The sequence below is a fragment of the Kandleria vitulina DSM 20405 genome, assembly GCF_000702065.1.
Lineage (GTDB): Bacteria > Bacillota_I > Bacilli_A > Erysipelotrichales > Coprobacillaceae > Kandleria > Kandleria vitulina.
Window position 1 is genome coordinate 1 of sequence record NZ_JNKN01000012.1, and the last position, 53,321, is coordinate 53,321.

Annotated in this window: 53 protein-coding genes and 1 pseudogene; 39 read left to right on the forward strand and 15 right to left on the reverse strand. The window is 35.1% G+C overall.

Annotated features, from left to right (window positions below):
• The first annotated feature begins 280 nt into the window (after positions 1-280).
• The 7 genes from pth2 (at position 281) to T513_RS0104325 (ending at position 5,886) form a co-directional block, all read left to right on the forward strand.
• Complete coding sequence (gene pth2, locus T513_RS0104295) at positions 281-697, forward strand: aminoacyl-tRNA hydrolase (protein ID WP_029069967.1); 417 nt, start codon at positions 281-283, stop codon at positions 695-697.
• A gap of 8 nt (positions 698-705) precedes the next feature.
• Entirely contained in the window at positions 706-1,464 is a 759-nt protein-coding gene (locus tag T513_RS0104300) for a histidinol-phosphatase (protein ID WP_031589106.1), read from the forward strand.
• A gap of 89 nt (positions 1,465-1,553) precedes the next feature.
• A complete protein-coding gene (locus T513_RS0104305; RefSeq protein ID WP_029069969.1) occupies positions 1,554-1,796 on the forward strand; it encodes a hypothetical protein in 243 nt (80 codons plus the stop codon).
• Between the two features lie 11 nt (positions 1,797-1,807).
• Entirely contained in the window at positions 1,808-3,031 is a 1,224-nt protein-coding gene (locus T513_RS0104310) for a hypothetical protein (protein ID WP_031589107.1), read from the forward strand.
• On the forward strand, positions 3,028-3,909 hold the full coding sequence (locus tag T513_RS0104315; protein ID WP_031589108.1) for an alpha/beta hydrolase family protein: 882 nt from the start codon (positions 3,028-3,030) through the stop codon (positions 3,907-3,909). The genes T513_RS0104310 and T513_RS0104315 overlap by 4 nt, the downstream gene beginning before the upstream one ends.
• A gap of 9 nt (positions 3,910-3,918) precedes the next feature.
• Positions 3,919-5,367: a glycoside hydrolase family 1 protein gene (locus tag T513_RS0104320; protein WP_029072855.1), complete on the forward strand. Its 1,449-nt coding sequence runs from the start codon at positions 3,919-3,921 to the stop codon at positions 5,365-5,367.
• Positions 5,368-5,409: 42 nt separating this feature from the next.
• The gene (locus T513_RS0104325) at positions 5,410-5,886 is read left to right on the forward strand and encodes a QueT transporter family protein (RefSeq protein ID WP_031589109.1); all 477 of its coding nucleotides are present in this window, start codon (positions 5,410-5,412) and stop codon (positions 5,884-5,886) included.
• 23 nt (positions 5,887-5,909) lie between these two features.
• Here T513_RS0104325 and T513_RS0104330 read toward each other — a convergent pair whose 3' ends face one another.
• Positions 5,910-7,652, reverse strand: coding sequence for an aminopeptidase P family protein (locus T513_RS0104330; protein WP_031589111.1), 1,743 nt, complete (start codon positions 7,650-7,652; stop codon positions 5,910-5,912).
• Positions 7,653-7,729: 77 nt separating this feature from the next.
• Between T513_RS0104330 and T513_RS11700 the strand changes: the two genes are divergently transcribed.
• From T513_RS11700 to T513_RS0104355, 5 genes are read left to right on the forward strand one after another with little or no spacing between them, the layout of a single operon-like run.
• Entirely contained in the window at positions 7,730-8,308 is a 579-nt protein-coding gene (locus T513_RS11700; protein ID WP_051550696.1) for a PTS sugar transporter subunit IIB, read from the forward strand.
• A 26-nt stretch (positions 8,309-8,334) separates the two neighbouring features.
• The gene (locus T513_RS0104340; protein WP_051654386.1) at positions 8,335-8,922 is read left to right on the forward strand and encodes a phosphatase PAP2 family protein; all 588 of its coding nucleotides are present in this window, start codon (positions 8,335-8,337) and stop codon (positions 8,920-8,922) included.
• A 34-nt stretch (positions 8,923-8,956) separates the two neighbouring features.
• Positions 8,957-9,340: a hypothetical protein gene (locus tag T513_RS0104345; protein WP_029069975.1), complete on the forward strand. Its 384-nt coding sequence runs from the start codon at positions 8,957-8,959 to the stop codon at positions 9,338-9,340.
• A complete protein-coding gene (locus tag T513_RS0104350) occupies positions 9,337-9,762 on the forward strand; it encodes an NfeD family protein (protein ID WP_029069976.1) in 426 nt (141 codons plus the stop codon). The genes T513_RS0104345 and T513_RS0104350 overlap by 4 nt, the downstream gene beginning before the upstream one ends.
• Positions 9,763-9,775: 13 nt before the next feature.
• Positions 9,776-10,675 (forward strand): SPFH domain-containing protein, encoded by a 900-nt coding sequence (locus T513_RS0104355; protein WP_029069977.1) that lies wholly within the window; start codon positions 9,776-9,778, stop codon positions 10,673-10,675.
• Between the two features lie 4 nt (positions 10,676-10,679).
• Here T513_RS0104355 and T513_RS0104360 read toward each other — a convergent pair whose 3' ends face one another.
• Positions 10,680-11,408, reverse strand: coding sequence for a ChbG/HpnK family deacetylase (locus T513_RS0104360; RefSeq protein ID WP_031589115.1), 729 nt, complete (start codon positions 11,406-11,408; stop codon positions 10,680-10,682).
• A 117-nt stretch (positions 11,409-11,525) separates the two neighbouring features.
• Between T513_RS0104360 and rdgB the strand changes: the two genes are divergently transcribed.
• From rdgB to T513_RS0104380, 4 genes are all read left to right on the forward strand, one after another.
• Positions 11,526-12,113 (forward strand): RdgB/HAM1 family non-canonical purine NTP pyrophosphatase, encoded by a 588-nt coding sequence (gene rdgB, locus T513_RS0104365; protein WP_029069979.1) that lies wholly within the window; start codon positions 11,526-11,528, stop codon positions 12,111-12,113.
• Positions 12,114-12,626, forward strand: a complete 513-nt coding sequence (locus tag T513_RS0104370; protein WP_029069980.1) for a tRNA (cytidine(34)-2'-O)-methyltransferase — start codon at positions 12,114-12,116, stop codon at positions 12,624-12,626.
• Between the two features lie 75 nt (positions 12,627-12,701).
• Complete coding sequence (locus T513_RS0104375) at positions 12,702-13,349, forward strand: TIGR01906 family membrane protein (protein WP_031589116.1); 648 nt, start codon at positions 12,702-12,704, stop codon at positions 13,347-13,349.
• Between the two features lie 24 nt (positions 13,350-13,373).
• A complete protein-coding gene (locus T513_RS0104380) occupies positions 13,374-13,772 on the forward strand; it encodes an NUDIX domain-containing protein (RefSeq protein WP_029069982.1) in 399 nt (132 codons plus the stop codon).
• Between the two features lie 32 nt (positions 13,773-13,804).
• Here the strand turns inward: T513_RS0104380 and rbr are convergent, their stop codons facing one another.
• On the reverse strand, positions 13,805-14,389 hold the full coding sequence (gene rbr, locus T513_RS0104385) for a rubrerythrin (protein ID WP_029069983.1): 585 nt from the start codon (positions 14,387-14,389) through the stop codon (positions 13,805-13,807).
• The gene (locus T513_RS0104390; RefSeq protein ID WP_031589118.1) at positions 14,386-14,796 is read right to left on the reverse strand and encodes a Fur family transcriptional regulator; all 411 of its coding nucleotides are present in this window, start codon (positions 14,794-14,796) and stop codon (positions 14,386-14,388) included. The genes rbr and T513_RS0104390 overlap by 4 nt, the downstream gene beginning before the upstream one ends.
• 122 nt (positions 14,797-14,918) lie before the next feature.
• Here T513_RS0104390 and hflX point away from each other — a divergent pair, with 122 nt between their 5' ends.
• On the forward strand, positions 14,919-16,121 hold the full coding sequence (hflX, locus tag T513_RS0104395; protein ID WP_031589119.1) for a GTPase HflX: 1,203 nt from the start codon (positions 14,919-14,921) through the stop codon (positions 16,119-16,121).
• Positions 16,122-16,147: 26 nt separating this feature from the next.
• Positions 16,148-17,419, forward strand: a complete 1,272-nt coding sequence (locus T513_RS0104400; protein WP_031589120.1) for a glutamate-5-semialdehyde dehydrogenase — start codon at positions 16,148-16,150, stop codon at positions 17,417-17,419.
• A gap of 9 nt (positions 17,420-17,428) precedes the next feature.
• Here T513_RS0104400 and T513_RS0104405 read toward each other — a convergent pair whose 3' ends face one another.
• A complete protein-coding gene (locus tag T513_RS0104405) occupies positions 17,429-18,028 on the reverse strand; it encodes a PTS sugar transporter subunit IIB (protein ID WP_031589121.1) in 600 nt (199 codons plus the stop codon).
• 116 nt (positions 18,029-18,144) lie between these two features.
• Between T513_RS0104405 and T513_RS0104410 the strand changes: the two genes are divergently transcribed.
• Entirely contained in the window at positions 18,145-18,954 is an 810-nt protein-coding gene (locus T513_RS0104410) for a metallophosphoesterase (RefSeq protein ID WP_029069988.1), read from the forward strand.
• Positions 18,955-18,979: 25 nt separating this feature from the next.
• Here the strand turns inward: T513_RS0104410 and T513_RS0104415 are convergent, their stop codons facing one another.
• The 4 genes from T513_RS0104415 to T513_RS0104430 form a co-directional block, all read right to left on the reverse strand.
• Positions 18,980-20,011 (reverse strand): lysylphosphatidylglycerol synthase transmembrane domain-containing protein, encoded by a 1,032-nt coding sequence (locus tag T513_RS0104415; RefSeq protein WP_029069989.1) that lies wholly within the window; start codon positions 20,009-20,011, stop codon positions 18,980-18,982.
• A 79-nt stretch (positions 20,012-20,090) separates the two neighbouring features.
• Positions 20,091-20,909, reverse strand: a complete 819-nt coding sequence (locus T513_RS0104420) for a metallophosphoesterase (RefSeq protein ID WP_051654387.1) — start codon at positions 20,907-20,909, stop codon at positions 20,091-20,093.
• Positions 20,909-22,666: a ribonuclease J1 gene (gene rnjA, locus T513_RS0104425; protein ID WP_029069991.1), complete on the reverse strand. Its 1,758-nt coding sequence runs from the start codon at positions 22,664-22,666 to the stop codon at positions 20,909-20,911. The genes T513_RS0104420 and rnjA overlap by 1 nt, the downstream gene beginning before the upstream one ends.
• A 98-nt stretch (positions 22,667-22,764) precedes the next feature.
• Positions 22,765-23,625, reverse strand: a complete 861-nt coding sequence (locus T513_RS0104430; protein WP_031589125.1) for a DegV family protein — start codon at positions 23,623-23,625, stop codon at positions 22,765-22,767.
• Positions 23,626-23,744: 119 nt separating this feature from the next.
• Between T513_RS0104430 and T513_RS0104435 the strand changes: the two genes are divergently transcribed.
• From T513_RS0104435 to T513_RS0104470, 8 genes and pseudogenes are all read left to right on the forward strand, one after another.
• Positions 23,745-24,557, forward strand: a complete 813-nt coding sequence (locus T513_RS0104435; RefSeq protein ID WP_029069993.1) for a mechanosensitive ion channel family protein — start codon at positions 23,745-23,747, stop codon at positions 24,555-24,557.
• Positions 24,558-24,625: 68 nt separating this feature from the next.
• On the forward strand, positions 24,626-24,940 hold the full coding sequence (trxA, locus tag T513_RS0104440) for a thioredoxin (RefSeq protein WP_051654388.1): 315 nt from the start codon (positions 24,626-24,628) through the stop codon (positions 24,938-24,940).
• A gap of 457 nt (positions 24,941-25,397) precedes the next feature.
• A complete protein-coding gene (locus tag T513_RS0104445) occupies positions 25,398-27,017 on the forward strand; it encodes a peptide ABC transporter substrate-binding protein (RefSeq protein ID WP_031589128.1) in 1,620 nt (539 codons plus the stop codon).
• A gap of 456 nt (positions 27,018-27,473) precedes the next feature.
• Positions 27,474-28,664: pseudogene (locus T513_RS0104450) on the forward strand (peptide ABC transporter substrate-binding protein); the annotation flags it as partial.
• Positions 28,665-29,007: 343 nt separating this feature from the next.
• Positions 29,008-29,955 carry an ABC transporter permease gene (locus T513_RS0104455; protein WP_029069997.1) on the forward strand — a complete coding sequence of 316 codons (948 nt, stop codon included), beginning with the start codon at positions 29,008-29,010 and terminating at the stop codon, positions 29,953-29,955.
• A 3-nt stretch (positions 29,956-29,958) separates the two neighbouring features.
• Positions 29,959-30,885: an ABC transporter permease gene (locus tag T513_RS0104460; protein WP_029069998.1), complete on the forward strand. Its 927-nt coding sequence runs from the start codon at positions 29,959-29,961 to the stop codon at positions 30,883-30,885.
• A gap of 2 nt (positions 30,886-30,887) precedes the next feature.
• Entirely contained in the window at positions 30,888-31,979 is a 1,092-nt protein-coding gene (locus T513_RS0104465; protein WP_031589131.1) for an ABC transporter ATP-binding protein, read from the forward strand.
• Positions 31,972-32,916, forward strand: coding sequence for an ABC transporter ATP-binding protein (locus T513_RS0104470; protein WP_029070000.1), 945 nt, complete (start codon positions 31,972-31,974; stop codon positions 32,914-32,916). Before T513_RS0104465 ends, T513_RS0104470 begins: the two co-directional genes overlap by 8 nt.
• Positions 32,917-32,967: 51 nt before the next feature.
• On the opposite strand, the gene T513_RS0104475 is transcribed toward T513_RS0104470, so the two are convergent.
• On the reverse strand, positions 32,968-33,162 hold the full coding sequence (locus T513_RS0104475) for a hypothetical protein (RefSeq protein ID WP_031589133.1): 195 nt from the start codon (positions 33,160-33,162) through the stop codon (positions 32,968-32,970).
• Between the two features lie 90 nt (positions 33,163-33,252).
• Positions 33,253-34,479 (reverse strand): AI-2E family transporter, encoded by a 1,227-nt coding sequence (locus tag T513_RS0104480; RefSeq protein WP_031589135.1) that lies wholly within the window; start codon positions 34,477-34,479, stop codon positions 33,253-33,255.
• 108 nt (positions 34,480-34,587) lie between these two features.
• Between T513_RS0104480 and T513_RS0104485 the strand changes: the two genes are divergently transcribed.
• From T513_RS0104485 to T513_RS0104525, 9 genes are all read left to right on the forward strand, one after another.
• Positions 34,588-35,211, forward strand: coding sequence for a hypothetical protein (locus tag T513_RS0104485; RefSeq protein WP_031589136.1), 624 nt, complete (start codon positions 34,588-34,590; stop codon positions 35,209-35,211).
• Positions 35,212-35,283: 72 nt separating this feature from the next.
• On the forward strand, positions 35,284-36,276 hold the full coding sequence (locus T513_RS0104490; protein WP_029072757.1) for a nucleoid-associated protein: 993 nt from the start codon (positions 35,284-35,286) through the stop codon (positions 36,274-36,276).
• Between the two features lie 83 nt (positions 36,277-36,359).
• Complete coding sequence (gene glgB / locus T513_RS0104495; protein WP_201783590.1) at positions 36,360-38,297, forward strand: 1,4-alpha-glucan branching protein GlgB; 1,938 nt, start codon at positions 36,360-36,362, stop codon at positions 38,295-38,297.
• 27 nt (positions 38,298-38,324) lie between these two features.
• Positions 38,325-40,721 (forward strand): glycogen/starch/alpha-glucan phosphorylase, encoded by a 2,397-nt coding sequence (locus tag T513_RS0104500; RefSeq protein WP_031589138.1) that lies wholly within the window; start codon positions 38,325-38,327, stop codon positions 40,719-40,721.
• 1 nt (position 40,722) lies between these two features.
• On the forward strand, positions 40,723-40,983 hold the full coding sequence (locus T513_RS0104505) for a DUF1292 domain-containing protein (RefSeq protein WP_029070006.1): 261 nt from the start codon (positions 40,723-40,725) through the stop codon (positions 40,981-40,983).
• 119 nt (positions 40,984-41,102) lie between these two features.
• Entirely contained in the window at positions 41,103-43,187 is a 2,085-nt protein-coding gene (gene pulA / locus T513_RS0104510) for a type I pullulanase (RefSeq protein ID WP_031589139.1), read from the forward strand.
• An 8-nt stretch (positions 43,188-43,195) separates the two neighbouring features.
• Positions 43,196-43,753: an aminoacyl-tRNA hydrolase gene (pth, locus tag T513_RS0104515; RefSeq protein ID WP_029072760.1), complete on the forward strand. Its 558-nt coding sequence runs from the start codon at positions 43,196-43,198 to the stop codon at positions 43,751-43,753.
• A 9-nt stretch (positions 43,754-43,762) separates the two neighbouring features.
• Entirely contained in the window at positions 43,763-47,179 is a 3,417-nt protein-coding gene (gene mfd / locus T513_RS0104520) for a transcription-repair coupling factor (RefSeq protein WP_031589140.1), read from the forward strand.
• 64 nt (positions 47,180-47,243) lie between these two features.
• Positions 47,244-48,251, forward strand: coding sequence for a TIGR00341 family protein (locus T513_RS0104525; protein ID WP_162176421.1), 1,008 nt, complete (start codon positions 47,244-47,246; stop codon positions 48,249-48,251).
• Between the two features lie 20 nt (positions 48,252-48,271).
• On the opposite strand, the gene T513_RS0104530 is transcribed toward T513_RS0104525, so the two are convergent.
• Positions 48,272-48,718, reverse strand: a complete 447-nt coding sequence (locus T513_RS0104530; protein ID WP_031589142.1) for a dUTP diphosphatase — start codon at positions 48,716-48,718, stop codon at positions 48,272-48,274.
• Between the two features lie 53 nt (positions 48,719-48,771).
• Positions 48,772-49,365 carry an IMPACT family protein gene (locus T513_RS0104535; RefSeq protein ID WP_031589143.1) on the reverse strand — a complete coding sequence of 198 codons (594 nt, stop codon included), beginning with the start codon at positions 49,363-49,365 and terminating at the stop codon, positions 48,772-48,774.
• A gap of 56 nt (positions 49,366-49,421) precedes the next feature.
• Between T513_RS0104535 and T513_RS0104540 the strand changes: the two genes are divergently transcribed.
• Positions 49,422-50,279 (forward strand): DegV family protein, encoded by an 858-nt coding sequence (locus T513_RS0104540; protein WP_031589144.1) that lies wholly within the window; start codon positions 49,422-49,424, stop codon positions 50,277-50,279.
• A gap of 14 nt (positions 50,280-50,293) precedes the next feature.
• Here the strand turns inward: T513_RS0104540 and T513_RS0104545 are convergent, their stop codons facing one another.
• Positions 50,294-50,656 carry an ArsR/SmtB family transcription factor gene (locus T513_RS0104545; RefSeq protein WP_029070013.1) on the reverse strand — a complete coding sequence of 121 codons (363 nt, stop codon included), beginning with the start codon at positions 50,654-50,656 and terminating at the stop codon, positions 50,294-50,296.
• A gap of 144 nt (positions 50,657-50,800) precedes the next feature.
• Between T513_RS0104545 and T513_RS0104550 the strand changes: the two genes are divergently transcribed.
• On the forward strand, positions 50,801-51,019 hold the full coding sequence (locus T513_RS0104550; RefSeq protein ID WP_029070014.1) for a cation transporter: 219 nt from the start codon (positions 50,801-50,803) through the stop codon (positions 51,017-51,019).
• Positions 51,020-51,166: 147 nt separating this feature from the next.
• Here T513_RS0104550 and T513_RS0104555 read toward each other — a convergent pair whose 3' ends face one another.
• The gene (locus tag T513_RS0104555) at positions 51,167-52,579 is read right to left on the reverse strand and encodes a carbon starvation CstA family protein (RefSeq protein ID WP_029070015.1); all 1,413 of its coding nucleotides are present in this window, start codon (positions 52,577-52,579) and stop codon (positions 51,167-51,169) included.
• Between the two features lie 448 nt (positions 52,580-53,027).
• Here T513_RS0104555 and tnpA point away from each other — a divergent pair.
• On the forward strand, positions 53,028-53,321 hold a 294-nt coding region (tnpA, locus tag T513_RS11935), incomplete at its 3' end, for an IS200/IS605 family transposase (protein WP_080703111.1).

The following is a 53,321-nucleotide window of genomic DNA, read 5'->3' on the forward strand; positions in this document are numbered from 1 at the left end:
CAGAGGGCAATATAAAACCGCAAGCGGGAAAATAATCAATGCGGATGTTAATGGCGCATTGAACATCATGCGTAAAAGTAGCGTTGTGGATGTTAACATCCTATACGGTAGAGGCGAAGTGGACACGCCTGTAAGAATAAGGATTGCCTGACTTGTCGGGTGGAAACTTAAATATCAAACTTCTTAAATAGAACCGTCAGGTTCTTAGAAGCCACCTACCTTTAGGTGGGTGGTAGTTCACTTCTTGTGCTATAATGCAAAAGAAATGGAGGATGATCTTATGTATGAATCAAAACAAATGATTATCATGAGAAGAGATCTCAAGATGAGAAAAGGCAAGATTGCAGCACAGGCGTCACATGCGAGTGTAGAGGCAGTGCTTATGGCCTTAAAAAAAGAAAACAGATTTAATCAGCTCGTCAACGATGATGACTATATGACAATAGAAAGTGAAGATATGACACCACTTACACAATGGTTCAAAAAAGGCGTTGCGAAAGTCTGCGTCTATGTAGATAGTGAAGAAGAACTACTGGCATTGCATCATAAAGCAAAAGAACTAGGTTTTATTTCTTCATTGATTCAGGATGCAGGATATACTGAGTTCCATGGTGAACCAACATATACATGTATGGCACTTGAACCTTTATATATTGAAGATGCCAACAAGATAACAGGAGATTTACCATTGTATTAGGAGCAGTTATGAAGAATTATCACACACACACTTATCGCTGTAAGCATGCGATTGGCAAAGAAGAAGACTATATCAAGAATGCTATTAAGGCGGGGTATACAGAATTAGGTTTCTCTGATCATGCCCCATGGCATTATGAGTCATCATTTCATCCTACGATGCGTATGGAAGAAGATGAAATCGAAGGATATGTACAAACAATAAGAGCTTTAAAAGAGAAATATGAAGATCAAATTTCTATTAAAATCGGTTTTGAATGTGAATACTTCGAAGATAAGATGGACTGGATGAGAGATATTATCAAGAAATATGGTCTTGATTACCTCATTTTAGGAAACCATTATGATGAAAGTGATGAATATGGCGAATACTACGGTTTTCCAGATAAAGATCTAGAAACAGTCAAGAAATATGTTTCACAGGTTATCAAAGGAATGGAAACTGGGTTATTTAGCTATGTTGCTCATCCTGATGTTATCGCGTATGATCAAAAAGATCCTCGTCATCTTGCTGAGATGGAGAAGATCTGTATAAAAGCAAAAGAACTCGATATCCCACTAGAATTCAATCTGCTTGGATTTAAGACAGGAAGAGATTATCCAAGTGTGCCTTTCTTTGCATTATGTAAGAAACATAATAATCGTATTATCATTGGTACTGATGCACATGAACCATCTGCATTAGATGATAATAGAACATATGATGAAGCATGTTATGTCATTAATAAATTAGGTCTAGAAAAGACAGAAGAAATCCGTTTTTTGTAATAACGGATTTTTTTCATGTAGAGTTCACATAGTTACTTTATTGTGAAAAGCAAGCGTATTCATGTTATAATCAGTCTAGAGGTGCTAATATGGAATATAATATTGATAAAGAGCCGTTTTTTGAGGATAGTCTTGCAATCGTTAAAGATGTATTTAAAGATCAGCTTTACGATTTAAGTGAACAGGATTTCCGTGAACTAACGATTGAAATAATGGATACGTGTCTATTGGCAGGAGGAGATTACGATAGTGAAAATATTCGTTTCTATGCCAATGAGTATATCAAGAAGAATTTTTACCATCGCTTCAAGAAAGCGAGAGGTGCATTTTAAGGAAGGTTGCTATGCCAGTAAATACGAATGTAATAAAAAAATATATCGAAGATCATGAGAGCTCTTATGAGGGACGCTATAAGTATTTATGCGGCTATCGTACGGGTGAACATGAGTATAAATGTCATTACTACATGTTGGATGCTAACTTCAGAAAGATTGACATTTTCGTAGATATTGCCTGTGAGAAAGAAGTAAAAGCTCATTTTACTGAAAACTTGAATGAACAGGAAAAGCAGCATATTATCAATGATTCATTAAAACATATCTTACATAATGAATCTTATCCTAAATTGTTGCACTACTCACTCTATGAAAACTATATTGATGGAGAACAGTGCTTTGAAGTCTTCATGGCCCCAATTGATTATGTAAATGTCTATGAGTATATGAAATACCATAATGGCATTTCCCAGAAGACAGTGGATGATTTCTATAAGATCTTCATTCCAGCATTAAGAAAGCTAAGAGAACGTCGACGTTATGATGCTTATCTTGAAACAATGAATCTTCTTTTAGAAAATATTCTTTATGAACATGAATGGATTTCACCAGCATCAAAGTATCTGAATACAGAATATCAGTACCATCTTTACTACATCAGAGAAATTATACGTAAAGTATGTGAACATGTAGGAGAATTCTACAAGTATGCAAAAGAACGTTTCTTGGACATTGTTGAAAAACTTTGTCGTAATGAACGTTTTACATTCTGTATCATGACAGATTTTGGGGCATTGGCTTTATCTGAATCAGTGATGGTCGTCAATGATCTTATTGTTCAGTTAAAGAAGACTTTTGTCCTCTATGATGTAAATGATGATCACAATAAAGATGCAAACCTTGTATTCTCATATTTGTATTACATCTTCAAGAATGATGTAGAAAACTACCACGGTGTTGTAAGAAATGTATTTAGAATCATTATGAACAACATGATGACATTAGCTGATTCTGATTTAGATTTAGCATTAGGAAATGCACTTCTTAAAACAGAAGGGTATGAAGTTTTAATCGATGTGTTCCACACAGACTTTAATACATTTATTTTCACATGTTTCCCTATTTCCTCATTCCCTCAAGAAATGAGACCAAGAGTAAAAGCTGAGCTGATCGGTGCTATCAAGTTCTTTGCGGGACGTATGGAAAATGAGAAATTTAGACAGTCTTCATTTGAACAGATTGTTAATATTAATAGATTACTATTGGATAACTTTGGAGAGTGGTATAGATGAAAAACAAGAAATGGCTAGTTGGCGGTGTCGTTGCTGGAGCATTTGCAAGCGTAGCAGCAATGTATAAGGCAACAAGTGAATTTGCAAAAGATATGCTTTATAGAAATGAAATTGATCGAACTGATCTTGATGTGCTTGATGTAGAAGAAATGCAATTAAAAAATGAAGAAGGCATGGTTCTATATGGTTATCTTATTAAACATAATCACGCTGATAGAACACTGATTATGTTACATGAAATAAAAGAGAATGCTTCTTCACTTATTGAATGTGCTCAGCATTTCGAAAAAATGCTGCCAGAAACAAATATTGTCTTATTGGATAGTGAAAGTCATGGCATGAGCGATGGCTATCTTAGAAGCTTTGGTGAAAAGGATGCCAAGAATCTGATCTTGTGGAATCGTTTCTTATTAAAGAAACTAGGTTCACAGCAGCGCTTTATCCTTTATGGCAAGAACCTTGGTGCTAATGCGATCTTGCGTGCAAGTGCAACTCGTGAATTACAGAATGTTAGTGCCATCGTAAGCGATGGTGCATGTGATAATGTATCTCACTATTTAACTGATCTTCTTTTTAAGAAGTATAAGATCAATAGCAAATTTTCTGCTCCTATTTTAAGAAGAGTCATCAAGCAGGAATCAGGATTGGATATCAAGCGTCTTGATGCTGTTGAAGATGTAAAGAACAATACTATTCCAACTATCTTTATTCATTCTAAGAATGAAAAGAATGTTAATTTTAAGCGCGTATTCGATCTTTACAACAACAATGCTTCAGATGCATCATTGTTCCCTATCAAAGAAAATCATTTCTATGAAATGAATCAGGATGAAAGCTATTCTAATTTATTAAAAGATTTTCTTGCTAAACATATTTAGGAGAAAATAATGTATATTAAAGAATCTAAAGGTTTTCCTGAAGATTTTCTTTGGGGTGCAGCTTCAGCTGCCTATCAGGTAGAAGGAGCTTATGATGAAGATGGAAAAGGACTTTCATCTTGGGATGCATTTGTCAAAATCCCCGGTAAGACTTTTAAGGGGACAACAGGGGATGTAGCAGTTGATCATTATCATCGCTACAAGGAAGATGTTAAACTGATGGCCTACATTGGCCTAAAAACCTACCGCTTCTCTATTTCCTGGAGCAGAATCTTTCCCGAGGGAAATGGGAAACTGAATGAAAAAGGCCTTCAGTTTTATGATGATTTAATCAATGAATGTATAAAATACAAGATTAAGCCAATGGTAACTCTTTATCATTGGGATATGCCACAATCGCTTATAGATCAGTATGGTGGATGGGAGAGCCGCCAAAGTGTTGATGATTTCGTAAACTATGCGAAAGTGTGCTTTAGTCATTATGGTGATCGAGTAAAACACTGGATTATCATGAATGAACAGAATGTATTTACCAGTCATGGCTGGATGCTTGGGACTCATCCACCAGGAAAAATCAATGATTTAAAAATGTTCTATCAGGTCAACCATCATGTATTTATGGCACATGCCTACAGTGTTCTTGCACTTAAGGAAATGTATGATGATGCATTAGTTGGATCTTCGTTTGCTTTTTCACCTTCCTATGCGTTAACTAATAAACCAGAAGATGCCTTAAGCAAGCAGGATTATGATACTTTGCAGTCCTACTACTGGATGGATGTCTACGCCTATGGCAGATATCCACGTGCTGCGTTATCATATCTTGAATCATTGAATGTAAAAATAGAAATGGAGCCATGGGATGAAGATATCCTTAAACGTTCAGCTTTACTTATAGATTTTATGGGAGTAAACTATTACCAGACAACAACGGTGGCCTACAATCCGCCGCAAGGTGTCAATAATCTCAATGGCGAAAACAATTCGGGTAAAAAAGGTACGAAGGCAGTAACAGGAATTCCGGGCTTATATATGAATCCATCAAATGATTTCCTAGATAAGACGGACTGGGACTGGGCTATTGATCCTTCTGGTTTACGTTTTGCCTGTCGTGATATTACATCAAGATATGATCTGCCCATCATCATTTCAGAAAATGGCTTAGGTGCATTTGATAAAATAGAAGATGGGAAAATTCATGATCCTTATCGTGTAGATTATTTACGAGAACATATAAAAGAATTAAAGAAAGCCTGCGATGAAGGATGTCGTATTCTTTCTTATTGTGTATGGTCATTTACAGATGTATTAAGCTGGCTTAATGGCTATCAGAAACGCTATGGACTCGTTTATGTCGATCGTGATGAAGAAGAAAACAGCGGTACACTAAAACGTATACCGAAGTATTCTTATTATTGGTATAAGAAAGTCATTGAATCAAATGGAGAAAATCTTTAATGCCAGTGCAAAACTGGCATTATCTTTTGGAAGGTGATAATTATGGATAGTAAAGTAAAGACAATAGCATTTAATGCGATTATTGCAGCAATATACGCAGTAATGACATTAGCTATTTCACCAATCGCATATGGTGCAGTTCAGTTGAGAGTATCAGAAATCATTATCTTTTTAGCTTTTTACAATAAAAAGTACATCCCAGGATTAGTACTAGGATGCATAATAGCTAACTTATTCTCACCACTTGGATTATGGGATGTATGCTTTGGTACAGTTGCAACAATTTTAACATTATTGGCGATGAACGCCCTATCAAATCGTTATCTTGCAGCTATTGCAGGAGGCGTATTCAACGGCATTATCGTTGGCGCAGAATTAACAATATTATTTAAAGAGTTACCATTATTCTTAAATATCTTCTATGTATTTGCAGGTGAATTTGCGATCTTGCTTATCGGTGCATTCATCTTTGGCATGATAGAAAAAAATAAGGTTCTTATGGAACAGCTTGAGCTATAAAAAAAGGAGACTTATGTCTCCTTTTAAATTGCTTTAGTAGCTTCTTTTAGCCAAGCTCTTTCATCTTCATTTAAGAAGGAATGAAGCGTATCATAGACTTTCTTATGATAATCATTAAGCCATGTTCTCTGTTTTGGTGAAAGAAGGGATACATCTACACCATCTAGATCAATAGGAACCAATGTCAATGGCTTAAATGAAAGGAACTGTCCATATTCAGTTTCTTCATCTTTAACACAAAGAAGAAGATTCTCATGTCTAATACCATAAGCATCAGGTTTATAGTATCCAGGTTCATCACTTGTGATCATTCCTGGTTCAATTGTAGTAGGTTCTTCATCATAAGGACGAATACCCTGTGGACCTTCATGTACATTAAGGAAATGACCAACACCATGACCAGTACCATGTCTAAAGTCCATACCATATTCCCATAATGGAGCTCTTGCGACAGTATCAATGTTAATACCAGTCATACCATGTGGGAACTTTAGATTCATTAAGTTCAAGAAGCACTTCAATACAAGAGTGAAATCTCTTCTTTCATCTTCACTTAATTCCCCAAGAACAAATGTTCTTGTGATATCAGTTGTTCCATCAAGATACTGTCCGCCAGAGTCAATCATCAGCATACCTTTATTGTAGACTCTAGCACAATGATCGCTAGTAGCATGATAATGAATGATGGCACCATTTTCCTTGTATGCACAAATAGTATCAAAAGAAGGTTCAAGATATAATGACTGCTTCTTTCTAAATGATTCAAGCTTATCCGCAATGCTGACTTCAGTATCTTCATCAGTCATCTTGTGATGCTTAAGCCAATACATAAATTGTGTAACAGCGACACCATCCTTGATATGTGCATGAGTTGTATTCTTAATTTCAGTATCATTCTTAATACATTTAAAATACTGTGTAGGATTCTCAGAATCATACATTTCACATGAAATGGAAGCATAAAGCTTATAGTTGATGGCACTTAAATCTACAAGAAGCTGTCCTTCCAATAGACTAACATCATGATAGATTTCATCATAATCTTTGATAGTGACACCTTTAGCATTATAGAATGTTTCCATATCATCATCGTAAGCTTCTCTTTGAAGATAAAGTGTTGCCTGATCATCTTCAATAAGCGCAAAAGATAAGACCACAGGAGAACATGCAATATCATGTCCACGAATATTAAATAACCAGCAAATATCATCTAGTGATGCAATCAAATGTGATGTAGTCCCCACATTTGCCATATAGTCTCTTAATAAAGAAAGCTTCTCTTTCACATCAGTACCATGATAAGCATCATCATAGTAGAAGGCTTTTTCATGAGAACGTTCTGGACGATTTTCCCAGATAAAAGTCATGTCTGTATCTACTAGTTCAATATTCATTTCTTCTTCAAGATCAATAAGGAAAGAGGCATTCATAACCTGTCCATCAAATCCTAGACGATCTCCAGTACGAAGATGTGAAACAAGAAAATCATGAATAGTAGGAACATTAGGCTGTCTCATTTTCATGAGTTTCACATTCTCAGGAAGTTCCTGTTCTGCCTGAATAAAATAACGCCCATCAGTCCATAGATAAGCATCTTCCTGTCCCACTAAAAGAGTACCGGCTGAACCAGTAAAGTGGGATAAGTATTTTCTGAATTGATAATAATCGCCAACCATTTCACTCTGATGATCATCATCAGTAGGAACAATGTAATAAGCGATATTATTTTTCTTTAGTTGTTCTTGTAAAGCTATAATTTCTTTCATTTTAATCACCTAGCTTATTATAACACAATAGAGACATAGTGTATCAATTTTGATATAATACAAAAAGAGGTTATTATATGAAAGCAAACATTGATATCTTTAAGAAGTGGATGCATTATCAGATTATCAGCAATGCATTGTGGCAATATGAAGAATATGACAATAAAATAGTGATCACATATCATGACTGCAAAGCAGAAATACATGTTTATGGTGATATCATTGAAGAAAGCATCAAGAAGAACGAAGAAAACATCTTTTATCTCTTTTATTCTTTTAATGATTATGCCCATGGTAAAAAGATGTTTAATGTCTTCATTGAATACTTATCCCATCAGAAACAAAAGAAGACACATAAAATTCTTCTTTCATGTAGTGGTGGTATGACAACAAGCTTCTTCAAGACAAGAATGATGGAATACTTGTCATTAAGACATCTTCATTATGAAATAGATGCAGCGGCAGTAGAAGATATTGACTATATCGCCGATCAGTATGATTTGATTCTTATTGCCCCACAGGTAAGATATTCACTTTCACATATAAAACAGATCGCACCGCAGTGTCATGTTGAACCAATAGACCCAACGGTGTTTGCCTCGTACAATTGTACCAAATTATATGAACAGATTGCGGCTTTTTATAAAATGAAGTAATCTGTTCATTTTCTTAGGAGGAAAGTATGATTCATTTTATTGACTATACTATATTAAAGCTGATTCATGAATTTGCACTTATGACTGGTAATAGATTTACACCATTTATTCGTTTTATCAGTTATCTATGTGATTCTCATGCCTTATTTCCGATTGTATGGATTTCTATCATATTAATATGTATCAAGAAAACAAGAAAAGTAGGAACAGCGATGTTGATAGCGATACTTATTAATTTCTTGTTTACTAATCTAGGATTAAAAATCATCGTTGGTAGATTAAGACCATACCAGTCAGGAAATGTGGATTATTACAACTGGTGGAAATATGTTGGTGGATTAGCAATGCGCGAGTATTCTTTCCCATCTGGACATGTCTCTACGACAATGGCAGCAATGGGGGCTGTTTTCTTTTATACAAACAAGAAGTATAGCTGGCTCGCTTTTCTTCTTGTCATATTGATGGGATTTAGTAGAAATTATCTGGTTGTTCATTATCCAACAGATGTACTTGGAGGAGCAATTATTGGCTTTATTTCAGCGTTAATTGCACGTATCATAATTAATTGGTATTATAATTTATATATTTCTGATAATTATATTGAACAAAAATAATTTTAATAATATAATGTAATCAGGAGGTGGCAATATGAACTTTAAATGGAGCACCAATGAAACAGTTGCTTCAGTGGTATCATTCTATCCCACTAATATCACTTTAAATAAAGTGGCATGTCGTTATTTTGATGATGTGAACTATGTACTTCTAGGTGTAGATGAGTCACAGCATCAGATTGGCATCAAGCCACTTTCAAAAGAAGAGATTGATCAGAATCTCTATGCAAGTGATTGTTACTTTAAACTGTCTCTTGGCAAATCCTATGGTCGTATCAGCAATAAGGCCTTTATGGAGATGATTGCGGATATTATTCCTTTAGATTTTAACAAGCACGGATGTTATAAATTTAAAGGACAGTATGACCAAAGACAGGATATCCTGGTTATTGATTATAAAGAAGGAGGCATATCATGAGTCCAATTCTTGTATGGGGCATTGTATTAGCCGTTGCGGTTGTATTTGAAATCGCGACAGTTGCATTAGTGAGCATCTGGTTTGCTTTTGGTAGTCTTTTAGCATTAATTGCGGCCTGCTTAAAGGCAAGTCTTTCTGTACAGATTATCATCTTTGTCTTAGGAAGCTTGTTGACATTGGTATTAACAAGACCGCTAGCAAGTAAAATGTTGCACGGTCAGATCACCAAGACAAATGTAGATCGTCTGATTGGCAAGAAGGGTGTTGTCACTAAGAGCCTTACTGCTTATGAAATGGGAGAAGTAAAATTACTTAATGGTACATGGCGTGCATTAAGTAAAACAAAGGATGAGATTACTGAAGGTAGTCAAGTTAAGGTGTTAGCCATTGAGGGCAATCATCTTATCGTAGAAGAAATATAGGAGGAAAATTTTTATGCCATTTGGTTTTATTTTAAGTGCAGTATTCATTATTATTGTTATTATTATCGTATTAAACACTATTAAGATCGTGCCACAGTCTTATGCTTATGTTGTTGAAAGATTAGGTGCCTACAATCACACAATGAATGTTGGTCTTCATATCATGGTGCCATTTGTAGATCGCATCAGTAATCGTGTCTCATTAAAAGAACAGGTTATGGATTTCCAGCCACAGCCAGTTATCACTAAAGATAATGTTACAATGCAGATTGATACTGTTGTTTATTTCCAGATTACAGATCCAAAGTTATTTACTTATGGCGTTGTAAGACCAATCAATGCGATTGAAACATTGACAGCCACTACTTTACGTAATATTATCGGTGAACTTGAATTAGATGAAACATTAACTTCAAGAGATATCATCAATTCAAGAATGCGTTCTATCCTAGATGAAGCAACTGATCCTTGGGGAATCAAGGTTAACCGTGTAGAAGTTAAGAATATCATTCCACCTAGAGATATTCAGGAAGCCATGGAAAAACAGATGCGTGCTGAACGTGAAAGACGTGAAGCGATTCTTGTGGCCGAAGGCCGTAAGCAGGCTGCTATCCTTAATGCCCAGGGTGACAAAGAATCATTGGTATTAAGAGCTACTGCTGAAAAAGAAGCAGCTATCGCAAGAGCTGAAGGTCAGGCTGAAGCTTTAAGACTTGTCTATGAAGCACAAGGAAAAGCTATCAACTATATCAATGCTGCAAATCCAAATGATGCTTATGTACAGCTAGAAGGATTAAAAGCATTAAAAGATCTTTCAAATGGTACAGCTACTAAGATCATCGTGCCAAGCAATCTTCAGGGATTAGCTGGAACTTTGACAAGTGCTGCTGAAATATTAAAAGAAGATAAGTAAAAAATCAGTCCTCATGGGGACTGATTTTTATGTCTTTAAATGAAATAAGTTTAATGTTGTTATTGTTAAGATACTCTTTAACAAGAGGATCTTTCCAAAAAGAAAGTTCCTCTTCTCTACCTGTTGAATAACTAGAAAGCTTTTCAAGTTCATCATCACAATAGCCAGAATGAGTCATGATTTCAATAGTACCTGTATGTGATTCACATATTTTAGCGAAATCTTCAATGTGGCATAGATCATCCTTGAAATGAATAACGGGAACAGGTTCATAATCATTGATGACATGATTAAGCTTACGTACAGGAAGATCATATTTTCTAGATAATCTTCTATAGACATCAGGATAATAATCTTGGATATTATGATGCGCATCAAGATGCGTTGGCTTATGTCCTGTCATTTTAATAAAAGCATCAATCTGAGCTTTCCATTCTTCATAGAGTTCTTCTGCATCAATGTTTATATGGTCATACTCATGTGGCTTTTTGAAGCGATTATCAATAAGAAAGCTTTTTCCTTGAGTCAAGGGTTTAAGAAAAGTAACGTTGAGATGAACACCTACACCAATATTAAGGTCTTTAACAGCTTCCAATGATTCTTTAGCATAGGGACTGTTCATAAGAACAGTGGTTGAAGTGATGACACCTTCTTTATAGCCATCGATGATTCCCTTGGTAATAGAGGGAGTCATCCCTAAATCGTCTGAATTAATAATTAATTTATTTATCATGAGAATCTCTCCTTTTTAAAAGCATAGCATAGAAGAATGATTTCTTCTTCTTTTTTAGTAAGAATTTTGACAATCTATTTCATGTGTTGTATAAATGATAAAGAAAGAGGTGAGAGGATGAAACAGATTGTAGTTGCATCTACCAATAAAGGAAAAATAAGAGAAATAAAGGCGATGCTTGAAGGCATTGGTATTGAAGTAATCTCTATTAAAGATGTTCTTGGATATAATCCAGATGTAGAAGAAACTGGTAAAACATTTGTTGAAAATGCAGTTATTAAAGCTGAAACAGTTATGAAGATGATCAATAAGCCAACATTGGCAGACGATTCTGGATTAGAAGTAGATGCCTTAGATAAAGCACCTGGTATTTATTCTTCAAGATGGATGGGAGAAGATACTCCTTATAGCATCAAGAACCAGGCTATCATTGATAAGGTTGCAGGAAAAGAACGTACTGCTAGATTTATTTGTGCAATGGCACTTGCGATTCCAGGAGAAGAAACAATTACTATTCAGGAATCTTTTGAGGGAGAAATCAATGATCGTATTGAAGGAGAAAATGGTTTTGGCTATGATCCAATCTTCTATTTCCCACCACTTAAGAAAACATCAGCCACAATGAGTCTAGAAGAAAAGAATCAGCATTCTCATCGTGCAAAAGCATTAAAGAAGCTATATAAGATATTAAAGGAGCATCAATAAATGAATCATATTGTACTTGTACATCCAGCTATTCCACAAAATACTGGCAATATCATGAGAACATGCGTTGCTACTAACACACATCTTCATTTGATTAAGCCATTAGGCTTTTCATTGGATGATAAGCATATGAAAAGAGCAGGATTGGATTATATTAAGGATCTTAATTTAACAGTTTATGAAAACTGGGAAGATTTTGTATCTAAGAATAAAGGATATTATCATTTCTATACAAGATATTCTAATCGTACATATACAGAAGAAGACTATACACAAGAAGGAGAACATTATCTATTCTTTGGACATGAACATGATGGAATTCCTCATGATATCCTAAGAGATCATCTTGATGAATGTGTCAGAATTCCAATGTTTGCGTCTTCACGTTCTCTTAACTTATCAAATACTGTTGCTATTGGTATTTATGAATGTCTTCGTCAGCAGGATTTCCCTCAATTGGTAAGACATGAAGTACAAAAGGGAGAAGACTTTCTGCTTAGAGAAGCTGAATAGAAATTTAAAGCACTTCAAAATTAATGAAGTGCTTTTCTTTATATCGTGATATAATAGGGGGTAAGGGAGAATAATATGAGATATTTCTTAAATAATGCAAGAGGGAAAGATATCTTTACGGGCTTGCTTTTTTCATTAGCAATTATTATAGGAGCTGTTCTTTTGGTGACGTTTTGTCCAATTATTTATCAGGTGGGTATTTCTTCTTATGATCTAGAAGGATATACAGGATTAAGCAATGCCCAGATGGTGAAGAGCTTAACGACAATATGCCATTATCTTACATTGTTTGCAAAAGAACCTTTGCAAGTTCCTTATTTTACTTTAACAAAGGAAACATTGATTCATTTTAAGGATGTAAAAGCCATCTATGCATTTTTGCAGGTGTTCTTTATTATTGATGTAGTTATCTTATCATTTATGATAAGAAGTCACCTTAAAGAAAGCAACGTTGAATTCCTTAATGTGACAGGAAAAATCTCAGTGGTCATTGTGGCTTTCTTTGGTTTTTTATCATTAACATCTTTTGATGAAGCATTCATCTTGATGCATCAAATGCTTTTTAGAAATAACTATTGGCTTATTGATCCAGTTAAAGATCCCATTATACGCATTTTTCCAGAAATGTTTTTTAATCATTGTCTAATAGGAATATTATTCTTGATTGTAGTTGTTAATATTGTATTACAGTTTCTTTATCGAAAGGTAAGACATTCTTTATAAAAGAATGTGGAGGGTGAAAGTGAAATGGAAAATACTACGTTTCCTAGTGAATCATTAAAAGAGTATGATGTTGTTGTGATATTATCGTACTATCAGGGAAAACTATTATTAAGCAGAGAAAAGAAGAATCCGGCCTGGGAATTTCAGGGTGGAGCATTGGAAGAAGGAGAGATTCCATCTAGTGCGGCACGACGTATTTTATATAATGAATCAGGAGCATGCGGCTTTAATCTTCAGCCGATGTGTGATTTTATTTATAATGAAAAGAAGGGAATGGCTTTTCTAGCAACAGTCTATGAATTAGATCCATTAAGTGATGGAGAAATGAGAGAACGTAAAGCGTTTGATGTTCTTCCAGCAAAATGGCATTATCCTGAACTTTCTTCATTATTGTTAAAATATAAAGAAGAAATAGAAGAATAAAAGGTGTAGGACATGTGTCCTACACCTCTTTTTTAATCAAAGAATTTATATTCTTCAAAGAATGACTGTGGATGGTCGCAAGCTGGACATTTTTCTGGAGCAGCTTCAGCTTCAACAACAAAACCGCAGTTATTGCACTTCCATAATACTTTTTCATCTTTCTTGAAAGCTTTGCCTTCTTCGATGTTCTTTAATAGATGAAGATAACGATCTTCATGCATCTTTTCAGCACGAGCGATTGCTCTTAATACAGCAGCAATTTCAGGGAAACCTTCTTCTTCAGCTGTTTTAGCGAATGATGGATACATATCAGTCCATTCTTCGTTTTCACCAGCAGCTGCAGCCTTAAGATTTTCTTCAGTAGTACCCATAAGTACAGGGAAGCTACCTTCTACTGGAATAGTTTCACCCTTTAAACCACCTGCATTTAATAATTTCATAAGACGTTTTGCATGTTCTTTTTCCTGGTTAGCAGTTTCTTCAAAAATATTCTGAACCTGAACATAACCATCTTTCTTAGCCATAGAAGCCCAGAAAGTATAACGGTTTCTTGCCTGTGATTCACCTGCGAATGCATGCATTAAGTTTTCTGCAGTCTTTGTACCTTTGAGATTCATATCTTTTGTTCCTCCTTCTTTTTTGCGCAATCAGCACATTCGTCAATAAAATTGACGCGAGAGTAGTGGATGGTGGCACCCGATTTTTTTACAGATTCAATGAGCTTTTGATGAAGCTCCTTTTCTGGGAATATATCTACAATTTTCCCACATGTCTGACAAAATAGATGATAGTGTGGTGAGAGATTGCCATCATAGTGAACAGTCTGATCATTGCTTTTCACCTGTCTTATAATATCATGTTGAACAAGAACATTAAGATTACGATAAACTGTTCCTAGTGAAATATATGGGATGACTTCTTTCGCCTTATTGTAGATTTCCTCTGCTGTCGGATGTGTTGATTCACTATTTAATATAGCTAATATTAGATCTCTGTGTTTTGATTGCCGCATTTTTACACTCATGATATATCTCCTTAAGTAGTAATTGTTACTACTTAACTATATTATAGTGCATTTTTATATCTTTGAAAAGATATTCTATGGATTTCGTTGAAATCCCGTGATACTCTAAAGTTGGTGATTAAATGAAAGCAATTTTAGTAGCATTAAAATATACAACAGACTATGACTTTGATATTTCTATAAAAGAACTCAAAGAACTATGTCGTGCCTGTCAGATTGAAGTTACACACATTGTCACACAGGCAGCTGATCCTAATAAAACAACATATGTAGGGATTGGTAAGATCAAGGAAATCAGACATCTTATTGAAGATGAAGATATGGTCATCTTCAATGAAGAACTCACTCCATTACAGTTAAGAAACATCTCCGATCTACTTGGCATCGAAGTCAAAGATCGTACTGATCTGATCTTAAGAATATTTGAATCACGTGCACGTACAAAAGAAGCGAAGCTTCAGGTAGAAGTGGCACGCCTTAAATATGAACTGCCACGACTAGCTGGGGCACATGAAGAAATGTATTCACAGCAAGGTGGATCGGGATTTAGAGGATCTGGTGAACAGCAGATAGAAATAGAACGACGTCATATTAGAAGACATATGGCACAGGTCTATAAGGAATTAAGAGAAGTGACGAAGGAAAGACAGACGCAAAGAAAACGTCGTGAGAATATGAAGGTGGTCGCTTTGGTAGGCTATACCAATGCGGGAAAATCTACACTATTGAATCTTTTTACACAAAAGAAAGTGTACAGCGAAGATATGTTATTTGCGACACTTGAAACATCTACACGACAGGCGGTACTTAAAAATAATCGTACTATTCTTATGAGTGATACTGTTGGTTTTATTTCTCAGCTTCCTCATCATCTTATAGAAGCATTTAAATCAACTTTAGAGGAAGTCAAGGAAGCAGATCTTATTCTTCATGTAGTAGATGCCTCATCTCCATATGCCAATAAGCAAATTGAAGTAACCAATATGGTACTTAAAGAATTAGGTGTAGAAACACCGATGCTTTACGTCTATAACAAATGTGATCTCGAACAGGCAGAATTCATTGTTCCAAGAGATCCATATGTATTTATTTCTGCTAAGAACAATCTTCATATTGATAAGCTAGAAGATGAAATCATTAAGATCATCTATAAAGATGAAGAAAGAATAACACTCTATATTCCTTATGAAGAAGGGGATCTTTATAAAAAGCTGATCAGAGAAACAACGCTTATAAAAGAAGAATTTCAGGATGAATGCATAGCTATCACAATAGAAGCACCAACTTATTATGCAAATAAATATAGCAGATATAGAAAAGTATGATAGAATGAAAAAAACGAGGTGAGACGATGAATGTAAAAGAAATCGCTAAAGCGATGAAAAAAGATGCCCCACAGCTTGCATCTACTCAAGTTGAAGAAAGAAATAAAGCTTTAGAGATGATTAAAGCTTCTTTAGAAGAACATAAAGAAGACATCTTTAAAGCCAATAAAGAAGATTTAAAATACGCAGATGAAAATGGTGTAACACCAGCTGTAAAAAAACGTCTTAAATTTGATGAAAACAAGCTCCATGATGTCATTGCTGGCATTGATCAGTTAATTTCATTAAATGATCCACTACATAAAATCTTATTAAAAAGAGAATTAGATCAAGATCTAGTTTTAACACGTATCTCTGTACCAATCGGAGTAATCGGTGTAATCTTTGAAGCAAGACCAGATGCATTAGTACAGATTTCAACACTTTGTATCAAGAGTGGAAACTGCGCTATTCTTAAGGGAGGAAAAGAAACTGCCAATACTAATAAGGCACTTTTCACTCTTATTAAAGAAGCAGCCATCAAGGCTGGTCTTCCAGAAAACTGTCTTGCACAGGCAGAAGCACATAGTGAAATTGATGAGCTTCTTAAATGTGAAAAAGATGTGGACTTGCTTATCCCAAGAGGATCTAATGCGTTTGTACAATATATTATGAACAACACAAAAATTCCTGTAATGGGTCATGCGGATGGAATCTGTCATATTTATGTAGATAAAGATTACGATATCAATAAACTTGTTCCTATCATTATTGATGCTAAAACACAATATACTGCTGCCTGCAATGCGGTTGAGACTATTCTTGTCAACAGAAGTGTTGCTAAAGAAGTATTGCCAGTATTAAATGCTGCATTTGAGGATAATGGTGTCAAGATGAGAGGTACAGAAGAAGTGAATGATATTATTTCCGTGGAAATTATGGACGATTTCCACACTGAATATCTTGATCTTGTCGTATCTATTAAGCTTGTCGATGATGTTAAAGAAGCCATTGAACATATCAACTTCTATGGTTCACATCACACAGATGCTATCATTACAGAAAATGAAGCAACAGCTAAAGAATTCATGGCTATGGTTGATTCAGCAGGTGTCTACTGGAACGTATCGACACGATTTGCGGATGGCTTTAGATATGGATTTGGTGCCGAAGTTGGAATCAGTACATCTAAGCTTCATGCAAGAGGACCAGTTGGACTAGAAGGATTGATCACTTATAAATATCAGCTAGTCGGTAAAGGTCAGATTGTCGCTGATTATGCATCAGGTGCTTCATCTTTCCATTTTAAAGATCTATAAAAAAGAGCGCTATTCATACGCTCTTTTTTCTATATCCTTGATGAATTTATAAATATCCCTCGTTGCATAGATCAAAGGATCAAGTCTTATAATATGTTTGTCCTGCACAGAGAAGAACTTATGATGAATCTGTGGAGCAAGATAGATAAACTGATAGTCATTGATCTTTTCTTCAAGCTGATAAAATGCCAATGGTTCAACATGAAAAGGAAGATCAGAAAGACGAATCGCTTCATTGGACATTTGTGCCATCGTGGTCGCAGTAAAACCACCACTGCAGCAAAGTCCAATTCGGATTGTCTTTTCACGCGCATGCTTTACTAGTGAATCATAAAATTCACGATACATCTTCATGAAATGAGGAATATTCTGAAACTGATAATGCAAATAGAAGACAGAATGTAGGGTTGTCTTATTGATAATCTGTTCTTCAATAATGCCCTTTGCCCATAATGTCATTGTACCCTTGTAGTCAGTCATATCAAAAAGGATAGTCTGATACATTTCATTATTATAGATTGTAGAGATCTTAATGCCATCACTGCTTTCTTGAAAAGAAAGCCATTTAAAGATGATGGGTGCATAAATCTCTGAAAAGAAATTATCCATGTTTAATCACCATTTTCATCATAACATAGAAATCAAAAAAAATTGAAGGGCATTTGTAGATTTGTTCACAGTTGCATTGCGGTATGATAAAATATACAAGAGGCGGGTGATGACACATGGGAAGAAAATTTGTAATTTCTGACCTTCATGGTCAGTTTGTGTTATTGCAGCTTTTATTAGAAAAAATAGAGTTTTCTGATGAAGATGAACTTTATATATTAGGCGATATCATGGATCGTGGTCCTAACAGTATTGATATTTATTATTTTGTAAAAGCGATGGATAATATTCATATGTGTAAAGGTAATCATGAAATCATGATGAGACAATCGCTTGCTCAGGCAATGAAATATAATAATCTCGATGATGAACGTAATAATCCTTATCGTCTATGGAAACAAAACGGTGGACTTAAGACGGTTGATAGTATTCGAGAATTTCTTCAGAAGAATGCGATCAGCTATGATGAATATTTTGATAACAGGAGAACATTTGTTGAAGAGATTATTGAGTTCATTGATCATCTTCCAGATTTCTTTGAATTTGATTATAAAGGAAAACATTTTGTACTGGTACATGCTGGTGTAGATCCTGAAGCTGAGAAAGTAGAAGATACGGAACCAGAGTTATTGTGCTGGATTCGAGAATACTTCTATTTAAGTGAATGTAATCCTGATTATATTTATGTTTTTGGACATACGCCACTATGTTTTATTAATGATGATGGATCATTCAATGTATGGCATGATCCAGAATTCCATAATAAGATCGGCATCGATGGAGGATTAGCAGTTGCGGATAGAGGACAGCTCAATTGTCTATGTCTAGATGATATGAGCGTCACTGTCATTCCTTATGCGGATGGACAGATGGAAGCTATTGATGAACGTCTACAAAGAGAACATATGGAAATATATGAAATTTAAAAAGACTGTTTTTTAACAGTCTTTTTTAACGTTCTGGAGCACGTTTTTGTTTCATTTCTTTTGAAGTCAGGAAGACGATAAAGCTTAAGATCAATCCGAAGTAGAAAGAAAAGAAACGCCACAACATCATTGAAGATGTAGTGTTAACATGACCTAAGAAATTAAAGAGAATCATGTAGCATCCTTCACTGCCTCCGCTTGCACCAGGGATAGGAAGGAAAGTATTAATAAGATTAATGATGGACGCTAATGCTAAAAAGTTTAAGAACTGTGAAGCATGCACATTAATCGATAATGCCTTACAGGCAAAAAATGGTGTTGAGTACATGATAGTTAATTTGATTGTATTAATAAGACAAGCCTTAAATAAAAGATTCTTATGCTGGAACAGTTTTTTAAGTTCAGCTCTAAAGGAAGTAAAATAATCTTCAATCTTAAAACGTGTTGCATCATAATTCTTAACAATACGTATCTTAGATAAAAAGAAGATTACATGTTTAATTAAAAAGTTCTGAAATGATTTAGATAAGGCACCAAGAATCAATGCGGATGTAACAATGAAGTTAATCGCAAATCCCACTAAGGCCATCATTGTGACATCGAGTCCTTCATGCATAAAGTATGATAGCTGCAGCAACATAATGACGGCTGTAAATAGTACCATGACAATCTGGTAGGAGATAAAGCACATCAAAAGAATTCCAGATGCTGAAGTAGGGGGAATGCCCTGGTGGTTAAAAAGGTAGACTTGTGCAAACTGACCTCCGCTTGAAGAGGGGGTCAGGTCACTAAACAAAGTACCGATAAGTCCGTTTACAAACCCTTGTCTTAATGAGTAATCTTTCTTATATCTTTTAGCAAAAAGCTTCGTTAGAAGACCATCCATAATATAATATAGTAACATTATGAAAGCGAGCCATAGAAGCCAAAGCGGTTTTGCTTTTAAGACGCTTTTTGCGACATTCTTAATTTCTTTTCCAACGGAAAAATATAAAGATAAGCCACCGATGGTGATAATGATCAATGTATTGATAAGATAGCTTTTTTTATCCGTCATCTTAATCCCTCTTTCTATCATTATTCTAGCAAGGTTTTATGAATTGAAAAAGACTTTCTTATAAATAAAAGAAAAGCACCTAGGCGCTTTTCTTTAGGGTAATAAGATTCACTTCATTTTTAGTGTTGAGCTTATAAGGAAAAGATGACTTTGGTGAAATACCATTTGAAATAATTAATGTAGCATTCTTTTCTTTATAAGTACCATGTGAATAAAGTTTTCCATTCTTATCTTTGATAAGACTGCCAATAAATGGAAGATAAATATATCCACCACCAGTATGGCCGGATAATTGAAGATCACATGTTTTCTTATTCAACTTAAAAGTATCAGGATAATGACTTAATACAAGAGAATAGCCATCATCATTGATAGAAACATTTCCTTTTGTAGATTCACCATAGAGGTAGATCTTAGATTTCTTATAATAGATGACACGCTGTTCATTATCTAATACTTCAAAACCACCATCATTGAGAAGAGATATATTCTCAGATGAAGCTTCATCATCTTCATTTCCTAATACCGCAAACTTGCCATATTTAGTATGAATAGAAGATAATGCTTTAATGATCTTGTTTTGTTCAATAATCTTTGATTCATAAAGATCACCACCAAATAACACCATATCAAAGTCATTCTGATTTAAGTCGTTGATAATAGTGAGAAAACGATTCACGTCTTTCTTGGTGTTAAGATGAACATCGGAGAAGTACGCGATAGTAAAATTGTTAAATTCATTAGGAAGCTTGCTTGATACAACTTCAGTAGTACTTATTTTGTAGGCATTTTTAGAGAAGGCAAACACATTGATCATACATATGAATAGACAGATAACAATAAATCCAATAATGGAGATTGTTATCTGTCTTTTATAGTCTTTAAGGGTCTTGAACATTAGACTTTCTTATTCATGATGACAGGAATAATCATAGGATGTCTTCTTGTCTTCTGATAGAAGTATGTTTCTAATGTATGACGGATTGTGTTTTTGATTTCTCCAAAAGTTGTTTTGCCCTTAAGCTGTTCTTTAAGCTTATTTTTAATAAGCATTTCTGCTTCTCTTATTAGTTCCTGTGAATCTTTCATATAGACGAAACCACGTGACATGATGATAGGCTTATTTAAAAGCTTTCCTTCATGTGAATCCATGGAAACAAGAACGGAAACCATACCATCTTCTGAAAGAATCTGTCTGTCATGAAGAACGGCTGTGGATAATCCAGTTAAGTCATTACCATCGACGTAGATATCATCTGCCTGAACACGAGGTCCTACGCGGCATTCGTGATCTCTTAATAATAAGGTATCACCGTTACTTAAGATAAAGCTGTGATTTTTCTTTCCACCAACTTCTTCATATAACTTAGAATGAATGACAAGCATTCTATATTCACCATGAATGGGGAAGAAGTATCTTGGTTTAGTAAGCAGGAACATAAGCTTCATTTCTTCCTGAGAGGCATGTCCTGATGTATGTAAGTTAGAAATAGATGAGTTATCCAATACTGTAGCACCAGCACGATAGAGCTTATTGATGACTCTGTTGACGCTTGACTGGTTACCAGGAATTGGGTTTGAAGAGAAGATGACAGTGTCACCTGGTTTGATCTTAACCTGTCTATGAGTACCGTTGGCAATTCTGCTTAGAGCTGCCAAGGCTTCACCTTGTGAACCAGTACATAGAATAAGGATTTCATTATCAGGAAGATGTCTTGCTTCTTCATTGCTGACAAAGAAACGGTCAGGAGCACGAACATATCCTAATTTACGAGCAACTTGAATATTGTTTTCCATTGAACGTCCGTAGACAAGAATTTTTCTATTGAATCTTACGGCTGCATCGATAATCTGTGATACACGTTCAACGTTTGACGCGAAGGTAGCCACAATGATACGTCCGTTAGCTTTACGGAATTCATTTTGAACCTGTCCTGCTACTTTCTTTTCACTAATAGAGAAGCTTGGGACTTCGGCGTTGGTACTATCAGCCATTAATACATCGATTCCTGTTTCTCCTAGGAAGGAGATCTTCTGGTAATCTGCTGCCTGTGAGACAGGGGAAAGGTCAAACTTGAAATCTCCTGTTTCTACGATACGACCATTTGGTGTGTTAACAACGATTCCCATCGATTCAGGAATAGAGTGATTGGTATTAAAGAAACCGATATTAAAGTATTTTGTGTGAATACGTGAATCATTTGTGATCTGTACAAAGCGAGTCGCATTTGTAAGTCTGTATTCTTCTAGTTTTCTTTTAATCATGGCAATAGCCAATGGAGAAGCATAAATCACTGGAATAGTGACAAGCTGAAGAAGGAATGGTATTCCTCCAATGTGGTCTTCATGTCCGTGTGTAATGACAAGACCTTTGATTTTCTTATTATTGTGTTTTAAGTAAGTATAATCTGGGATGACATAATCTACACCAGGAAGACCTTCTGAGGCAAACTTTACACCGGCATCAATAATGATGATTTCATTATCATGTTCAATACAATAAGTATTCTTACCGATTTCATTTAATCCTCCTAAAGCGAAGATTTTAGTATCAATGCCCTTCTTCGTGACATTTTTTCTTTTATGGTTATTGTGCGAATGACCTCTTTTCTTATTATATGGTCTCTTTTTTTCTTTTGTGTCTGTGTGAACCATAAGTGTGTATTCACCTTTCTTTCTTATGTTTAATCTCTTTACTGCATTCTAATATAATTATCATAAAAAGTAAATGAAGGTGACCAAAGTCACCTTCATTATTTTACATATTTCTTTGCGACAGCTAATGCGATTGCACCAGGTCCGATATGACATGAAACACTTAGTGAGAGTGGAGCTACAGTTTCTACTTTATGATTTAAAGTTTTTTCTACTTCACTCTTGAAGTCCATCGCCTGATCTAAATCTTTAGTGTAGGCGATATAGAGTTCATAATCGTCAAACTGATTTTTTTCAATATCATTCTTGATAGCTTCAATCATGATCTTTCTTGCTTTTTTAACAGTTCTAGCCTGTTCAAACTTATCAAGCTTTTCTCCTCCAACATAAAGAATAGGCTTGATCTTTAAAAGATTACCGATAGCGGCAGCAGCAGGCGTAATACGTCCGCCTCTCTTTAAATATTTTAAAGTAGGAACAGTGATATAGATGCTTGCATCTGATTTGTGAGAAGTGATTGTTTCACAAATTTCTTCAACTGATTTTCCTTCTTTGACGAGCTTAATAGCATCAAGAACGTTCTGTTCTTGAGTAACGGAGATTCTATGAGTATCTAATACGAAGACTTTTCCTTCAAATTCTTCATCGTCAGAAAGCATCATGGCAGTCTGACAGCTTCCAGATAGACCAGAACTCATTGGAATATAGATGATGGCATCATGTGATTCTAATGCGGAACGCCAGTACTTAGTTAAATCACCAATGGCAGGCTGAGAAGTCATAATCTGTGTGTTTTCGTCTTCAAGCTTATGGTAGAACTCTTCTTGTGTTAAAGTGATATCTTCCAAGAATGACTCTTTATTGATAGTAAAAGGCATCGGTACTACGAAAATACCAAGTTCTTTTGCTTTTTCCTGAGTAATTCCTGAATTGCTATCTGTCATTACTGCAATGTTCATGGTGTTTCCTCCTGTAAACATGTCCTATTTTACAGTAATTATCAGATAATTCAATAGTTTATCTTCTCATGTTGTGAAAAGTCTCGTCTTTCATTATAATAAAGTTCGGAGATGAAAAAATGAGAACAACTGAAAAATATTTAGAAAAATTATTTGACCTTGGTGAACATTTAATAGCAGCTGCTATTATTGTTCTAATTGGATACCTTATTTATCGTATTGTAGCTAAAATGTTCGATAAGTTTATTGAAAAAACGCAATATGATGAAATTGTACTACGTTTTATTCGTACAATAATTAAATTATCATTTGGCATTATTATTGGTATCATGGCTTTAGGAGAACTTGGCGTCAATGTTACTACATTGATTGCAATCTTTACAACAGCTGCTGCTGCGATTGCTTTAGCATTTAAGGATACTCTTGCTGAATTGGTGGATGGTGTTAAGATCATGCTTTCTCGTCCTTTTGTAAAAGGGGATTTAATTGAAGTAGATAATGTAACAGGAAGAATTCAGGAAATATCCTTGTTCTATACTTTCTTGCTTACAGTTGATAATAAGAAAATTGTCATTCCTAATTCAGTGATGGCTAATTCACGATTGATCAACTATTCAAGCGAAGACTTCCGTCGTGTTGATCTTGCTTTTGACGTAGATTATGACTGTGATATTGAATATGTAAAAAAACTTATATCAGATGTTGCGACTTCAAGTCCACTATGTGAAAAAAGCATTCCTCCTTTTGTCCGCTTGACTGAATATAAGGATAGTTCTATCACCTTTACATTAAGAGTCTGGACTAGAACTGAGAACTTTGAAGAGTTCAAGTTTAACATTGTAGAAGATATGAAGAAAACCTTTGATGAACATCATATCAATATTCCATATCCTCAGCTTGATGTACATATGATACAAGAAAAGAGCTCTTAATTATCTAGGGAGCATATTGCTTGCAATCTAATTGGGTTTAATGAATAATGAGGATGAGGTGAATAATAATGGAAAAATTAACTAATGAAACTTTTAAAACAAACGTAGAAAATGAACATTTATTACTAGTAGACTTTTATGCTGATTGGTGTGGTCCATGTAAAATGATGCATCCTGTATTAGAAGATCTTGATGCTACTAATGATAAAGGATTAAAGGTTGCACAGATCAACGTGGATGAATATCCAGATATCGCAGGAGCTTACGGTGTACAGTCTATTCCAAACTTAATCTTATTTAAGGATGGTAAAGCTGTAAATCAGGCAATCGGATTTATGAATAAAGATCAGCTTCTTGCTAAAATTGGTGCAGATTTAGATTAAAAGAGTCCCTTTTTATAGGGACTCTTTTATAAAATAAGAAATATACTAAATTATTTAGAAGATAATTGGATAAAATTATCATTATAGCTTCATAAATAACGAAATTTTATTATTAATGCAACAATGATATGAAATTCAAAGGAAATGAAATTAAGTACTGTTTATCAGTACTTTTTTATTTTTACTTAATTTTTAATGAATTAATTATGAAAAACTAAGGACAAATAAAGAAATTGAACGGTGCTTTTATTTAATAGCTAAAGGTAGCGTGACGCTTTTATGATGTTCCTAAATAAATATGAAAAAAACTGTTGACTTTACTTGTCCTTAAGAGTAATATTAGTCATGCTATGAATGATACGAGTCTTTTTATTTGCTTTATGCATCGAAATAATAAAACATTCTTAAAAGACTATTCATTCATAAACGGGATAAACTTGTTTATAGGAGGAATATTATGAGACGAGTTAAAAAGGCGGTTGCTCTTGCCTTGTCTTGTGCTATGCTTTCGGGGTGTGGAGGAAGCTCAAAAAGAGATACTTCTACATTTAGATTTGCATTAGCTGCAGACATTACTAGTATGGATTCTACTGCAGTGTATGACACAGTATCATTTGATGCTATTCATGCTGTAACTGAAGGTTTAATGGGTCTAGACAAAAATGGCAATACTACAAACGCAATTGCAAAAGATTACAAGGTAAGTGCTGATAAGAAGACTTACACATTCACATTAAGAGATGATGCAAAATGGTCAAACGGAGATCCAGTTACAGCTAACGACTTCGTTTATGCATGGAAGAGAATCATCAAGAACGCTGGTACATATGCTTATATGTTAGGTTCAACTGTAGCTAACATCAAAAATGCTGATGCTTTAATTAAAAAAGGAACTACAGCTACAGATGCTGAAATGAACACATTAGGTGTTAAGGCTGTTAATGATAAGACATTAACAGTTGAATTAAATGCACCAGTACCATTCTTCGCTGATTTAATGGCATTCCCAAGCTTCTATCCAATCAACGAAAAATTCGCTGAAAAAGCTGGTAATAAGTATGCAACAGCTCCACAGTATACATTATCTAACGGTGCATTCGTTATGAGTAAATGGACTAAAGGTAAGAGTGCTGAATTTGAGAAAAACGATGACTATTATAACAAGGGTGTCGTTAAGATTAAGAAGTTGCACATGGATTTAGGAATTAAACCACAGAGTGCAAGTGCTAACTTTGATGCTAAGAAACTTGATTTTGCAGAAATTGCAACTGAATTAGTTGATAAGTATAAGAATAGTAAGGCTTTCAAACAGTACAATATGGCTTCAACTTCTTATATTGAAATCAATCATAAGAACAAAGATTTACAGAATGCTAATATTAGAAAAGCTCTTTCATTAGCTGTTAATAGAAAATCATTATGTAATGATATTGTTAAAGACGGTTCATCTCCTGCAGAAGGATTTGTTCCTGCAAAATTAACTCAGTCTCCAGATGGAAAAGATTTCCGTAAGGTAGCAGGTAAGTATACTGATTATAACTTAAAAGAAGCACAGGCTGCTTTTGATCAGGGATTAAAAGAATTAGGTAAGAAGAATATTACACTTGGATTATTATATGGTTCAGATGAAACATCTTCTGATAAAGTTGCTGAATACTTAGAAACAAACTTCTCTAAGTTAAAAGGTCTTAAGATTGAAATGAAAGCAACTACTTTCAAAGATAAGATCAATAACCGTTTACCAGGTGGAAACTTTGATTTATGTATCAATGGTTGGGGTGCTGATTATCCTGATCCAACTACTTTCCTTTCATTATTACATAAAGGAAATTCAAATAACTACGGTAAATATGATAACGCTCAGTTTAATACTTTAATGAATAAAGTTCAGAGTGAAACAGATGTTGCTAAACGTTATAACCTTTTAGTTGATGCTGAAAAGGTTGCTATGCAGGATTATGCTAATATCCCATTACTTGATAAAGGTAAGAGTGTATTATTAGCTGAATATGCATCAGGATTAGTTTATCATTCATTTGGTGTTGAATACACATTCACTTATGTTGAATTAAAATAATCCTACACTGATGACAAAACACATTATGGCAATAGCCATAATGTGTTTGTTTGCTAATTGATAAAAAAGAAGTCATTTCCATTTTATATACATTGAAAATACAATAAATATTTAACAGTTTTACACATTCACGAAAGTTGATATCCCACTTTTTGAGATTTCCTAAAATAAAGCGATAAAAATTGTTGACTTATCAAAATATCAAGAGTATATTTTATATATGGTTAAATATGTTAATCATATGATACTTATGATGGAGGAAAGATTATGAAAAAAGTAGGAAAGATTGTTGCTGTTGCTTTAGCAGCATCACTTCTAGCTGGTTGTGGATCTGGTACTAAGACTGATTCGTCTACATTTAGATTTGCTTCTGAGCTAGACATTATGGGTATGGATTCATCGGTAATTGATGATGGGATGTCATTTACTGCAATTCATGCTATTACTGAAGGCCTTATGGGCAACGACAAAGACGGAAAGACTGAAAAAGCTGTCGCTAAAGATTACAAGGTAAGTGATGATAGAAAGACTTACACTTTCACTTTACGTGATGATGCAAAATGGTCAAATGGGGATGACGTCACTGCAGATGATTTCGTTTATGCATGGAAGAGAATCATCAAGAACGCAGGTAACTATGCATACATGTTAGGTTCTGAAGGTGCCAATGTAAAAAATGCTGATGCATTAATTGAAAAAGGAACTCAGGCTACTGATAAAGAACTTGATACTTTAGGTGTGAAAGCTACTGATAAGAAGACATTTGTTGTTGAATTGGAAGCTCCAGTACCATATTTCTTGGACTTAATGACATTCCCATGTTATTATCCAATTAATCAGAAGTTTGCAGAAAAAGCTGGTAAGAAGTATGCAACTACTCCTGATAACACACTTTCTAATGGTGCGTTTGTTATGAGCAAATGGACTAAAGGTAAGAGTGCTGAATTTACTAAAAATGATAAATATTACAATAAAGATGCTGTAAAGATCAAAACATTGCATATGGACTTAGGTATGAAACCACAGAGTGCAAGTGCAAGCTTTGATTCAAAGAAAGTCGATTATGCTACTATCTCTTCTGATTTAGTAGATAAGTATAAAGGCAAGGATGTCTATCAGTCATTTAATGAAGGATACTTATGGTATCTTGAACCAAACCATGTTAATAAAGATTTAGCTAATGCTAATATCCGTAAAGCATTATCTTATGCAATTAACAGAAAGTCTTTATGTACTGATGTATTAAAAGACGGTTCTAAAGAAGCTGAAGGATTTATTCCGGCTGAATTATCTCAGTCTCCTGATGGAAAAGATTTCCGTAAGGTAGCAGGAAGCTTTACAAGCTATGATGTTAAGAAAGCTCAGGAAGCTTTTGATCAGGGCTTAAAAGAATTAGGCAAGAAGGAAATTACATTAGAATTGCTTTATGGTTCTGATGAATCTCCAGCTGATAAGGTTGCTGAATATATTCAGACTAACTTCTCTAAGATTAAAGGTCTTAAGATTGATATGAAGACAACGACTAAGCAGGATAGAATCAATAACCGTATGAAGAACGGTAAATTTGATTTAGCTCTTACTCGTTGGGGTCCTGACTATGCTGATCCAACGACTTACTTGAACTTAATGAGCACAGGCAACGCTAATAACTATGGTAAGTATGAAAACAAGACTTATAATAGTTTAATGAAACAGATTCAGACTGAAACTAATGTTGATAAACGTTATGACTTAATGGTTAAGGCTGAAAAGACAGCTATGGATGAAATGGCTAATATTCCAGTCTTCGAAAAAGGTGGATCTGCACTTCAGGTTACAAATGTATCAGGATTGGTACATAAGCCAGTCGGTGTTCCTTATACGTTTACTTATGTTGAAGTAAAGTAAACTAAATATGTGTATATGCGAGAAAACACATTGTAGCATCAGCTATAATGTGTTTCTTGCTTATATAAATAGATATGAAAAAGGTAAAGAAAGGGTGAAAAAGATGGATAAATCCATGCTTAAGTATATTGGAAAGAGACTTCTTATCTCAGTTGTTACTCTTTTCGTTATACTGACAGTCTTGTTCTTGATGACAAGATTTATGCCAGGGACTCCATTTAATTCTGAGAAGTTATCTCCTGAACAGTTAAAAGTTATTGAAGCAAAATATGGATTGGATAAACCAATCCCTGTACAGTTTTTTAATTATCTCAAGAATATGTTAAAAGGTGATTTTGGTGTATCGTATGTACTTTATAAGGATCAGAATGTTTCTGAGCTCGTTATGCAAAGAGCGAAGCTTTCATTCTTATATGGTATTTCAGCTACTATTTTTGGGACAATTATAGGGATGCTTTTAGGAATTGTTGCGGCCTTGAATCGTAATAAGATTTGGGACAACATTGCAACAGTGATCTCTGTATTGGGTGTGTCTATTCCATCGTTTGTATTTGCATTATTGTTAGTTATTATCTTTGGTGTAAATCTAGAATGGGCACCAGTTATGTTTATGGAAGACTCTCCGATTTCGTCATCGATTCTTCCGGTACTCGCATTATCAATGTCAGTTATTGCCAACGTGGCACGTTTCACTCGTACTGAGATGATTTCGGTATTAGGTAGTGAATATATGACATTAGCACAGGCAAAAGGGCTTGATCGTCGTACTTTAATCTTTAAGCATGCATTAAGAAATGCATTGATTCCAGTTATTACTATCTTAGGTCCTATCCTTGTTAACTTAATGACAGGTACTATGGTTGTAGAACAGATCTGTGTCGCACCTGGTTTAGGTACATTATTGATCCAGTCTATTCAGGCAAATGATTACAATATTGTTATGGCATGTTCATTCTTATATGCATTCATGTACATTATCATGATGCTTATTATTGATATTTCATATGGATTAATTGATCCAAGAATCAGACTTGGAAAGGGGGATAACTAATCAATGGAAGATTATAAATTCTTACCTGATGATTTTGAGCTCATCGGTGATAAACAGAATATCATGATTGATGAAGTTGCACCTTCTAAGCCACAGTGGAAAGATATTCTTGATCGATTTATGGAAAACAAGGGTGCCGTTATTGGTATCTGCTTAATTGTACTTATTACATTATTAGCTATTATTGTCCCAATGGTATCTAGATGGGGCGTTAATGCTGAAAACACTGCTATTGCCAATCAGGCTCCAAGCTCTGTTCACTTCTTTGGTACAGATTACCTTGGTCGTGATTTATGGGTACGTACTTGGCAGGGTACACGTTATTCGCTTATTATTGCGGTTGTAGCCGTTGTTATCGATGTATTGATCGGTATTACTTACGGTATGATTTCTGGATACTTCGGTGGTATGGTTGATTCTGTACTTCAGAGAATTCAGGAAATTATTAACTCAATTCCAACTTTAGTTGTATTGATTATTTTGTTAACAGTAATGAAAGCTTCACTTACAACAGTTATCGTTGCGTTGATCTTTACGGAATGGATTCCTATGTCACGTATCACACGTGCACAGGTACTAAAGGTTAAGGAAGATGAATTCGTATTGGCTTCTCGTACATTAGGTGCAGGCAATATATTTATCTTATTTAAAGAAATCTTACCTAATATCTTTGGTCAGCTTATCATCATGTCAATGATGACTATTCCAAATGCGATCTTCTATGAAGCATATCTTGCATTTGTTGGTTTAGGTTTAACTAAGCCATTGGCTTCTCTTGGTACATTGATCAATGATGGTTTCTCATTGTTCCAGGTACATCCACATGCAATGGTTATTCCAGCTATTGTAATGGCTGTATTGATGTTAAGCTTCAACTTATTTGGTGATGGATTAAGAGATGCATTAGATCCTACTATGAAGGAGATGTAATAATGAGTCAAAGAGAAAAGATTTTAGAAATTAGAGACCTTAATATCTCCTTTAAGACAGGAAATAAGAATGTTAAGGCTATTCGTGGTGTCAACCTTGATTTATATAAAGGTGAAACAATTGCGATTGTTGGGGAATCAGGTTCAGGTAAATCTGTAACTACAAAAGCAATCATGGGTATTCTTGCAAAGAACGGATCAATTGATTCAGGTTCTATCAACTATACTTGGCACGATGAAAAGACTGGTGAAAAAATCACTAAAGATATTGTAAAAATGTCTGAAAAAGAAATTCAGACTGAAATTCGTGGTCGTAAGATTGCCATGGTTTTCCAGGATCCAATGACTTCATTGAACCCTACTATGACAATTGGTAAACAGATCATGGAACCTATGATGTATCATTATGGTACTTCTAAGGAAGAAGCATTCAAGAAAGCTGTTAAGCTTCTTGAAGAAGTAGGAATCACTGATCCAGAAGCAAGAATGAAGAACTATCCTCATCAGCTTTCTGGTGGTATGAGACAGCGTGTCGTTATCGCTATCGCACTTTCTTGTGATCCTTACGTATTAATCTGTGATGAACCAACTACAGCCTTGGATGTTACTATCCAGGCTAAGATTCTTGAATTAATTCAGGACATCCAGAAGAAGAAAGGCATCTCAGTTATCTATATCACACATGACCTTGGTGTAGTTGCTAAGGTAGCTGATTTCGTTAACGTTATGTATGCCGGTAAGATTGTAGAAAAAGGTTTAATTGATGAAATCTTCTATGATCCAAGACATCCATATACTTGGGGTCTATTATCAGCTATGCCTGATCTTGATACAGATGATGATGAACTTTATACAATTCCAGGTTCACCACCAAACTTAACTCAGGAAATCGTTGGGGATGCTTTTGCACCTCGTAACTTATATGCCTTAAATATTGATAAGAGATTAGATCCTCCAATGTTTAAAGTAGAAGGCTCTAATACACATGAAGTAGCTTCATGGTTAATGCATCCAAAAGCTCCTCATGTAGAAATGCCAGAGTCTTTAAAGAAACGTATTAATAAAATGAAGAAAGAAGGTGCCATCAATGCATAAGGGAGATACTATCCTTGAAGTCAAAGACCTTAAGCAGCACTTTAGAGTTTCACGTAAGCAGACTGTTAAGGCAGTTGATGGAATCTCTTTTGAAATCAAGGCTGGAGAAACTTATGGTCTAGTAGGTGAATCTGGTTCAGGTAAATCTACTACAGGACGTTCTATTATTCGTCTATATCAGCCAACTCAAGGAAAAATCATTTTTGAAGGAGAAGATATCTCTGGAAAAATGAGCAATAAGGCCTTGAAGACATTACGTACTAAGATGGCTATGATTTTCCAGGATCCAATGGCTTGTCTTAACCCAAGAAAGAAAGTCATCGACATCATTGCACAGGGGCTAGATATTCATCATGCCTACAGTTCAATTGAAGAAAGAAATGAAAAAGTCTATAAGATGCTTGAAATGGTTGGATTATCTAGAGAACATGCAAACCGTTATCCACATCAGTTCTCAGGTGGTCAGAGACAGCGTATTGGTATCGCTAGAGCATTAATTATGGAACCTGATCTAATTATTGCGGATGAAGCTATTTCTGCCCTAGATGTATCTATTCAGGCTCAGGTTGTTAACTTGATGAAAAAGATGCAGAAAGAAACTGGAGCAGCTTATCTATTCATCGCTCATGACTTATCAATGGTTAAATACATTTCAGATAGAATTGGTGTATTGCATTTAGGACATATGGTTGAAACAGGAACAGCTGAAGAAATCTTCAACAATCCACTTCACCCATACACAAAATCTTTACTATCTGCTATTCCACATCCTAATCCAAAGATTGAAAAGACAAGAAAGTCTTTCACTTATGATTATGCGACAAGTGGATTAGACTATGAAGCAGGGTATGAACATAAGATTACAGATACTCATTCAGTTCTTGCAACTGATGAAGAATTTGAACAGTTCATGGCTAATGCTAAAAAATCATTCTAATAGAAAAGATCTCTAATCGCTGAATTAGAGATCTTTTTAAATATATTAATTTTATTGCGTATTTTTTTTAATATGTTTTCTATCAATTGCATGATCTAGAAGATAATTGATCAAGTATTCAAATGCAAGAACACATGTAGAAATACTTAAAGACAATTTAATTGAAGATGATACATAAAGACAAAAGAAGAAGACAAAAATAAATAAAAAAAGGGGATGATCTGTGATCTTAAATAAATGTTTCATAGAAGACTCCTTTCATATTTTTTTACTATAACAAATTGATAAAGAATGTGCAATTGATTTACTCATAATGAAAAAAGCCAGATAAACTGGCTAATAAAGTGTTTCTATATCATTGCCATCATCATCTATACGCGTAATACGCTCGGATGTGACATGCAGATGCTTCTGATAAAGGTGAAAATTGATGATACGAGTAAGTAATGCATAAATAAGTGCAGTAAGTGGTACACCAATTAAGACGCCTACAAAGCCAAATAGCTTACCGAAAATCGTAATGCCCAGTAGGACAAACAATCCACCAATACCAACCTTGCTGCCGACAATACGTGGATAGATGAAGTTTCCTTCAAATTGCTGAACACTAATAAACAAAATCACAAATAACAGCAGCTTGCTGCTAGCGGCAGCGGAGACAAGAATAGTACCAATGAGTAAGGTTAAGAATGAACCAAACATTGGTATAAATGAGAACATAAAGCCACAGATTGCAATAAGTTCTGGAAATGGCAAACTGAATAGTCTCATGATGATATAGATCAATGTCATAAACACAGCTGCTTCAGTGACTGCTCCAGTAATGAAACTGTTGAAATAATGATTAGCTTCATCACAGACCTGAAGAACACGAACAGCATGATCTTCGTTGATAAGATATACAAGAATCTTACGGAACTGGGTCATATGTTTTTCTTTATTAGAAAGAATATAGATGGCCATAAAGAACGAAGTGATGGCTGTAATGGCAGTTCCTCCAATGGAATTGACAAAATAAGAGATATCACCACTGTGTTCAGATGTACCAAAGATATTTCCTAATGTCTGTAGTAATGTATTTAAGTTGATGGAATTATAGAAGTCTTTAACATCCTTTGTTGTTAAGGTGTAATTGATTTTTAAGCTATGACTTACATCAGTAACCCATGCTGAAAAACGAACAGCGTAGTTATCTAGGTTGCTAAAGATCATTAAGATACTTTGTCCTATTCGAGGAATAATAAAAGTTGAAAAAAGGAAGACAATAAAGAAAATGATAGCTAATGTAGAAGCTACAGAAAGAGCACGAAGAGCATCTTTGCTTAACTTCACCTTCTTAGAGTTCTTGCTGAGCTTACGATAAAAGTTTTCAATGTTTCTCATTGGAATATTTAAGATAAAAGCAATGACAATCGCAATATAGAATGGTGTTGCCAATCTTAAGATATTAATGAGCCATGAATAGACAGTTGGAATATTGAAGATTACATACGCAAATATGATAGCGTACATAATATAAAATAGATTTTTATCTTTTTTTGGATTTAGTTTATTTTTGTCCATAGCTTCACTTCCCTTTTATATCGAATATTTTATCATATTTTGAATAAAATTTACAGTTGCTGTATGGCATTTGAAAATGTTAGAATGTGACCGGAAGGATGTGAACATATGAGAAGACTTCAAAGAGGACCTGCTATGTTGTTTTTGACAATCTTGATGGTATCTGTCTTTTTGACAGGCTATTATCATCTACCAAAAACGACTGTGAAAAATCATCAGGTGGAAAAGAAATCCCTCAGCTATGAAGTGCTAAAAGAGGATGTGGACCTGGCGGCCCACTATTATAAATCCGTAGGTAAAAAAAGTGATTCTTCCTATAAACGTGTCACATTCACCATAAAAAAGAATGAAAAAGTACTTGGTTATAACATCGGAAAAACGCAGTCTTTTTCTAAGTATTTAAAGCTTGTCGGTCCAAAGTCAAAGGATATGATTGGCAAGGTAGAAGCAACGAAGGTTGCTTATACGTTAGTTCTAAGCGGAGATCTTGTACAAGTGATTGATAATAAGACCAACCAGTCTTATACGCTTATCGATAATGCGAGATTAGCTTATCGCAGGGTGCCATACTATATGACTGATGAGACAAACTCGGAAGTCACATATCTTAGAAATGGTGTCAAAAAGACCGAATCTATCGCTGTATTCAAGGATGCTCTTGAGGATATCAACATCAGTAAGAATGTCTTTGAACGAACTGAATCTACAAGTGAGAATACAGGCCAGGAATAGGCCTGTTTTCATATTTTAAAACCGTATGGTTTTTGAAATAAATATCTATATAATAAACAAAGGAGATTAAACATGCAAAATACTATTATTATCAATAAAGTGCTTATGCACATGCTTGATTTTGAACACAATACTATTCATTTAAGTGAAGAGTTTGCGCCAATCAATGATACAACTAGAGATTATTATCATAAGAAAATTGAGAAGGCTCTCTACAGCAATCAGCTTAAGGAGCTAACTGTACCATCTCTTCATGAAATGATCTTAAGAGGAGATAAGATGGTAGAAAGCGATGAAGAGTTTCTTCATCAGGCAAAAGAAATTACTGAACATTTCTTTAAGCTTGGCACAATGATCCAGGCCATGCCTAATGCCAATATGCTCTACGTGGACTGCTATCAGGATGGTGAACATGTAATTGCGTGTCTTAAACTCAACTATAAGTATGTGCCAATGACTGTTATTGAAGAAGGTAACGTAAGATTGACAAGACGTCAGATTATGCCTACACAGGGGTCACCAGTTGATGAAGCAATCGTCATTAATGTCGATAAGAAAACAATTTCTCTTATTGAAAAGAAATACTCTATTGATGGAAAGCTTCAGACTTATCTTAATAAAGAATGGATCAAAGGCGAAGAGAAGCTGACTGATAGACAAAAGTTTAATACGATGAAGAAAGTCGTTAATAAGTTAGATGATATCTATCATGTCAATAAGACAGAAGGGCTTCCGGTCATGAAAAGAATCATGAATGAGAAGCTGATGAATGATGAAGTCATTAAGCCGATAGAAATTGTCAAGAAGGTCCTTGAAAAAGACTATCAGGCTAGTGAAGAGGCTGATGTCATGATGAAAGATCTTGGCGTTGGTGAAGATGATGTCATGAAAAGCATGCCTTCAGGAAAAAGTCTTGAAACGTGTAAGTTGACAACAGATACAGAAGTAGAAGTTAAGATGAATGTCGAAGACTATGTTTCTGGAACGAATTATGAAAAAGTAAAAAATGAAGACGGCACAATCACTCTAATGTTAAAAAATATCAATGAGCTCGTTATAAAATAGTCCTTTAAATTCTTTAAAGAGCTCTATTTTAATGGATTTTAAAGCCCTTTCATGTATAATATATAGTAATGGAGGAAATGAGTATGTTAGATGATTTCTTAATTAAATTGTTTCATGAAGGCAACTGCCTAGAATCTTATAAGTTATTTGGAGCTCACAAGGAAATTGTGGATGGCGTTGAAGGGGTTAGATTTACTGTTTTTGCCCCTAACGCAAGAAGCGTTCAGGTCGTTGGTGAATTTAACGGCTGGAACGGATCTAATGATTATATGGAACGCTACTATGATGGTGGAATCTGGACAAAATGGATTCCTAATGTAAAAGCATTCCAGATGTATAAATATCGTATTGAAGGACAGAGTGGAAATGTTTTTGATAAAGCAGATCCATATGCATTCTTCAGTGAAATGAGACCGGGTACGGCTTCTAAGTTCATCGATATTGATAATTATAAATGGAAAGATCAGAAATGGCTAAAAAATCGTACAAAGAACTTTGATAAGAAACTTAATATCTATGAAGTCAATCTTGGCTCATGGAAATTAAAGAAGGAATTTACTGATACAGAAGATGGTGAATTCTATTCTTATGAAGAACTTATTGATATGATCATTCCTTATGCAGTAGAAAATGGATTTACACATTTAGAGTTGATGCCACTTAATGAATTCCCATTTGATGGATCATGGGGCTATCAGGCTACAGGATACTTTAGTGCTACAAGCCGCTATGGTAATCCAAAACAGTTAATGAAGTTTGTGGATGAGTGCCATAAAGCTGGACTTGGTGTCATCATGGATATGGTTCTTGCGCACTTCGTAAAAGATGCGCATGGTCTTGTTCAGTTTGATGAAGGATTCGTTTATGAATATGCGGATGTCAATCGTCGTTATTCTGAATGGGATTCAGTTTACTTTGATGCCGGTAAGGATGAAGTGCGTTCATTCTTGATGAGTGCGGTTAACTTCTGGATTGATGTTTACCACATGGACGGTATTAGATTTGATGCTGTTTCTAATATGCTATATTGGAAAGGCAATAAATTCATAGGTGAAAACGATGGTGCTATTGAATTCTTAAAGAGAATGAATACTAAAATCAATGAAGCACATCCATCTGTCATGATGATTGCAGAAGATAGTACTGATTATCCATTTGTAACTAAGCCAGCTAGCGAAGGCGGAGTAGGTTTCGATTATAAGTGGGATATGGGCTGGATGAATGATACCTTAAGATACTTTAAGGAAGATCCTGTCTATAGACAGTATGATCATAACTTATTGACATTCTCAATGATGTATTTCTATACAGAAAAATTCATTTTACCTTTCTCTCATGATGAAGTTGTTCATTCTAAAGGAACAATTCTTGACAAGATGTGGGGTAACAATGATCAGAAGTTCGCTCAGGTTAAGGCTCTTTATGTTTACATGATGACTCATCCAGGAAAGAAACTTAACTTCATGGGTAATGAACTTGCGGAATACAAAGAATGGGATGAAAAGAAAGCTTTAGGATGGGAAATCTTGAAATTCCCTCAGCATGATTCTTTCCATACGTTCTTTAAGGATTTAAATATGCTTTACAAAGACCATTCTGCATTATGGGAGTCAGATTATGAATACGATGGCTTCAAGTGGATGGTTGTAGATGATAATGCACAATCCGTCTTTGCCTATACAAGAACAGACAAAGAAGGCAATTGCATTCTTGTAGTCGCTAACTTTATTGGTAACTCACATGATGCATATCAGGTACCAGTACCATTTAGTGGAAGCTACAAGGAAATCCTGAATACTGATCAGGATGTCTATACTGGCAGCAATATGACCAATCCTAGAGCTATTCGCTCTAAGAAGGGGCAATGCAAGAATGAGGAAAACTATATTACAGTGAAACTTGCACCATTTAGTGCATCAGTCTTTGAATATAGAAAACCTGCTGAAAAGAAGAAAACAGCACGCAAGACTACAAAGAAGCCAGTAAAGAAATCTAAGACAACAAAGACAGCTAAAAAATAGTTGTCTTTGTTCTAAGGGGGACAAAAAATGTTTAAAACTAAAGAAGAATTTAAATATGAATTCTCGAAACGTATTATTGAAGCTTATGGACGTACTGTCGAAGAGTCACATATTACAGAGAAATTCATGGTTCTAGAAAGCATGGTTAGAGATTATGCTTCAGTGAACTGGGCAATGACTAAGATGGCCGTTCAGCAGAAGTCTATGAAACAGCTTCATTACTTCTCGATGGAATTCCTTATTGGACGTCTTCTAGTTAACAATATGATGAACCTGGGTATCTATGATATCGCTAAAGAAGGGTTAGCTGAATTTGATATTAATATTCATGAACTTGAAGAATTAGAAGCAGATGCTGGTTTAGGAAACGGTGGGTTAGGTCGATTAGCTGCTTGCTTTATCGATTCTCTAGCTTCACTTTCTTATCCTGCATTCGGGCAGACTATTCGTTATGACTATGGGTTCTTCAAGCAGAAAATTGAAGATGGCTATCAGGTAGAAGTACCTGACCAGTGGCTACAGTTAGGATATAAATGGGAAGTGCGTAAGCCAAAGCACGCCTGTGAAATCAAGTTCTGGGGTAAAGTCATCTGGAATGATAAGAAAGGTAAATGGGAACATGTGGAAGCTGAATCTGTAAGAGCAGTACCATATGATGTACCAGTTGTTGGTAATGATACATTAATTACTAATACATTAAGATTATGGAAGGCTGAACCTTCTGAAAATATTCCTGTAAACAAGGACTTCCAGCAGTATGCAAATGAAGTCAATATGATCTGTCAGACACTTTATCCTGATGATTCAACACTTGCAGGTAAGATCTTAAGATTAAAACAGCAGTATTTCTTCGTGGCTGCCGGATTAAATTCTATTGTTCGTGCTCATTTAAGAGTCTACAAGGATCTTTCTAACTTCCATGAAAAGAATGTCATTCAGTTAAATGATACACATCCAGTATTAGTTATTCCTGAATTAATGCGTATTCTATTAGATGAATATGATTATGAATGGGATGATGCATGGGAAATTGTTAAGCATTCTTGTGCTTACACTAACCATACAATCTTAGCTGAAGCATTGGAAAAATGGCCAGTTGATATGATGAGAGATCTTCTTCCAAGAGTTTACCAGATCATCGAAGAAATCGATCGTCGTTTTGTCGGTTTTGTAAAACAGAAAACTGATGGCAATGAAGATATTTTAAATAAAGTCAGAATTATCAATAACGGCCAGGTACATATGGCACACTTAGCAATTGCTGGTTCATTCTCAGTCAATGGGGTAGCAGGATTACATTCTGAAATCCTTATGACGAGAGAAATGAAGGAATTTAATGATTTATATCCTGGTAAGTTCAACAATAAGACAAATGGTGTTACACATCGTAGATGGCTTGCTTACAGCAACCCTGAGTTAACAGCATTATTAAAAGAGACAATCGGTGATGAATGGATCAAAGAACCAGATCAGTTAACTTGTCTTAATAAATATGTCAACGATTCTATCGTTCAGGCTAAATTCTACAATGTAAAACAGAAGAGAAAACAGGTTCTTGCGGATTATATCAAAGAACACAATGATATTGATGTAGATGTTAATTCTATTTTCGATATTCAGGTAAAGAGACTGCATGCGTATAAGAGACAGCTTCTTAATGTCATGCATATCATTTACCTATATCAGGAAATGAAACAGAATCCAAACTTTAGAATCTATCCACGTACATTTATCTTCGGTGCGAAAGCTGCTCCTTCTTACTATTTTGCGAAGAAGGTTATCAAGCTTATCAACAGTGTCGCAGATAAAGTCAACAATGATCCAGAAACTAATCAGTTCTTAAAAGTAGTCTTCCTTGAAAACTATGGTGTAACATTAGCAGAAAAGATTATGCCAGCAGCTGATGTTTCAGAACAGATTTCTACAGCTGGTAAGGAAGCCAGCGGTACTGGTAATATGAAATTCATGCTTAACGGTGCAGTTACATTAGGTACATTAGATGGTGCCAATGTAGAGATTGCAGAACGTGTAGGTGAAGATAATGTTGTTATCTTTGGATTAAGGGATCATGAAGTTGAAGCATTAAAAGCTTCTCATTCATATTCTGCATGGAATTACTACAACAATAATCCAAAGATCAAGAAAGTTGTCGATAGCTTAACAGATGGTACTTTCCATCCTTCAAGAGAAGAATTCAAGATTATTTTTGATGAATTAATGTCAAAGAATGATGAATATTTCTTATTGGCAGACTTTGAAGCTTATCGTCAGGCACAAGAAAAGATCAATGATCTTTATCAGCAGCGCCAGAAATGGTCAGCAATGTGCTTGAAGAATATTGCTGAAGCAGGTTACTTCTCAAGTGATCGTACAATTGAAGAATATGTAAGAGATATCTGGCATCTAGAAAAGGTAAAGCATTAAGATGGATAATGATTTAAAAATCACATTGCAGGACGAAGATGGACAGGAACAAAACTACTTTATCGTTTATACATTCGATAATTTAGATAATACGCGTCATTATACAATCTATACAGATTACAAGGAAGATGATGAAGGAAATATCTCATATTATGCAATGTACCAGGATGACACTGATGAAGAAGGTGTATTTCATCCTTGCGAAAGCGATGAAGATTGGGAACTTGTCGATAGCGTTCTCTCTTCATTCCTAGAAGAATAATCAGAAACCATAGAGATTTTGCTCTATGGTTTCTTTATATATAAAAATAATAAGTGATAATAACGATTTTTTTAGCTCTTTGTGATAAAATGTGAAATATAGAAAAGGGGTGTTTTGATATGCAGCAGGAGTCTGCAAGAATGTATGCGTATGCCATATCCTTTGATACGATTAAGGTTTACCTTTCAAAGAACTACTATAATGGTATTTCTAGTAAATTTTATCTTAAGGATCTAGAAACAAGTGAACATGAACTCCTTCATGGGGATACAGCCGGTGAAGAAGATGGATACAACACATATCTTTTCCATACGTCATTTAAGATAGGGAAGAGCTACCGTGTATCTGACGCCTACGGCTTAACCTGTTTTCTTGATTTTTCTCGCCTACCATTATGTAAAGAGTTTGATGATCATTTCTACTATGATGGAGATGACCTTGGTCCAGCCTATACACCATATGCGACAAGCTTTAAGGTGTGGGCCCCTACAGCGACAAGTGTTATTGTTAAGTTGAAACATTATGATGACATTAAACTCTATGAAATGAAAAGATTAGATAAAGGTGTCTTTGCCTTACGTATATTTAAGGATCTTGAAAATTATGAATATACTTATCTCATTGGAAATAATGATCAAGTCATTGAATCATGTGATCCGTATGCTTATGCATCAACTTCAAATCAACGTTCATCAATTATTGTTGATTTAAATAAAATCAGAAAGAAAACTTATGTTCTACCACCATTAGAACATAAGACAGATGCTGTCATCTACGAACTTCATGTTAGAAACTTCTCAGTTGATAGCTATGGGAACTTAAGACATAAAGGGAAGTTCCTTGCTTTCGCAGAAGAGGGCAATAAAACAATGATGAATGAGAAGAGTGGTGTGGATTATCTAGAAGATTTAGGTGTAACACATATTCAGTTAATGCCAATTAACGATTATGCGACAGTCGATGAAGATCATCCATATGAACTCTATAACTGGGGATATGACCCAGCTCAATACAATGTAACAGAAGGAAGTTATGTCACAATTCCTAATGATGGATACCGCCGTATTCAGGAATGTCGTGATATGATTGATGCCATTCATAAACATGGTATGAGAGTTATTCTTGATGTTGTCTATAACCACATGCACGATATCTTCGACAATGCTCTTGCAAAAACAGTTCCACATTATTTCTTTAGAACAGATGAAAATGGATATTTAACTAACGGGACATGGTGTGGCAACGATATGAATTCCACTGCCAAGATGTGTCGTAAGTACATTCTTGATATGTGCAAGAGATGGCAGACACTTTATGGTGTAGATGGCTATCGTATGGACCTTATGGGAATTCTTGATGTAGAGACAGTTAATGCGATAGAAGAACAGGGACGCTCTATTGATCCATCATTTATGCTTTATGGTGAAGGATGGAACATGGGGACATTGCCAATTGAAGAAAAAGCGATTATTGAAAACAATGGAAAAATGCCTCAGGTTGGATTCTTTAATGATTTCTTCAGAGACACTATGCGTGGTAATAATCAGATGGAAATCAAGGGATATACATCTGGTGATACATATAAAACCAATGAAGCGATTTTTGCGATGTGTGACTACAATAAATTCTCAAGTATTGAACAGAGCATCAATTATGTAGAATGTCATGATAATGCTACTGTGTATGATAAATTTGTGGTCTGCAATAGAGACGAAGGAGAAGATTATATTCGAAGAAGATGTGATCTTGCACTCGTTATGACATTGCTTTCGCAAGGTGTTCCATTCTTGCATGCAGGAGAAGAATTCTATGATACTAAGAAGGGCAATGCCAACTCCTATAATGCTGGAGACGAAGTCAATCAGTTTGACTGGGGAAGAAGAGATCAGAACATGAAGACTGTTCATCTTGTAAAAGATCTTATTCGCTTAAGAAAAGAAAACAAATGTTTTAGATATTATGATTTTGAAGACATGAGAAATCATATTTCTATTAACAATATCAACCATCGTATGATAGAATATATTCTTACTCAGGATGAGGGAAGCTATCATGAATTTAGAATCTATGTTAACCCTTCATTGGATAACATTGGCATCTCTATCGAAGATAGTTTTAAGATATTACAAAAAGCTGATCATGAAGAAATACAGAACGGCTATATGAACGTTGCCCCATGTTCTTTCGTCATAGCAGCAAGATAGGAGATAAGATGAAGTTAATTATTGGATTAGGAAACCCAGGGAAAAAATATGACAACACAAGACACAATACTGGCTTTATGTGTATTGATGCCTTGGCAGAACATTTCAATCAGGAGATTGGAACAAAGAAATTTGAAGGACTGTATACTAAATTTAAATATAAGGGAGAAGACATTGTTCTTCTTAAGCCACAGACATACATGAATAATTCAGGTATGTCTGTAGGTGCTATTATGAAATACTTCAAGATTGATAAGGAAGATATTCTTGTCATCTATGATGATATGGATATGCCAGTAGGAAAACTTAGATTACGTGAAAAAGGAAGCGCTGGTGGACATAATGGCATGAAGAGCATTATATCTCATGTAGGTGGACAGGACTTCAAGAGAATCAGATTTGGGATCGGCAAGATTCCACACTGTGATGTAGTGAATTATGTTCTTGGACATTTTGGTCCTGCTGAATATCCAGTTATTCAAGAAGGAATCAAGACATGTGTAGATGCTATTATGTGTTACATTGACAATGATGATTTCAATAAAGCGATGAATACATTTAACTAGAGGAACACAATGAAGAAAATACTTAATTTATTGAAAAACAATCCTGCCTTAAAGATGATGATCAAAGGTAAGGGAGAAATCGTTACAAATGAAGCTAGTGATGAGGCCTACCTCATTGCTAGTGCTTTTCTGCTTAAGAAAAAAACAATGATTATCGTAAAAGAAAATCAGTATCAGGCATTAGAGCTCTATCGTGAATTAAGTGAACTGCTCTCGTCGGTATGCTACTTTCCAAGCGATGAATCATTGCGAATAGAATCTGTTGCCTATTCTTATGAACTTGTAGGTGAAAGATTAAACGCTATGGCAATGCTAAGAAAAGAACCATGTGTCTGTATATGTCATATGCATTCTTTAAGCAGATTTATTACACCAGTGACATTGTTTAATCAATCACTGATGACACTAAAAGTAGGAGAAATCATTGACCCACAGGAGTTAAGAAAGAAACTTATACATATTGGCTATCACACATCTCAACGTGTTGACAGTCCTTTTTATGTTTCAAGACGAGGTGGTGTCATTGATGTTTACAGTATTCAATATGAAGATCCAATTCGTATTGAATTCTTTGATGATGAAATAGAATCCATTTCTTTCTATGATAAAGACAGTCAAAGAAGAACACAGTCAGTGAAGGAAGTAGAAATCTATCCAGCTACTGATATGTTATTTAATAAAGAAGAAGTAGAAGAAGTCATCAAGAAGATGGATGAACTTCATGAGAAAATGAGTCTTCAAGAAGAAGCAGAAGAGAACCTTGAAGAACATCTTTTCTTAGATAAAGAAGCATTACGAAGTGAAGACTATAATCCGCGTATTTATCAGTATCTATCATTATTTAGTGAAACATCTTCTATATTGGATTATGCTGATAATGCAGAAATCATTACGGCATCTTATTTGAATATATCAAAGTCATATCAAAGATACAGTGAAGAGAATTTCTATTATTTCCATGAAATGCAGGAAGTAGGAGAAATGCTAAAGGGATTGGTATTGACGCATAATCCTTCAACACTACTTAAGCATCGAGATATTGATTTTATTGCCTTTAAAAATAAAGATGATCAGGTAGAATTCAGAACAAGACCAGCACAGATAGAGATGATTAATGATAAAGTATTTATTAATCAGCTTAAAGATTATCTTACTTTTGATAAGGTGTTAATATGTCTTAATGAAAAAACACAAGTCAACAGCATGCTGAGATTCTTAGAAGAACATCAGCTTTCCTATACTGTAGTAGGAAGTGAAGATAGCATCTACGATGGCATCAACCTTTATCAGGGACAATTAAACAGAGGCTTAGAATTCGTTGATGAACGTGTTGTCCTTCTTACAGCAAGAGAACTTTTCCATGTAGCATCTAAAAAGAAAGGCTATGTAAAATACAAGGATGCTAAGGTACTCCATGACTACAATGAATTAAATATTGGAGACTATGTTGTTCATGATACCAACGGTATTGGACAATATATGGGCATTAAGACACTGGTTGTTAAAGGTGTACACAAGGACTTCCTTTATATTGCCTATAAAGGAAACGATATTCTTTATGTACCAGTAGAAAATTTCAAGCTTATTCGTAAATACGCTTCAAGAGATGGCAAGGTACCACAAGTTCATGCCTTGAATTCTACAAAATGGCAGAAAGAAAAAGCACGCGTCAGAGCTAAGGTGGATGGCTTAGCGGATGATCTTATCGCCTTGTATGCGGAAAGAATGAAACAGCCAGGATTTGCCTTTGAGCCAGATAGTGAAATGCAGATAGAATTTGAGAATGCCTTTGGCTACGAATTAACACCTGACCAGAAGAAGGCAGTTGATGAAATCAAGGCTGATATGGAATTGGCAAGACCAATGGACCGTCTTCTTTGTGGAGATGTTGGATTTGGGAAAACAGAAGTTGCACTTCGTGCTTGCTTCAAGGCCATTCTTTCTAATAAGCAGTGTGCTTTTCTATGTCCTACAACCATTCTTTCTTCTCAGCATTATCGTACAATGACAAAGAGATTTGAAAACTTTGGTGTACGTATTGCCTTATTGAATCGTTTTACAACTACAAAACAGAAAAAAGAAATACTTGCTGATTTAAAAGAAGGAAAGATAGATCTTCTTGTAGGAACACATCGTATTCTTTCAAAAGATGTACAGTTTAAAGATTTAGGACTTTTATGTATCGATGAAGAACAGCGATTTGGTGTAAGACAAAAAGAAAAGATCAAGGAATATCGTAAAACGATTGATGTATTGACATTAACAGCGACACCAATTCCAAGAACACTGCAGATGTCACTTATGGGTATTAGAGGACTATCCCAGATAGAAACGCCACCGCGTAACCGTCTGCCAGTACAGACTTATGTCAGTGAACGTAATGTACCATTAATAAAACAGGTCATTGAAAGAGAATTAGCAAGAGGAGGACAGGTGTTCTACCTCTACAATAAAACAGAAACTATTGAATCCTTTGCTTCACGTATCCAGCAGCTAGTACCAAATGCCCGTATTGCGATTGGACATGGAAGAATGGATAAGGATCATCTTGAACGTATCATGGAAGACTTTGTCAATCATGAATATGACATTCTTATCTGTACAACCATCGTAGAAACAGGAATCGATATTCCTAATGCCAATACGATTGTCATTGAAGATGCTGATCACTTTGGCTTAGCACAGCTCTATCAGATTAAAGGACGAGTAGGACGAAGCAGCCGTATTGCTTACGCTTACCTGTTCTACCGCAAAAACAAGAATCTGACTGAAGAAGGCGCAAAACGTCTAAAGGCCATTAAAGAATTCACAGCCTTAGGCAGTGGCTACAAGATTGCGATGAGAGATCTTTCTATCAGAGGATCGGGAGATATTCTAGGTGGAGAACAGGCTGGATTTATCGATAGTGTCGGCTTTGATATGTATATGAAAATACTTCAGGAATGCATTGATGAAAAGCAAGGGAAAAAGGAAAAAGAAGATGTGCCTACTACCAATGTAAAAGTAGATGGCTATATCCCAGAAAACTATGTAGAAAGCGATATGGAAAAACTTGAGCTTTATCAAAGAATATATCGTGCTAACAGTATGAAAGAACTTGATGAAGTAGAAGCAGCTTTAAAAGATCTCTATGGAGAATTACCAAGAGAAATATGCAATATCGTAGAAAAAAGAAGATTCGAAATCCTTTGCTATCATCCAATTATAGAAAATGTAGATGAAGGAGCAAAAGGACTGGTTATCACATTTACAAAAGACTATACAAGACAAGCGGATGGTGTCCATCTCTTTAGTCTTTCTAATTCATTATTTAAAAAAGCAAAGCTTTCTTTTGAAGATAATCAGCTTGCTATTGCCATCAATGATCCTTCACCGTTGCCTTTAGCAACAAAGTTTTTAAAAGATATTTATAGAACCTTAAAATAGAAACCGTTTTTCGGTTTCTATTTTTATAGTTAATTTACTTGAATAAATCATGTATAATAGCAATATGAAGATTAAAGAAATAATACGTGAAGCGTTCTCTCTTAGAAACGATACAGCTTCACACGATACGATTAAAACAAGACTAGTCGATGACGGACAGGTAACCGGCAGCAATATGAGCATTCTTATTTTAGCGATGCTTGTTGCATCAATTGGGCTCAATATGAATTCCACTGCAGTTATTATTGGAGCTATGCTTATCAGTCCGCTTATGGGCAGTATTCACGCTATGGCCTATGGAGCTGCTACAGCTGATTTTCATCTGTTTAGAAAATCAGTGATTGGTCTTATGTTCCAGGTTACACTTAGTATTTTAGCCTCTACAATTTATTTTAGATTATCACCAATTACAATTGAAACATCGGAGCTTCTTGCTAGAACGACTCCATCCATCTATGATGTCCTCATTGCATCGTGCGGTGGTCTTGCGGGCATTATTGGCATTACAAGGAAAGAGAAAAGCAATGTCATACCGGGTGTCGCTATCGCGACAGCACTCATGCCGCCTTTATGTACTTGTGGTTTCTTTTTAGCAAGAGGAAATTGGCTAAGATTTGCAAGTGCCATGTATCTATTCTTTGTAAATGCGTACTTTATTTTCTTATCAGCGATGACGATCTTGTTAATTCTAGAAGTACCACAGGTAAGACATGTTTCTCCTGAAGCATGGAAGAAATTAAAGAAGAGAGTTATTCGCAATACTATCATTGTGATTATTCCAAGTCTTGTCATGGCAGGAATCATGATCAATTCACAAAATTCATCTCGTTCTACAAGCAATGCGGTAGGGGCAATAGAGAATGTCTCTAAGCAAGTAAAGATTATCTATCCAGAAATAGAAAATATTTCTTTAGGTAATATGGAACAGATGGTCAATAACAAGAAACAGACGAGTAAAGTATTTATTATTACTGTAAAAGAACCTTTATCTAATGAAAAGAAAGAACAGCTCAACAAGTGGCTTAATGCAATCTATAATGAAAAAGTAACAATTATACAAAGAAAAAAATAACCTTTTGATTATTCAAAAGGTTATTTGTATGAGTTGACAATTTCTTCTATGCTAATTCCTAGCATAAAGCCAAGATGGAAATAATCATCTAGAAGATCTTGATAGATAATAGGATCAAATGTGTTCTTGAAGATAATGACATCTTCATAGATCTTAAACATGAGTTCATCTTTTGAAATAGAAGAAGGAATTTCTTCATGCGTCTTGATTTCATCAATACGCATCTCATATCCAATACTCATGATCATCGAAATACCTTCAATAATACTCTCAAGGATTTCCTGATGATCAATACGTATTTCTCGATCCCAGAATGTGTAGACATGAGCTTTTTCACCAACAGTGTTGACACACTGCAAGAAGGCTAGAAGCTTATGCTTGATTCTTTGTGTATCAAGAATCTGATTTTTTGCAAGTGCAATTTCTCTGTTAAGCACTAGCTGATATAATTTTGCGACATCATACATCTTAATCACTCCTTGCTTTTATTATACTCTTTAATTTGCAATTAAGAAAGTGACTAGGCAATTTCGATGTAATCTTCACCAATCTTTTCATAAGTGAAAGTATTGGCTGTTAATTCCTGTATTTCATCAATGAACGATGTGTCTTTTAAAAAGAGAATGTAGTGAACCTTTTCATCGTAGATAGTATCTACAAGAGGAAGATTCTTAGCTTGAATAAGGTAGCTAAGTTTCTTGCTGTAATGGTAGTCTACATCAATGCGATACTTAGCTACACATTCTTTTTCTACAATGCGTGCTTCTTTTAAGGCATCAGCTACACTATTGGTATAGGCTCTAGTTAAGCCACCAGCCCCTAGCTTAATACCACCAAAGTAACGTGTGACAATTGCTATGATGTTTTCTAATCCTTGTCTTTGTAGCACATTTAACATTGGTAATCCAGCTGTACCACTAGGTTCACCATCGTCATTAGCTTTTTCATGATTGTTGACAATATAGGCAACACAGTTATGAGTTGCATCGCTTTTTGAGTATTTTGCGACAAGGGATTCCACCTGTTCAATTTCATTACATGGAATTAACGTTGTAATAAACTCTGATTTCTTGATGATTGTTGTATATTGTGTTATGTTTTCTATAGATTTCATAAATTTATATTATAGGATAGTCGGTAGATTGTCAAAAAGAAGTGAGAGGTAAGAAAATGAAAAAAATTGCAGTGCTCGCTGATAGTGGGTGTCAGATAGAAATAACTGGAGATCATCCAGGGATATATATTGCTCCTCTTTGTATTACGATGAAACAGAAAACATACTTGGATCAATTAGAGGTTACAAGTATTGATGTATTTAAGACAATGGAAAAGGAAAACCTTATTGTACAGACTTCTCAGCCTTCGACAGGAGAAATGCTAAAGGCTGTTGAAAAGATCAAGGAAGATGGTTATGAAGAAATTATCGGTATACCTATTGCAACTGGTCTTTCTTCGACATTAAATGGGATGAAAGTAGCTTGTGATATGGTTGGATTACCAATAACACTTGTTGATTCTAAAGGAACTGCCAGAAACCAAAGGGAACTTGTCTATAAGGCAAGAGAACTTGTAGAAGCAGGGAAAGATGTAGATTATATCAAGGATGTTCTTGAAGATATGGTAGAACATTCAGGAACAGTCATTATGGTACCAAACCTTGATCATTTAAAGAAAGGTGGACGTATTACCCCTGCAGTTGCATTGCTTGCTGGAATGCTAAAAATTGTTCCAGTTATGGAACTGAACTATAAGTTAGGTGGCAAGATTGACACTTTGACAAAAGTAAGAACTGTAAAAAAAGCAGCTAAAAGCTTAATAGATCGTGCTATTGAAAAAGGTGCAGATGCTTCAACATACGCCTTTGCGATTGAACATGTATTATGTGAGAAAGAAGCTAATGATCTAAAAGACTACTTGATAAGTCAAATTGGTGAATGTGATGTCGTCGTAAGAGAACTACCAGCGGTAGTTGGTGCCCATATGGGTGTAGGCGGTATTGGTGTACAATATATCAAAGTAAAAAAGTAGGAATCATTTGATTCCTACTTTTCATCTGGACATGTAATCTTAACAAGTGATTCAATCTGGTGATGAAGAGATTGTGCTATTTCCGTATTGGTTGCATGATAGTACATCTCTTTTCCATGACGATGACTTTCAATCAGGTTGGAGCTTTTTAATAAGCGGAGATGATGACTGACTGCTGGTGAAGTCATATTCATGGCGGCTGCAATATTAGTGACACATTCTTCACAATGACATAAGAACCAGAAGATTCTTAGCCGGCTGGCATCACCTAACTGTTTAAAGACATTAGCGACATCTTCTACAACATCTAATGAAGGCATCTGTTCGATGACTTGAATACTTTTTCCTCCGTGATTATGTGGCAATTCTTTATTCATAGGATGCTCCTTTCAATATATACATTCTAACAAAAGTTATGAACTTTTCAATCAAATATATTGACAGATTCTAACTTGAGGAGTACTGTTTAAGTATACAATTAAATACATGTTTAATCGTTAAAATAAAAAGGAGGAATAATAATGAAAAGACGTTATAAGATTGATGTGGATTGTGCAAACTGTGCCAATAAGATGGAAGTGGCAGCTAAGAAGACTGAAGGTGTCAAGGATGCTAATGTAAACTTTATGACATTAAAGATGATGGTTGAATTTGAAGAAGGTGCTAAACCTGAAGAAGTTATGCCAAGAGTACTTGAAAACTGTAAGATTGTTGAAGATGATTGTGAAATTTTCTTTTAATGCATAAGAAAAAGAATCCGATAGGGGAATCGGATTCTTTTTCATTTTTAACATAAGTTAAAGGGAAGGGAAATGTTATGTTTGTATCTGTCAATTTTATTGACAAGCTTAGAGTACATAACATTTATGTCTTAATTGTGAACTTTTTTAATTTTCCCTTGAATGTTTAAGTTGAATAAGATAGAACACGAAACAGCAGGCTGCGAAGCATACGCCAATTGGATAGGCGATTGATTGTGCTACCTGGAAACCTTCTTTTGCCATAAGAATGTATGTTGAGCTGACAGCTGACATGAATGTAGCTGGCAAGGCTGTAAACAATGATAAGAACTTGTTGTCTTTTTTCTTTAATAAGTAAGCTGTGCTGACCCATAAAGAAATCATTGCTAAAGTCTGGTTGCTCCAAGAGAAGTAACGCCATAATACATCGAAGTTAAGCTGAGTTAAAAGTGCTCCAATTGCAAGAAGTGGAATTGTGATCACAAGTCTGTTCTTCATGCTCTTCTGATTTAAATGAGTGATTTCTGAAAGAATAAGTCTAGCAGAACGGAAGGCTGTATCACCAGAAGTGATAGGACAAGCGACTACCCCAATAATCGCAAGAATACCACCGACACCACCAAGCATACCTGTAGAAATCTGATGAACAACGCTAGATTGACCAAGATTATTTAAAGCATTAAATAATGCAGGTGTATTTTTATAGAATGCAAGACCACCAGCAGCCCAAATCAAAGCGATGACAGATTCAGTCAACATAGCACCGTAGAAAATAGTACGACCCTGACGTTCAGATGTAATACATTTTGCGACCATTGGCGACTGTGTTGCGTGGAAGCCAGAAATGGCACCACATGCAACAGTGATAAACATATATGGCCATACTGGCAAGTGTGTAGGATGCATATCTGTGAAGTTGATTTCAGGGATTGAATATCCACCAGAAATAATTCCGTACATGATACCTACAGCCATAATGATAAGAACAGCTCCGAAGATTGGATAGAAGCGACCAATGATTTTATCGATTGGCAATAGTGTAGCTAAAACATAATAGATTAAGATAACGACAATCCAGAAGGATTGAGATAATCCATTTGGAGTCAATGCGGCAAGAAGAGCGGCAGGACTAGTAACAAAGACAGTACCACATAAGATCAGTAGTACGATAGAGAAGATACGCATAATCCATTTTGCTTGTTTGCCAAGATATTTTCCTGATAATTCTGCAATGGATTGTCCCGCATGACGTTCGGAAATCATTCCAACCATGAAATCGTGAACACCACCACCAAGGATAGCTCCGAAAATAATCCACAAGAATACAACTGGGCCAAAGCAAGCACCCATCAAGGCACCAAAGATTGGACCTGTTCCAGCGATATTTAATAGCTGAACAAGAAATGCCTTCCAAGGCTTCATTGGCACATAGTCAACACCATCTTCTAATTCGATAGCTGGTGTTTTTCGATCATCTGGATCAAACACACGTTCAATAATGCGCCCATAGACCAAATAACCTAAAATTAAGATAACAAATGATAATAGTAAAGATATCATAAACAAACCTGATTGGTCATAGAGATCAATCGTTCCCTTTCTCCAGTTATAACTGGTACCTTATATAAATATACCACATTTCATGTGAAATATCTCTCAAATATAAAACCATTGAAATATATGGAAGGGCTTTTCCAGTGATAAATAGGGCGTTTTAATAAAATAAAATTTTTTTCACAAGATGAAATGTTAGCGTATTCAAGAAGAAAAAAAGAGTCACTTTCAAAAGTTTGACTCTATGTAACTCTTAAGACATCTGATAAATGACCAATAGATTTTAAAGAATGACATCACTAGCAATACAAATATACCAACACGTATGACTATTGGTAATTTTACAAAAGACTGTGCGAAAAGCCCACTCCTTTTGGTGCGAGATGGATAGAATAAAATAAAAAAAGTGTATGTAGATACCGGAAGCGTACATATATTATGATATAGTATATGTATGGAAAATAAATATAGACATACGAACACAACGGTATCTTTGATAAACTACCATTTTGTCTTTTGTCCAAGATACAGGCGTAAAATTTTTCTGATATCAAATGTAGAAAGACGCTTTAAAGAACTGGTCAAAATAAAATGTAAGGAGTTAGAAATTGAAATTATTGCAATCGAATGTGATAAGGACTATTCTTATATGTTCTTGAATTGTCCTCCAACATTAAGTCCTTCAGGCATTATGCGACAAATAAAAGGATATACAAGTAAAATTCTTAGAGAAGAGTTTGTGGAACTA

What these genes read in the sequence shown, in the direction of transcription:
- hflX (WP_031589119.1), top strand. Translation starts at nt 14,919, where the DNA reads ATGAAAGCAATTTTAGTAGCATTAAAATATACAACAGACTATGACTTT.
- pth (WP_029072760.1), top strand. Translation starts at nt 43,196, where the DNA reads ATGAAGTTAATTATTGGATTAGGAAACCCAGGGAAAAAATATGACAAC.
- T513_RS0104435 (WP_029069993.1), top strand. Translation starts at nt 23,745, where the DNA reads ATGAGAACAACTGAAAAATATTTAGAAAAATTATTTGACCTTGGTGAA.
- T513_RS0104390 (WP_031589118.1), bottom strand. Translation starts at nt 14,796, where the DNA reads ATGAGTGTAAAAATGCGGCAATCAAAACACAGAGATCTAATATTAGCT.
- T513_RS0104400 (WP_031589120.1), top strand. Translation starts at nt 16,148, where the DNA reads ATGAATGTAAAAGAAATCGCTAAAGCGATGAAAAAAGATGCCCCACAG.
- T513_RS0104530 (WP_031589142.1), bottom strand. Translation starts at nt 48,718, where the DNA reads ATGTATGATGTCGCAAAATTATATCAGCTAGTGCTTAACAGAGAAATT.
- T513_RS0104320 (WP_029072855.1), top strand. Translation starts at nt 3,919, where the DNA reads ATGTATATTAAAGAATCTAAAGGTTTTCCTGAAGATTTTCTTTGGGGT.
- T513_RS0104380 (WP_029069982.1), top strand. Translation starts at nt 13,374, where the DNA reads ATGGAAAATACTACGTTTCCTAGTGAATCATTAAAAGAGTATGATGTT.
- T513_RS0104455 (WP_029069997.1), top strand. Translation starts at nt 29,008, where the DNA reads ATGGATAAATCCATGCTTAAGTATATTGGAAAGAGACTTCTTATCTCA.
- T513_RS0104350 (WP_029069976.1), top strand. Translation starts at nt 9,337, where the DNA reads ATGAGTCCAATTCTTGTATGGGGCATTGTATTAGCCGTTGCGGTTGTA.
- T513_RS0104460 (WP_029069998.1), top strand. Translation starts at nt 29,959, where the DNA reads ATGGAAGATTATAAATTCTTACCTGATGATTTTGAGCTCATCGGTGAT.
- T513_RS0104405 (WP_031589121.1), bottom strand. Translation starts at nt 18,028, where the DNA reads ATGGATAATTTCTTTTCAGAGATTTATGCACCCATCATCTTTAAATGG.
- T513_RS0104465 (WP_031589131.1), top strand. Translation starts at nt 30,888, where the DNA reads ATGAGTCAAAGAGAAAAGATTTTAGAAATTAGAGACCTTAATATCTCC.
- T513_RS0104325 (WP_031589109.1), top strand. Translation starts at nt 5,410, where the DNA reads ATGGATAGTAAAGTAAAGACAATAGCATTTAATGCGATTATTGCAGCA.
- T513_RS0104470 (WP_029070000.1), top strand. Translation starts at nt 31,972, where the DNA reads ATGCATAAGGGAGATACTATCCTTGAAGTCAAAGACCTTAAGCAGCAC.
- T513_RS0104330 (WP_031589111.1), bottom strand. Translation starts at nt 7,652, where the DNA reads ATGAAAGAAATTATAGCTTTACAAGAACAACTAAAGAAAAATAATATC.
- rnjA (WP_029069991.1), bottom strand. Translation starts at nt 22,666, where the DNA reads ATGGTTCACACAGACACAAAAGAAAAAAAGAGACCATATAATAAGAAA.
- T513_RS0104305 (WP_029069969.1), top strand. Translation starts at nt 1,554, where the DNA reads ATGGAATATAATATTGATAAAGAGCCGTTTTTTGAGGATAGTCTTGCA.
- T513_RS0104345 (WP_029069975.1), top strand. Translation starts at nt 8,957, where the DNA reads ATGAACTTTAAATGGAGCACCAATGAAACAGTTGCTTCAGTGGTATCA.
- T513_RS0104540 (WP_031589144.1), top strand. Translation starts at nt 49,422, where the DNA reads ATGAAAAAAATTGCAGTGCTCGCTGATAGTGGGTGTCAGATAGAAATA.
- T513_RS0104505 (WP_029070006.1), top strand. Translation starts at nt 40,723, where the DNA reads ATGGATAATGATTTAAAAATCACATTGCAGGACGAAGATGGACAGGAA.
- T513_RS11700 (WP_051550696.1), top strand. Translation starts at nt 7,730, where the DNA reads ATGAAAGCAAACATTGATATCTTTAAGAAGTGGATGCATTATCAGATT.
- pulA (WP_031589139.1), top strand. Translation starts at nt 41,103, where the DNA reads ATGCAGCAGGAGTCTGCAAGAATGTATGCGTATGCCATATCCTTTGAT.
- T513_RS0104420 (WP_051654387.1), bottom strand. Translation starts at nt 20,909, where the DNA reads ATGTTCAAGACCCTTAAAGACTATAAAAGACAGATAACAATCTCCATT.
- trxA (WP_051654388.1), top strand. Translation starts at nt 24,626, where the DNA reads ATGGAAAAATTAACTAATGAAACTTTTAAAACAAACGTAGAAAATGAA.
- T513_RS0104310 (WP_031589107.1), top strand. Translation starts at nt 1,808, where the DNA reads ATGCCAGTAAATACGAATGTAATAAAAAAATATATCGAAGATCATGAG.
- T513_RS0104375 (WP_031589116.1), top strand. Translation starts at nt 12,702, where the DNA reads ATGAGATATTTCTTAAATAATGCAAGAGGGAAAGATATCTTTACGGGC.
- rbr (WP_029069983.1), bottom strand. Translation starts at nt 14,389, where the DNA reads ATGAATCTCAAAGGTACAAAGACTGCAGAAAACTTAATGCATGCATTC.
- T513_RS0104430 (WP_031589125.1), bottom strand. Translation starts at nt 23,625, where the DNA reads ATGAACATTGCAGTAATGACAGATAGCAATTCAGGAATTACTCAGGAA.
- T513_RS0104340 (WP_051654386.1), top strand. Translation starts at nt 8,335, where the DNA reads ATGATTCATTTTATTGACTATACTATATTAAAGCTGATTCATGAATTT.
- T513_RS0104525 (WP_162176421.1), top strand. Translation starts at nt 47,244, where the DNA reads ATGAAGATTAAAGAAATAATACGTGAAGCGTTCTCTCTTAGAAACGAT.
- T513_RS0104300 (WP_031589106.1), top strand. Translation starts at nt 706, where the DNA reads ATGAAGAATTATCACACACACACTTATCGCTGTAAGCATGCGATTGGC.
- T513_RS0104485 (WP_031589136.1), top strand. Translation starts at nt 34,588, where the DNA reads ATGAGAAGACTTCAAAGAGGACCTGCTATGTTGTTTTTGACAATCTTG.
- T513_RS0104555 (WP_029070015.1), bottom strand. Translation starts at nt 52,579, where the DNA reads ATGATATCTTTACTATTATCATTTGTTATCTTAATTTTAGGTTATTTG.
- T513_RS0104535 (WP_031589143.1), bottom strand. Translation starts at nt 49,365, where the DNA reads ATGAAATCTATAGAAAACATAACACAATATACAACAATCATCAAGAAA.
- T513_RS0104370 (WP_029069980.1), top strand. Translation starts at nt 12,114, where the DNA reads ATGAATCATATTGTACTTGTACATCCAGCTATTCCACAAAATACTGGC.
- T513_RS0104490 (WP_029072757.1), top strand. Translation starts at nt 35,284, where the DNA reads ATGCAAAATACTATTATTATCAATAAAGTGCTTATGCACATGCTTGAT.
- T513_RS0104500 (WP_031589138.1), top strand. Translation starts at nt 38,325, where the DNA reads ATGTTTAAAACTAAAGAAGAATTTAAATATGAATTCTCGAAACGTATT.
- T513_RS0104410 (WP_029069988.1), top strand. Translation starts at nt 18,145, where the DNA reads ATGGGAAGAAAATTTGTAATTTCTGACCTTCATGGTCAGTTTGTGTTA.
- T513_RS0104315 (WP_031589108.1), top strand. Translation starts at nt 3,028, where the DNA reads ATGAAAAACAAGAAATGGCTAGTTGGCGGTGTCGTTGCTGGAGCATTT.
- T513_RS0104480 (WP_031589135.1), bottom strand. Translation starts at nt 34,479, where the DNA reads ATGGACAAAAATAAACTAAATCCAAAAAAAGATAAAAATCTATTTTAT.
- pth2 (WP_029069967.1), top strand. Translation starts at nt 281, where the DNA reads ATGTATGAATCAAAACAAATGATTATCATGAGAAGAGATCTCAAGATG.
- T513_RS0104445 (WP_031589128.1), top strand. Translation starts at nt 25,398, where the DNA reads ATGAGACGAGTTAAAAAGGCGGTTGCTCTTGCCTTGTCTTGTGCTATG.
- T513_RS0104360 (WP_031589115.1), bottom strand. Translation starts at nt 11,408, where the DNA reads ATGATAAATAAATTAATTATTAATTCAGACGATTTAGGGATGACTCCC.
- T513_RS0104475 (WP_031589133.1), bottom strand. Translation starts at nt 33,162, where the DNA reads ATGAAACATTTATTTAAGATCACAGATCATCCCCTTTTTTTATTTATT.
- T513_RS0104550 (WP_029070014.1), top strand. Translation starts at nt 50,801, where the DNA reads ATGAAAAGACGTTATAAGATTGATGTGGATTGTGCAAACTGTGCCAAT.
- rdgB (WP_029069979.1), top strand. Translation starts at nt 11,526, where the DNA reads ATGAAACAGATTGTAGTTGCATCTACCAATAAAGGAAAAATAAGAGAA.
- T513_RS0104415 (WP_029069989.1), bottom strand. Translation starts at nt 20,011, where the DNA reads ATGACGGATAAAAAAAGCTATCTTATCAATACATTGATCATTATCACC.
- T513_RS0104355 (WP_029069977.1), top strand. Translation starts at nt 9,776, where the DNA reads ATGCCATTTGGTTTTATTTTAAGTGCAGTATTCATTATTATTGTTATT.
- T513_RS0104545 (WP_029070013.1), bottom strand. Translation starts at nt 50,656, where the DNA reads ATGAATAAAGAATTGCCACATAATCACGGAGGAAAAAGTATTCAAGTC.
- mfd (WP_031589140.1), top strand. Translation starts at nt 43,763, where the DNA reads ATGAAGAAAATACTTAATTTATTGAAAAACAATCCTGCCTTAAAGATG.
- glgB (WP_201783590.1), top strand. Translation starts at nt 36,360, where the DNA reads ATGTTAGATGATTTCTTAATTAAATTGTTTCATGAAGGCAACTGCCTA.